The sequence below is a fragment of the Wansuia hejianensis genome, from assembly GCF_014337215.1.
GTDB classification, from domain to species: Bacteria; Bacillota; Clostridia; order Lachnospirales; family Lachnospiraceae; genus Scatomonas; species Scatomonas hejianensis.
This window is the reverse complement of the sequence record NZ_CP060635.1, coordinates 2037585-2093732: the sequence shown is the minus strand read 5'-3', so window position 1 is coordinate 2093732 and position 56148 is coordinate 2037585. Positions and strand designations below refer to the sequence as shown.

63 protein-coding genes, 3 tRNA genes, 3 rRNA genes and 1 other RNA gene (1 of these 70 cut by a window edge) are annotated in these 56148 nt (G+C 49.7%); 59 read left to right on the top strand and 11 right to left on the bottom strand.

The window, feature by feature from the left end; genetic code table 11:
- Positions 1–787: the 5' portion of an AraC family transcriptional regulator gene (locus tag H9Q79_RS09695; protein ID WP_118647460.1), read on the bottom strand. It extends 68 nt beyond the left edge of the window; the window shows 787 of its 855 coding nt (coding positions 1–787); the start codon lies at positions 785–787; its stop codon lies off the left edge, out of view.
- 115 nt (positions 788–902) lie between these two features.
- Positions 903–1865, bottom strand: coding sequence for a dipeptidase (locus H9Q79_RS09690; protein WP_118647428.1), 963 nt, complete (start codon positions 1863–1865; stop codon positions 903–905).
- Positions 1866–2102: 237 nt separating this feature from the next.
- Here H9Q79_RS09690 and H9Q79_RS09685 point away from each other — a divergent pair, with 237 nt between their 5' ends.
- The 6 genes from H9Q79_RS09685 (at position 2103) to H9Q79_RS09660 (ending at position 7639) form a co-directional block, all read left to right on the top strand.
- A complete protein-coding gene (locus tag H9Q79_RS09685) occupies positions 2103–2345 on the top strand; it encodes a kinase (protein ID WP_118647426.1) in 243 nt (80 codons plus the stop codon).
- Between the two features lie 47 nt (positions 2346–2392).
- Positions 2393–3049 carry a response regulator transcription factor gene (locus H9Q79_RS09680; RefSeq protein ID WP_118647424.1) on the top strand — a complete coding sequence of 219 codons (657 nt, stop codon included), beginning with the start codon at positions 2393–2395 and terminating at the stop codon, positions 3047–3049.
- A gap of 3 nt (positions 3050–3052) precedes the next feature.
- The gene (locus tag H9Q79_RS09675; RefSeq protein ID WP_118647422.1) at positions 3053–4510 is read left to right on the top strand and encodes a sensor histidine kinase; all 1458 of its coding nucleotides are present in this window, start codon (positions 3053–3055) and stop codon (positions 4508–4510) included.
- A complete protein-coding gene (locus H9Q79_RS09670) occupies positions 4494–5411 on the top strand; it encodes a hypothetical protein (RefSeq protein WP_118647420.1) in 918 nt (305 codons plus the stop codon). Before H9Q79_RS09675 ends, H9Q79_RS09670 begins: the two co-directional genes overlap by 17 nt.
- Positions 5412–5556: 145 nt before the next feature.
- The gene (locus H9Q79_RS09665) at positions 5557–6123 is read left to right on the top strand and encodes a C39 family peptidase (RefSeq protein WP_118647418.1); all 567 of its coding nucleotides are present in this window, start codon (positions 5557–5559) and stop codon (positions 6121–6123) included.
- A gap of 10 nt (positions 6124–6133) precedes the next feature.
- Positions 6134–7639, top strand: coding sequence for a Mur ligase family protein (locus tag H9Q79_RS09660; protein ID WP_118647458.1), 1506 nt, complete (start codon positions 6134–6136; stop codon positions 7637–7639).
- Here the strand turns inward: H9Q79_RS09660 and H9Q79_RS18490 are convergent.
- Positions 7592–7924: a DUF1294 domain-containing protein gene (locus H9Q79_RS18490; RefSeq protein ID WP_118647416.1), complete on the bottom strand. Its 333-nt coding sequence runs from the start codon at positions 7922–7924 to the stop codon at positions 7592–7594. The two genes, H9Q79_RS09660 and H9Q79_RS18490, sit on opposite strands and share 48 nt — an antisense overlap.
- Before the next feature lie 167 nt (positions 7925–8091).
- Between H9Q79_RS18490 and H9Q79_RS09650 the strand changes: the two genes are divergently transcribed.
- From H9Q79_RS09650 to H9Q79_RS09635, 4 genes are read left to right on the top strand one after another with little or no spacing between them, the layout of a single operon-like run.
- Positions 8092–8346, top strand: coding sequence for a DUF1292 domain-containing protein (locus H9Q79_RS09650; protein ID WP_118647414.1), 255 nt, complete (start codon positions 8092–8094; stop codon positions 8344–8346).
- A gap of 49 nt (positions 8347–8395) precedes the next feature.
- Positions 8396–9112 (top strand): HAD family hydrolase, encoded by a 717-nt coding sequence (locus H9Q79_RS09645; RefSeq protein ID WP_118647412.1) that lies wholly within the window; start codon positions 8396–8398, stop codon positions 9110–9112.
- A 31-nt stretch (positions 9113–9143) separates the two neighbouring features.
- The gene (locus H9Q79_RS09640) at positions 9144–9692 is read left to right on the top strand and encodes a prolyl-tRNA synthetase associated domain-containing protein (protein WP_118647456.1); all 549 of its coding nucleotides are present in this window, start codon (positions 9144–9146) and stop codon (positions 9690–9692) included.
- Positions 9693–9721: 29 nt separating this feature from the next.
- A complete protein-coding gene (locus tag H9Q79_RS09635; RefSeq protein WP_249328179.1) occupies positions 9722–10648 on the top strand; it encodes an AEC family transporter in 927 nt (308 codons plus the stop codon).
- Between the two features lie 81 nt (positions 10649–10729).
- On the opposite strand, the gene ffs is transcribed toward H9Q79_RS09635, so the two are convergent.
- Positions 10730–10992: signal recognition particle sRNA large type (gene ffs / locus H9Q79_RS09630), an RNA gene on the bottom strand.
- 363 nt (positions 10993–11355) lie between these two features.
- Here ffs and H9Q79_RS09625 point away from each other — a divergent pair.
- From H9Q79_RS09625 to H9Q79_RS09590, 8 genes are all read left to right on the top strand, one after another.
- Complete coding sequence (locus tag H9Q79_RS09625; RefSeq protein WP_118647406.1) at positions 11356–12435, top strand: 6-phosphofructokinase; 1080 nt, start codon at positions 11356–11358, stop codon at positions 12433–12435.
- A gap of 24 nt (positions 12436–12459) precedes the next feature.
- Positions 12460–14067 carry a DNA polymerase III subunit gamma/tau gene (dnaX, locus tag H9Q79_RS09620; protein WP_118647404.1) on the top strand — a complete coding sequence of 536 codons (1608 nt, stop codon included), beginning with the start codon at positions 12460–12462 and terminating at the stop codon, positions 14065–14067.
- A gap of 63 nt (positions 14068–14130) precedes the next feature.
- Positions 14131–14496, top strand: a complete 366-nt coding sequence (locus H9Q79_RS09615; protein ID WP_118647402.1) for a YbaB/EbfC family nucleoid-associated protein — start codon at positions 14131–14133, stop codon at positions 14494–14496.
- A complete protein-coding gene (recR, locus tag H9Q79_RS09610) occupies positions 14496–15092 on the top strand; it encodes a recombination mediator RecR (protein WP_118647400.1) in 597 nt (198 codons plus the stop codon). The genes H9Q79_RS09615 and recR overlap by 1 nt, the downstream gene beginning before the upstream one ends.
- A gap of 17 nt (positions 15093–15109) precedes the next feature.
- Entirely contained in the window at positions 15110–16216 is a 1107-nt protein-coding gene (locus tag H9Q79_RS09605; RefSeq protein WP_118647398.1) for a LacI family DNA-binding transcriptional regulator, read from the top strand.
- Positions 16217–16443: 227 nt separating this feature from the next.
- Positions 16444–17100, top strand: a complete 657-nt coding sequence (fsa, locus tag H9Q79_RS09600; protein WP_118647396.1) for a fructose-6-phosphate aldolase — start codon at positions 16444–16446, stop codon at positions 17098–17100.
- A gap of 20 nt (positions 17101–17120) precedes the next feature.
- The gene (locus tag H9Q79_RS09595) at positions 17121–17960 is read left to right on the top strand and encodes a transketolase (protein ID WP_118647394.1); all 840 of its coding nucleotides are present in this window, start codon (positions 17121–17123) and stop codon (positions 17958–17960) included.
- On the top strand, positions 17948–18886 hold the full coding sequence (locus H9Q79_RS09590; protein ID WP_118647392.1) for a transketolase family protein: 939 nt from the start codon (positions 17948–17950) through the stop codon (positions 18884–18886). Before H9Q79_RS09595 ends, H9Q79_RS09590 begins: the two co-directional genes overlap by 13 nt.
- Positions 18887–18981: 95 nt before the next feature.
- On the opposite strand, the gene yyaC is transcribed toward H9Q79_RS09590, so the two are convergent.
- Positions 18982–19569, bottom strand: a complete 588-nt coding sequence (gene yyaC, locus H9Q79_RS09585; protein WP_249328178.1) for a spore protease YyaC — start codon at positions 19567–19569, stop codon at positions 18982–18984.
- 232 nt (positions 19570–19801) lie between these two features.
- Here yyaC and H9Q79_RS09580 point away from each other — a divergent pair, with 232 nt between their 5' ends.
- From H9Q79_RS09580 to H9Q79_RS09540, 9 genes are all read left to right on the top strand, one after another.
- Entirely contained in the window at positions 19802–21052 is a 1251-nt protein-coding gene (locus tag H9Q79_RS09580; protein ID WP_118647388.1) for a LysM peptidoglycan-binding domain-containing protein, read from the top strand.
- 59 nt (positions 21053–21111) lie between these two features.
- Complete coding sequence (locus tag H9Q79_RS09575) at positions 21112–22866, top strand: DUF5711 family protein (protein WP_118647386.1); 1755 nt, start codon at positions 21112–21114, stop codon at positions 22864–22866.
- Positions 22867–22885: 19 nt separating this feature from the next.
- The gene (locus H9Q79_RS09570; protein ID WP_118647384.1) at positions 22886–23587 is read left to right on the top strand and encodes a CvpA family protein; all 702 of its coding nucleotides are present in this window, start codon (positions 22886–22888) and stop codon (positions 23585–23587) included.
- Between the two features lie 397 nt (positions 23588–23984).
- Positions 23985–25516: ribosomal RNA gene (locus H9Q79_RS09565) — 16S ribosomal RNA — on the top strand.
- 59 nt (positions 25517–25575) lie between these two features.
- Positions 25576–25693, top strand: a 5S ribosomal RNA gene (gene rrf, locus H9Q79_RS09560).
- A 395-nt stretch (positions 25694–26088) separates the two neighbouring features.
- A 23S ribosomal RNA gene (locus tag H9Q79_RS09555) occupies positions 26089–28985 on the top strand.
- The 16S, 23S and 5S rRNA genes sit together here with 3 tRNA genes alongside, the layout of an rRNA operon.
- Positions 28986–29108: 123 nt before the next feature.
- Positions 29109–29180: transfer RNA gene (locus H9Q79_RS09550), tRNA-Asn, on the top strand.
- A 9-nt stretch (positions 29181–29189) separates the two neighbouring features.
- Positions 29190–29261: transfer RNA gene (locus H9Q79_RS09545), tRNA-Glu, on the top strand.
- A 14-nt stretch (positions 29262–29275) separates the two neighbouring features.
- Positions 29276–29347, top strand: a tRNA-Cys gene (locus tag H9Q79_RS09540).
- Positions 29348–29378: 31 nt separating this feature from the next.
- On the opposite strand, the gene H9Q79_RS09535 is transcribed toward H9Q79_RS09540, so the two are convergent.
- From H9Q79_RS09535 to H9Q79_RS09515, 5 genes are all read right to left on the bottom strand, one after another.
- Complete coding sequence (locus tag H9Q79_RS09535) at positions 29379–30452, bottom strand: site-specific integrase (protein WP_249328177.1); 1074 nt, start codon at positions 30450–30452, stop codon at positions 29379–29381.
- A gap of 354 nt (positions 30453–30806) precedes the next feature.
- Positions 30807–31811, bottom strand: a complete 1005-nt coding sequence (locus tag H9Q79_RS09530; protein ID WP_118643277.1) for an Abi family protein — start codon at positions 31809–31811, stop codon at positions 30807–30809.
- Positions 31812–31913: 102 nt separating this feature from the next.
- Positions 31914–32222, bottom strand: a complete 309-nt coding sequence (locus tag H9Q79_RS09525; RefSeq protein ID WP_118643279.1) for a hypothetical protein — start codon at positions 32220–32222, stop codon at positions 31914–31916.
- A 52-nt stretch (positions 32223–32274) separates the two neighbouring features.
- Positions 32275–32709, bottom strand: coding sequence for a hypothetical protein (locus H9Q79_RS09520; protein WP_118643281.1), 435 nt, complete (start codon positions 32707–32709; stop codon positions 32275–32277).
- On the bottom strand, positions 32706–33083 hold the full coding sequence (locus H9Q79_RS09515; protein WP_118643283.1) for a helix-turn-helix domain-containing protein: 378 nt from the start codon (positions 33081–33083) through the stop codon (positions 32706–32708). The genes H9Q79_RS09520 and H9Q79_RS09515 overlap by 4 nt, the downstream gene beginning before the upstream one ends.
- Before the next feature lie 223 nt (positions 33084–33306).
- Here H9Q79_RS09515 and H9Q79_RS09510 point away from each other — a divergent pair, with 223 nt between their 5' ends.
- Positions 33307–33504: a helix-turn-helix domain-containing protein gene (locus H9Q79_RS09510; protein ID WP_118643285.1), complete on the top strand. Its 198-nt coding sequence runs from the start codon at positions 33307–33309 to the stop codon at positions 33502–33504.
- A 2-nt stretch (positions 33505–33506) separates the two neighbouring features.
- The gene (locus tag H9Q79_RS09505; RefSeq protein ID WP_249328176.1) at positions 33507–33710 is read left to right on the top strand and encodes a hypothetical protein; all 204 of its coding nucleotides are present in this window, start codon (positions 33507–33509) and stop codon (positions 33708–33710) included.
- Here H9Q79_RS09505 and H9Q79_RS09500 read toward each other — a convergent pair.
- The gene (locus H9Q79_RS09500) at positions 33685–34083 is read right to left on the bottom strand and encodes a DUF2513 domain-containing protein (RefSeq protein ID WP_249328175.1); all 399 of its coding nucleotides are present in this window, start codon (positions 34081–34083) and stop codon (positions 33685–33687) included. The two genes, H9Q79_RS09505 and H9Q79_RS09500, sit on opposite strands and share 26 nt — an antisense overlap.
- Before the next feature lie 609 nt (positions 34084–34692).
- On the opposite strand from H9Q79_RS09500, the gene H9Q79_RS09495 reads away from it, so the two are divergent.
- The 30 genes from H9Q79_RS09495 to H9Q79_RS09350 all read left to right on the top strand — a co-directional run bounded on the left by H9Q79_RS09495 (position 34693) and on the right by H9Q79_RS09350 (position 56125).
- A complete protein-coding gene (locus tag H9Q79_RS09495; protein ID WP_118643291.1) occupies positions 34693–34941 on the top strand; it encodes a hypothetical protein in 249 nt (82 codons plus the stop codon).
- A gap of 15 nt (positions 34942–34956) precedes the next feature.
- A complete protein-coding gene (locus H9Q79_RS09490; RefSeq protein WP_118643293.1) occupies positions 34957–35187 on the top strand; it encodes a hypothetical protein in 231 nt (76 codons plus the stop codon).
- 116 nt (positions 35188–35303) lie between these two features.
- The gene (locus H9Q79_RS09485) at positions 35304–35723 is read left to right on the top strand and encodes a hypothetical protein (protein ID WP_118643295.1); all 420 of its coding nucleotides are present in this window, start codon (positions 35304–35306) and stop codon (positions 35721–35723) included.
- Positions 35720–36919: a DUF2800 domain-containing protein gene (locus H9Q79_RS09480; protein ID WP_118643297.1), complete on the top strand. Its 1200-nt coding sequence runs from the start codon at positions 35720–35722 to the stop codon at positions 36917–36919. The genes H9Q79_RS09485 and H9Q79_RS09480 overlap by 4 nt, the downstream gene beginning before the upstream one ends.
- The gene (locus H9Q79_RS09475) at positions 36912–37589 is read left to right on the top strand and encodes a DUF2815 family protein (RefSeq protein ID WP_118643299.1); all 678 of its coding nucleotides are present in this window, start codon (positions 36912–36914) and stop codon (positions 37587–37589) included. Before H9Q79_RS09480 ends, H9Q79_RS09475 begins: the two co-directional genes overlap by 8 nt.
- A 45-nt stretch (positions 37590–37634) precedes the next feature.
- On the top strand, positions 37635–39605 hold the full coding sequence (locus tag H9Q79_RS09470) for a DNA polymerase (protein WP_118643301.1): 1971 nt from the start codon (positions 37635–37637) through the stop codon (positions 39603–39605).
- Between the two features lie 13 nt (positions 39606–39618).
- Positions 39619–42063, top strand: a complete 2445-nt coding sequence (locus H9Q79_RS09465; RefSeq protein ID WP_249328174.1) for a virulence-associated E family protein — start codon at positions 39619–39621, stop codon at positions 42061–42063.
- A gap of 221 nt (positions 42064–42284) precedes the next feature.
- Positions 42285–42581, top strand: a complete 297-nt coding sequence (locus tag H9Q79_RS09460) for a VRR-NUC domain-containing protein (protein WP_118643305.1) — start codon at positions 42285–42287, stop codon at positions 42579–42581.
- Positions 42571–43956, top strand: a complete 1386-nt coding sequence (locus tag H9Q79_RS09455; RefSeq protein WP_249328173.1) for an SNF2-related protein — start codon at positions 42571–42573, stop codon at positions 43954–43956. Before H9Q79_RS09460 ends, H9Q79_RS09455 begins: the two co-directional genes overlap by 11 nt.
- A gap of 1 nt (position 43957) precedes the next feature.
- On the top strand, positions 43958–44176 hold the full coding sequence (locus tag H9Q79_RS09450) for a hypothetical protein (RefSeq protein ID WP_118643307.1): 219 nt from the start codon (positions 43958–43960) through the stop codon (positions 44174–44176).
- A gap of 112 nt (positions 44177–44288) precedes the next feature.
- On the top strand, positions 44289–44738 hold the full coding sequence (locus H9Q79_RS09445; RefSeq protein ID WP_249328172.1) for a hypothetical protein: 450 nt from the start codon (positions 44289–44291) through the stop codon (positions 44736–44738).
- The gene (locus H9Q79_RS09440; protein WP_249328171.1) at positions 44731–44985 is read left to right on the top strand and encodes a hypothetical protein; all 255 of its coding nucleotides are present in this window, start codon (positions 44731–44733) and stop codon (positions 44983–44985) included. Before H9Q79_RS09445 ends, H9Q79_RS09440 begins: the two co-directional genes overlap by 8 nt.
- The gene (locus H9Q79_RS09435) at positions 44876–45292 is read left to right on the top strand and encodes a hypothetical protein (protein ID WP_249328170.1); all 417 of its coding nucleotides are present in this window, start codon (positions 44876–44878) and stop codon (positions 45290–45292) included. The genes H9Q79_RS09440 and H9Q79_RS09435 overlap by 110 nt, the downstream gene beginning before the upstream one ends.
- A gap of 523 nt (positions 45293–45815) precedes the next feature.
- Positions 45816–45986, top strand: coding sequence for a type II toxin-antitoxin system HicA family toxin (locus H9Q79_RS09430; protein ID WP_249328169.1), 171 nt, complete (start codon positions 45816–45818; stop codon positions 45984–45986).
- 47 nt (positions 45987–46033) lie between these two features.
- Complete coding sequence (locus H9Q79_RS09425; RefSeq protein WP_249328168.1) at positions 46034–46447, top strand: type II toxin-antitoxin system HicB family antitoxin; 414 nt, start codon at positions 46034–46036, stop codon at positions 46445–46447.
- 85 nt (positions 46448–46532) lie between these two features.
- Positions 46533–46955: an HNH endonuclease gene (locus H9Q79_RS09420; protein ID WP_249328167.1), complete on the top strand. Its 423-nt coding sequence runs from the start codon at positions 46533–46535 to the stop codon at positions 46953–46955.
- A 92-nt stretch (positions 46956–47047) separates the two neighbouring features.
- Complete coding sequence (locus tag H9Q79_RS09415; RefSeq protein ID WP_249328166.1) at positions 47048–47515, top strand: phage terminase small subunit P27 family; 468 nt, start codon at positions 47048–47050, stop codon at positions 47513–47515.
- Complete coding sequence (locus H9Q79_RS09410; RefSeq protein ID WP_249328165.1) at positions 47515–49266, top strand: terminase large subunit; 1752 nt, start codon at positions 47515–47517, stop codon at positions 49264–49266. Before H9Q79_RS09415 ends, H9Q79_RS09410 begins: the two co-directional genes overlap by 1 nt.
- Positions 49266–50537 (top strand): phage portal protein, encoded by a 1272-nt coding sequence (locus H9Q79_RS09405; RefSeq protein ID WP_249328164.1) that lies wholly within the window; start codon positions 49266–49268, stop codon positions 50535–50537. The genes H9Q79_RS09410 and H9Q79_RS09405 overlap by 1 nt, the downstream gene beginning before the upstream one ends.
- Entirely contained in the window at positions 50524–51186 is a 663-nt protein-coding gene (locus H9Q79_RS09400; RefSeq protein WP_249328163.1) for a head maturation protease, ClpP-related, read from the top strand. The genes H9Q79_RS09405 and H9Q79_RS09400 overlap by 14 nt, the downstream gene beginning before the upstream one ends.
- Positions 51187–51222: 36 nt before the next feature.
- A complete protein-coding gene (locus tag H9Q79_RS09395; RefSeq protein ID WP_249328162.1) occupies positions 51223–52383 on the top strand; it encodes a phage major capsid protein in 1161 nt (386 codons plus the stop codon).
- Positions 52380–52757, top strand: a complete 378-nt coding sequence (locus tag H9Q79_RS09390) for a hypothetical protein (protein WP_249328161.1) — start codon at positions 52380–52382, stop codon at positions 52755–52757. Before H9Q79_RS09395 ends, H9Q79_RS09390 begins: the two co-directional genes overlap by 4 nt.
- 18 nt (positions 52758–52775) lie before the next feature.
- Positions 52776–53102, top strand: a complete 327-nt coding sequence (locus tag H9Q79_RS09385; RefSeq protein ID WP_456341160.1) for a phage head-tail connector protein — start codon at positions 52776–52778, stop codon at positions 53100–53102.
- Positions 53050–53370, top strand: a complete 321-nt coding sequence (locus tag H9Q79_RS09380; RefSeq protein ID WP_249328159.1) for a hypothetical protein — start codon at positions 53050–53052, stop codon at positions 53368–53370. Before H9Q79_RS09385 ends, H9Q79_RS09380 begins: the two co-directional genes overlap by 53 nt.
- Entirely contained in the window at positions 53357–53749 is a 393-nt protein-coding gene (locus tag H9Q79_RS09375) for an HK97-gp10 family putative phage morphogenesis protein (RefSeq protein WP_249328158.1), read from the top strand. Before H9Q79_RS09380 ends, H9Q79_RS09375 begins: the two co-directional genes overlap by 14 nt.
- The gene (locus tag H9Q79_RS09370) at positions 53746–54084 is read left to right on the top strand and encodes a phage tail protein (RefSeq protein ID WP_249328157.1); all 339 of its coding nucleotides are present in this window, start codon (positions 53746–53748) and stop codon (positions 54082–54084) included. Before H9Q79_RS09375 ends, H9Q79_RS09370 begins: the two co-directional genes overlap by 4 nt.
- Positions 54085–54621: a hypothetical protein gene (locus H9Q79_RS09365; protein ID WP_249328156.1), complete on the top strand. Its 537-nt coding sequence runs from the start codon at positions 54085–54087 to the stop codon at positions 54619–54621.
- Positions 54621–55457, top strand: coding sequence for a major tail protein (locus H9Q79_RS09360; RefSeq protein WP_249328155.1), 837 nt, complete (start codon positions 54621–54623; stop codon positions 55455–55457). The genes H9Q79_RS09365 and H9Q79_RS09360 overlap by 1 nt, the downstream gene beginning before the upstream one ends.
- Before the next feature lie 39 nt (positions 55458–55496).
- Positions 55497–55940, top strand: a complete 444-nt coding sequence (locus tag H9Q79_RS09355; protein ID WP_249328154.1) for a Rossmann-fold NAD(P)-binding domain-containing protein — start codon at positions 55497–55499, stop codon at positions 55938–55940.
- Entirely contained in the window at positions 55877–56125 is a 249-nt protein-coding gene (locus tag H9Q79_RS09350) for a hypothetical protein (protein ID WP_249328153.1), read from the top strand. The genes H9Q79_RS09355 and H9Q79_RS09350 overlap by 64 nt, the downstream gene beginning before the upstream one ends.
- The last annotated feature ends 23 nt before the right edge of the window (positions 56126–56148 follow it).

Here is a 56148-nt window from a genome sequence, read left to right as displayed (position 1 = left end):
GATAAACTTCCAAATCAGGAGCGCTGCCATATTCGTATCCGGAGGTGGGCAGCCATTCAGTGACAATTCTCTTTTCCAATTCCTGAATAGACAGGTTGGAGCCCGCTCCCGGAAAGATGGCCCAGGTCGCAGCGGGAATTATAAATTCCTCAAATTCCCCCTTTGGATGGGTGCTGGCGACTGCAATCATATATTTCCCCTGGGCTTCAGTGTTGCAATCGCTGACGCCCAGAAGCCCCATGGGCTGGGCGTCCATGTATCCGGCCAGCTTCTGCACAGTACCGTTGACAGAGGCGTCCTGCCACATTTTTGGGACAATGCTAAAATTTTTCTCAAGTTCCTTGTACAGGGGCTGCGCTATACCGACAATGCGGAAGGACTCATGGTTTTCAATTCGATAATTCAATTCTTCTGCTCCTTTAATAGTAATTTTAAAAGTGATGGGGGGAAAAGATTTTATGGCTGCTCCTTCTTTTCTTGTGCGTGAAGGCGCAAGCCCGTGTACGGTCTGAAATGCCCGGTTAAACGCGGTGGGAGAGCTGTAACCATATTTCAGGGCGATATCTGTGACCGTTTCTTCTCCGTCCAGCAGATCCACTGCAGCCAGTGACATTCTTCTCCTGCGGATGTACTCGGACAGGGGAAGTCCTGCCATATAGACAAACATTCTCTGAAAGTGATAAGGGGAACAGCAGGCTATTTTTCCAAGCTGTTCATAATTAATTTTTTCTGTCAGATGTTCTTCTATGTATCTGACTGCCTGATTCAGGCGTTCAATCCATTCCATTGGCGGTATACCGTACCCTTTCTGTAGATCTGAACTCATTATATAGGTTCTGGCTGGGTTTGTCCTCTCTTTTTCCGAAGCAAAAAAGAGAGAAAGCCCGTCAGCCTTCAAGATTTTAGCGGAGAGTGTCCCGGAGCAGCCGGAGAGCGTTTTTCCAGAAGATTTTTTCTATGGCTGATTCCGGAAAGCCGCTCTTCTTCAGCGCCCGCTCCAGCAATGGGATCTGGCGGATATTGCTAATTTCCAGATCGCCTGAAATGCCGTCCAGATCACTGCCCAGCCCTACTGCTTCCAGTCCCGCTTCGTTGACCATGTGGCGGATATGGCGGACCATATCGTCAATTTCAGATGCGTTCTGATCCGGCCGGAGAAAGCGCGGACAGAAATTCAGCCCGGCCAGGCCGCCGTGTTCACCGAGAATCCGAAGCATGTCATCTGTGAGATTTCTGGGGTGAGGACAAAGAGAACGGCTGTTAGAGTGACTTGCGACAAACGGTCCCTTTAACAGTCCGGCCACGTCATAGAATCCCCCGTCAGACAGGTGGGATACATCTACAATCATCCCTTTTGCCCCCATAGCTTCGACTATTTCCTTTCCGAAAGGCTTAAGCCCCTTTGCCATTGTGCCGGCATCAGTGGAATTTGGAAATCCGAGGCAGTTTTCATAATTCCAGGTCAGCGTGATCAGACGGACTCCGCGCTCATGAAGCACATTCAAGCGTTCCCGCTCCTGATTCAGAATCCCCCCTTCTTCAATGGACAATAATGCGCAGAGCCGCCCCTTTTCCTCAGCCCGCACCAGTGAATCAGCCGAAGTCACCGTGACAATCCGTCCAGCCCGTGCCGCCTCTTCGCGGAAAAGATGATTCATAGCCAGTGCATCCTGCCAGGCCAGCTCTTCACGCTCCGCCTCCGGATAGCCTCCCAGATTTAAAAATGAAGCAAATACCTGCAGCAAACAGCCTGCCTCTTCCATGCCTGTAAAATCCACAGCTCTGGAATTCCGCTCCAATACACCAGGCAGGGGATGTTCCATGACCTTAGACAGGGTGTCACAGTGCAGATCAATGAATTTCATGATTCAAAACCTCCTATCTTCAACTATTATACGCACAGCCCCACAAGGATGCAAGAGCATTCAGAGTTACCGTAAAGCTTCCGGTTAACAGAAGCACTCTGTGTAATTGCGTCAGAAAAGGGCGGATGAAATAGCTTGCCAGCAGAGTGGTTAGCAGGTAAAATAGTAACTGGATACGTTTTTGAACGATCTGAAGCAGCATGCGGATGAGGTGCTGTGAGACGGGAGGCGGAGAAAATGAGACTGAAGAAGGTTCAGGATAAGCTGAAGGAAAAGGGGAGCAGTTTTACATATGTGGAAGAAGACGGCTGTGGCAGCATTGATTTTGAGCACAGAGGCCTTTCTTACCATATCTGGGAATTCGCCGACGAGGCAGAGCCCTGCGGGGTGGAAACGAACATACGGAATGCGGGCCGCACGGAAGAAATAGAAGGGGACTATGAGAACATTCTTCTGGAAGCCCTGGAGGATCTGAACTGAGATCCTGATCCATGCGATGGGGAATATAAAGAAAGCAGGGGGAAAAAATGCAGAAGATACTGATTGTGGAAGATGACGAGAGCATTGCCAGAATGCTGGAAGCAACGCTGGAAATGGCAAAATATGAATGCAGGATCTGCTGTGACGGCAGCCTGGCGCCGGAGGAAATCCGGTCCGGCAGATATGACCTGGTGCTGCTGGATGTGATGCTGCCGGGGCTGGATGGTTTTCAGATACTGGAGCAGGTCCAGGATATGGACACTCCGGTCATTTTTTTGACGGCGCGTGAGAACGTGATGGACAAAGTGAAGGGACTTCGGATGGGTGCTGAAGATTATGTGGTCAAGCCTTTTGAACCTATGGAGCTTCTGGCCAGGATGGAAGTAGTCCTGCGCAGGAGGAATAAAGGACGGTCCCTGTATACCTATGAAGATATCGAAGTGGATGTGGACAGCCATCTGGCGAAAAAAGGAGGGGCGGAGATTGCGCTGACGCCCAAGGAATTTGATGTGCTGGTATTTTTCCTGCAGCATCAGGATATCGCTGTAACAAGGGAACAACTGCTGTCTTCAGTCTGGGGCTATGAATTTGAAGGCGAGAGCAGGACTGTGGACATCCATGTGCAGCAGCTGCGGAGAAAAATGTGCCTTCAGGGAAGGCTGGTGACAATCCCGAAGCTGGGATACCGTCTGGAAAGCAGGTAAAGTATGAAGCTGTGGCAGAGAATTTTTTTCTCTTCCTTTATTTTGATCATACTGGCTATCGATATCACGATGGCGGTAACGCTGAACATGAACTTCAGGACAACGGTGGAAAGGGAGACAAACCGGGCTGCCCTTCAGAATGCGTATTATGCGGAAAACCTGCGGAGTCAGGTAGTATACAGAAGATTAAAAGACAACAGGCTGAGGCTTCCGGCAGATCAGGTAAAGGAATTGGTAGAGAACATGGTAAAAGGCCAGACGGCAGGAAAGGATACACTTGTGGTATGCCAGCCGGACGGACAGTCCATCGGAGAGGTGAAGATGGGGGCAGCCGGCCTTTTAACCGGGGAATTTAAGACGAGGGTTGTAGAGGAAAATCAGATGCTGTCACTGATCCGTGAAAGCGACAGCAAGAGTTACATATTAATCGGCGCTCCGGCAGAGCTGGAGGCGGAAACCTACTATATTTATACGATTTCCGATATCAGCGATATATATAAAAGCCTGGAACAGCAGCTGCGCTTTGCACAGCTGGCCAGTCTTATATTCGCCGTGTTGATCGGCGGCATCCAGATTCTGGTGGTTAACCGGCTGCTCAACCCGCTGAACAGGATTAACCGCGCCCTTCGCAGGATTGCCGGCGGGGATTATACGCTGCGGCTTCCGGACTACAGAAGCCCGGAGTTCAGTGAGCTGGCCAGGAACATTAACCGGATGAGCGCGTCTATTGAGAAAAATGTGGACGAAGTGCAGGGGCTGGCGGATGAACGCCAGAGATTTGTGGATAATTTTGCCCATGAGATGAAGACGCCCCTGACCTCCATCATGGGATTTGCGGACCTTATGCGGATTCAGAAGGATATGGGAGAAAAGAAACGGCGGGAATATTCCGGGATTATTGTGGAGCAAACGAAGCGGCTTCAGTCTCTTTCCTCAAAGATGCTGCAGCTGTCATCCCTGAAGCATGTGTCTCTGGACCTGCAGAAGACGGAAGTCAACCGGCTGTTTTATGACGTGTATAAAACGGTCCTTCCCCTCATGACTTCCCGGAGGATCCATCTGAAAATCGAACCCTGTAAGGGAGAGGTGCTGGTGGACAGAGACCTGTTTGAATTATTGCTTTCCAACCTGCTTGACAACGCAGGAAAAGCATCGGCGGAGGGAAAGACGGTCAGAATGTGGGCAGAGCCAGAGGAAGGGATCTGGAAATTCCATGTGCAGGATCAGGGAGTCGGCATGTCGGAGGATGATATCCGCCATGTGATGGAGCCTTTTTATATGGTGGACAAATCCAGATCCCGTAAAAGCGGCGGAGTCGGACTGGGGTTGTCGCTCTGTGCACGGATTGTGGAACTCCATCGGGGCACCCTGGAGATATCGAGCAGTCCCGGAGAGGGAACCTGTGTGACTGTGATACTGGAGGAGAGGAAAGGCGGGGATATCATTGAAGAGATGGAATAAAGCAGTGAGATGGATGATCCCCGCGGCGCTGGCAGTCTGCGTGATATTGCTGAGCTGGGGCCTGCAGTGGATGGTGCCGGATTACAAGGACAAAATTCGTGTGGTGGAATATGATTCCAATGCGATGATTTCCATTGCGGAGCAGGAGGATGAGATAGAGCTGTATCCCTGGAACCTGTTTCAGGAAGAAGATTGCGTCAGCATGTACGAGCTGGAGGAACAAGGTGAAATATTTCCTGAAGAGGGAGTGGCGTTTCTGTACAATGCAGTTGAGCTCCTCTACAAGATGGGCTATGTCACAGACATTAGTGAGTCATTAGATTCGTTCATGAATTATATGCTGTACGACACGATACAGTACCGTATTTATATCAAGGAGCTTCCCATCCATTCTGAGTTAGGGGAAGGTAAGCTGAATATGGCCTGGAGCTGGGCAGGGCTTGAATTCCTTGAACTGTCCTCGGGGGACGGCCATGAAATATCCGGCGAAGATTCGGAGCTGATTAAACAGGAGCTGGAAAAGCGTCTGGATGAGTTCCGGCAGATAAGATATGGAGCTTCTGAGAGCAACGCCGGAGAATACAGGACAAATCAGGAATGGTACGTCGGAGCAGTTCAAACAGAAGGGTATGATGATACATTATGGACCGCGGTCTCAGAATGGGACAATGACGATGGGGTATTTCAGAGCTTTTTTGAGCTAATGTCGTTGTTGGGCGAAATCAGCGGGACGGATACCACGTATTTTTTAGATATGGCTGTATATAACTATCCCTGTGAGATCATCCCGTATCAGGGTAAATTTTTGATGGTATTTTCCGGTGAAACGGAAGGTCTTGAAGTGATACTGATTTACGACCCTTCCTGGGGACGCATCAGTGGATGCAGCTTTCGCTATTGATTTTGCATTTTCTTTGCATTTTTATGAAGATTTTATGTACTCCTCTGTGAGAGAATATAGAAGCAGGGAAAAAGAGTTCCCGGATATCATTCGACGCAGAAATCAGGCAGCCACTTATAATGCTGCGTTAAGGGGAGTATAAGTAATGAAGAAAGCATGGATAGCAGTACTGATACTTGCGGCATTGGCTGTGGCCGAGAAGGGTATGAACTGGAACTCTAATTCCCCGATATTTTGTACAGGCAGGCAGCAGCAGCGTGAAAGCTATGAAGAAAGCACCATGCTGTTACAATACTGGGGGATCGTAATGACGGCGGACGAGCTGGCGGACCGGTGCGGTCCGGGACAGGAGATTGATAACCGCCGGTGTGGCAGCCGTGCGGCGGCGTCAGAATGTGTAATGGAAAGGTTTCTGGAACAGAATACGGTTCCCGGCAGGCCGCATCTGTCTGTCAGGAATATGACCGGCATGAAGCTTGCCGAGATTTACGGCAAATATATACGCAGGGGAATCCCGGTGATGATCTGGAGCGAGTTTGAAGAGACGGCAGTTTGCCGGATGATGATAGGCGGCGATTCGGATTGCTATTTTTTTAGCGATCCGGACGCAGTACAGGGTATGATAAGGTATTCAAAGGCGGAAATGAAAGCGGCCTATGAAAAGCTGGGAAGGCAGGCTGTGGCCTTGATACCGGAAAATAATGAAATTTGAGGTGATACGTATGAAACGCAGAATAGGGGAGTATCTGCAGCTTCTGGCTGAAGCAGGATACGTGACAAAAAGTGAGCTTTACCATTCAGGGATGAAGCGGGTGGAAGGCCTTACCTATGAGTCAGGCAAAGCCGGACCCGGTACTTTATTCGTGTGTAAAGGCGCTTCATTCCGCAGAGAATATCTGGAGGAGGCTGTGGAACGGGGAGCGGTCTGCTATGTGAGCGAACAGGATTATGGGCTGAAACAGGTGCCCTGCATTCTGGTCAGAAATATCAGAGAAGTCATGCCGCTGCTGGCAGAGAGCTTTTATCAGGTTCCGCCGGGGGCGCTCCGCTATATCGGTGTCACCGGTACGAAGGGAAAGACGACTACGACGTATTATATCAGAGGGATTCTGGATGAGTATATGAAAAGGAGCGGGGGCAGGAATATTGCCTATCTGACCTCTGTAGAGACGTACGACGGGGCGGAGCGGGAGGCTTCCAGTATCACAACGCCGGAGTCTTTTGAGCTGTACCGGCACTTTCGCAATGCTCATGATGCGGGAATTACATATTTGGCCATGGAGGTATCCAGCCAGGCTTTAAAATATAAAAGGGTTCAGGGAATCAAGTTTGATGTGGGGATTTTCCTGAACATATCTGAAGATCATATAAGCCCTGCGGAACACAGGAATTTTGAAGATTATTTTCAGTCCAAGCTGAAGCTGTTCCGTCAGGTGAGGACGGCAATCGTGAACCTGGATGCCCAGCACAGCGGCAGGATACTGAGAGCGGCCTCCTGCGCAGAAAGGGTGCTGACCTTTGGAAAAACGCCGGAGGCTGATATCTATGGACATGATATCACAGTGGAAAATGGAAAAGTTACTTTTACTGTGAGCTGTGACCGGTTCGAGCAACAGTTCACACTGGCGATGCATGGGATTTTCAACGTGGAAAATGCACTGGCTGCCATTGCGGCTGCCTATGCGGCGGGGATTGGCGCAGAAGAAATGAAGCAGGGCCTGGAACAGGTCACGGTGGACGGACGCATGGAGGAATACACCAGCAGAGACAGGAACGTGAAAGCGATTGTAGATTATGCTCACAATGGGCTGAGCTTTGAGAAAATCTTCGATTCCGTGAAGCTGGAATTTCCGGATTACAAGGTGGTGTCCGTATTCGGCTGCCCGGGAGGAAAGGCGCTGAACCGCCGGAGAGATATGGGAATCATAGCGGGACGGGCTTGCAGTAAAGTATATTTATCGGCAGACGATCCCGGCACTGAGAGAGTGCAGGATATATCCAGGGAAATCGGGCGTTACATGGAAGCCACAGGCTGTCCGTACGAATGTATACCGGACAGGGAAGAGGCGATACGTAAAGCCATCGCTGAGGCCGAAGAAAATACGGTCATCCTGGTGCTGGGTAAGGGGAGTGAGAACAGCCAGAAAATCGGGCACATACGCCGTTTTTACAAATCGGATTCAGAAATTGTGAAAGAATGCATGGAAAAATGGGCCAGCGGAACCTAAAGCCCCTGACCGGATATTCCAGACTATGACAAAAATAATAATAATGATCCACAGGATCACTAGAAGAGGCATGCCGATGACAAATCTGGCATGCCTCGTTTTGTGGCGGAAAAGATACATGCCCAGAAGACATCCTGCGGCTCCGCCCAGGATTGCGATGAGAAAAAGGCGGGCCTCAGGTATGCGGAAGCGGTGTTTCACGGCGCGTTTTTTGTCTGAGTGAAAAATCAGCAGTCCGGCAAGATTGACGGCCAGCAGGTAAATGAAAAATATTCCAGCGTACATAACAGCTCCTTGTTGACAAAGTATCATTTATTCTTCATAATGTTTTAAGCGGGACCAGTAAACGGATGTCTGGATCTATCTCATTATAGAGGAATGTATCCGGATTTGCAAATAACGGTTCGGCATAAGATGACGGTGACAGTGTAGGGGATCAGGAGGGAGAAGATATGGATGACGATTTAATGATCCTGACCGATGAAGACGGATCAGAGAGACAGTTTGAGCTTCTGGACGTGATTGAACACAGAGGAGAAGAATATGTGGTGCTTTATCCTGCCGACGGGGGCGATGAAGAGCAGGTGCATATACTGAGAGTTACGGCGGAGGATCTGGATGCCGGAGAGGCTCAGTATGAAGGGATAGATGATCCGGAACTGATTGAGGCCATTTATCAGTTATTCCGGAAGCGCAATGGTCTTTGAAGGAGGTCAGGCCTGCCGGAAAGGGCTGTAGCGGGAGAGGAGAACATACATGGAGAGACAGTGGCCGCTGGCTGTGATTTTCGATATGGATGGTCTGATGTTCGGCACAGAGCAGCAGATTCAGAGAGCGTGGGACGCAGTAGGCCCAGAGTTCGCAGGAGAGCCTATGGGATACAATATCTATCAGACGATGGGCATGAACCGGACACTGAGAGTCCGGTACTTCAAGGAGAAGTACGGGGAAGACTTTCCTTTTGACAGCTTCGAACAGGCTTACCGTCTTCAGGTGAGAGAATATATCAGACGTGAGGGCGTTCCCATAAAGCCCGGCCTGCTTCCCTTACTGGAGCTGTTAAGGCGGGAGGGCATCCCTGCGGTGGTGGCCACGGGGTCCAGCAGGGTACATGCGATGGAGAATCTGGAGAGGGCGGCTGTGCTGGATTATTTTCAGTTTGTCATTGCGGGAGATATGGTCAGATATGCGAAGCCAGATCCGGAGATCTACCGTGTAACCTGCGAAAAGTTGGGGATCAGGCCGGAGGAGGCGCTAGTTTTGGAAGATTCCTGGAACGGAGTAAAGTCCTCTTATGCGGCGGGGGTTCCGGTCATATTGGTGCCGGACCTGCAGAAAGATTCCAGTCCGGTCAGAGGGCAGTATTATCAGAAAATGGAGTCTTTGACAGAAGTGGCGGAGTGGCTGTGCCGGCTGAGGTATCCGGAAGTGTATGATGCGGCAGCTGTACCGGACGTTCAGAAGGAAACATGATGGAAGATAAAAGGATATGGGGGACAGAATGATGACAGTAGTAAAATATTCAGGAAGGCCGGAAGATACAGAAGGGCGTCTGCCGAGAGAAATGGCAGTCTACGAACTGCTGGACCGGCTTCAGGTGCCATATGAAAGAGTGGATCATCCGGCAGTCCCGACCATAGAAGCCTGCCAGGAAATCGACGAAGTCCTGGGAATCCAGATCTGCAAGAATCTGTTTCTCTGCAATGCGCAGAAAACCAGTTTCTACCTGCTGTTAATGCCCGGACACAAGAAATTCAAAACGAAAGACCTCTCAAAGCAGATTCATTCTGCCAGACTTTCTTTCGCGGGAGAAGAATACATGGAGGAGTATCTGAACATACTGCCTGGTGCTGTGAGTATTATGGGCCTGATGAATGACAGGGAGAACAGAGTACAGCTGCTGATTGACAGGCAGGTCATAGAAGAAGAATATCTGGGCTGCCACCCCTGTGTGAATACCTCCAGCCTGAAAATTTTGATGAAAGATATACTGGAGAAATATCTGCCGGAGGTACATCACGAATATACAGTTGTGGAGCTGCCGCAGGAGTGAGCGGCGGCAGGGAAAGTGAGGGGAAATAAATGGACAGCCTGATACTGCTGCAGCAGATGCTTGTTCTGTGCGCCATGATGGCAATTGGTTTTGCCGCATTTAAGGCAAAGATACTGAATCAGGGAGGATATCAGAACATCGCATCGATGATCGTGAAAATTCTGAACCCGTTTATCATCGTATCAGGGGTTTTGAGCAAAAAAAGCGATATATCGGGAGAAGCAGTATGGCAGAATCTGATTCTGGTTTTCGTGCTGTATGGTATGTTGACCGCAGTCAGCTATTTATATGTGAAGATCCGGAGGTTTCCCAAAAGGGAACAGCGAATGTATCAGTTGATGCTGATATTTTCCAATGTGGGCTTCATGGGCATTCCTCTGGTAAGGGCGATGTATGGAAATGAATATGTGATTTTTGTCGCTTTTTATATTCTGGGGTATAACGTACTGGCCTATACATATGGAATCTATCTGGCCTCCGGCATGTCAGACCGGGCGGTAAAGTTTGATATCCGCAAGCTTCTAAATCCGGGGACAATCGCCAGTGTGACGGCCATCCTGATTTTTGCATTCAAGATCCCCGTCAGCGCGCCGGTGGCCAGCCTCTGTGAATACATGGGAAACGCGGCAATTCCTCTTTCCATGATGATGATCGGCGTCTCATTGGCCCGGCTGGATCTGAAAAGGGCTTTTCAGGGCGCGGAGAACTATATTTTCCTCATGGTAAAGATGCTTGCGATTCCCATCCTGGCTGTCCTGATTGTACGCCAGCTTCCCTTCAATACCAGAATTTTGGGTATCTTTTGTATCACAGCATCCATGCCGGTTGGAGGTATGGTCGGTATGATGGCTGAAGAATATGGAGGAAACGGAGAAGGAGAGGAATGTAATAAAGCGATTGCCATGACGACTATCCTCTCTGCCGTGACGGTTCCTCTCGTTTCACTTTTTTTCTGACAGCAACAGAAAAGCTCCCGCAGGGATATTTCCCGTGGGAGCTATATATTTGCTAAATCAATGAGCTGAATGATTAAATGTCCGTGCACCTCCCTTCGAACCGACACCGCAAACGTTACTTCTACAGTTAACTCGGCCCAGGCGCCCTCACGGCACACGAAAGGTTCCACTTAGTGCTGCTACATTCCTGTCCTGACACGGTTCATGGATTTCCGTTGCGTAAGACCCAAACGTCAACGCCACTTATAAAAGGCAGCTATGCAATGAAAAAGTCCTCAGTTCGGCATCACCCCTGCTGTAGCGGATTGCAGGTACAGGGCACCGCTATCTCCCCAGCTGCACGGACTCTAAAAGTATAACTTGTTTAAAAAGAAAAGTCAATGGGTGAAAAGTAGTATTCCTCTGTCTTGTGAGTGGTGAGAACATGCCGGGCCCGGCATTGAAAGGGAAGGTGCGCCATTCATCAGAGAACCGTATTTTTTCTTGTGGTTTCTTTTAAAATGGGCTATAATAAATAAGACAAAGCACCAGAAATGGAATCTGCACCCACAGGGCACCCCGCAATACATGCCCTGCCGGGCGGGGAAACAGCTTACGCTGTTCCACAAAGTATACTCCAGAGTATACCGAAACTCATGCCCCTGACGGGGCCGGGGAACAGCTTCGCTGTTCCACAAAGTATATATTGAAGAGGATGGGTGTGTTGTATGAAGAGAATAGGATTACTGACCAGCGGCGGAGATTGTCAAGCGCTGAACGCGACGATGCGCGGCGTGGTGAAAGGCCTTGCGAATAATGTGGATGAGCTGGAAGTATACGGTTTTATGAACGGCTATAAAGGGCTGATCTACGGAGATTACCGCATGCTGTCCGCGAAAGATTTTTCAGGGATTTTGACACGTGGCGGCACTATTCTGGGGACTTCCCGGCAGCCGTTTAAGCTGATGCGCGTGCCGGATGACAAAGGGCTTGATAAGGTGGAGGCCATGAAGCAGACGTACTATAAGCTTCGCCTGGACTGTCTGGTGATCCTGGGCGGGAATGGGACCCAGAAAACGGCCAATCTGCTCCGGGAGGAGGGGCTGAATGTCCTTCATCTGCCAAAGACGATTGACAATGATATCTACGGGACTGATATGACGTTTGGCTTTTACAGCGCGGTGAATATAGCGACGGAGGCTATTGACTGTATTCATACCACGGCCTCTTCCCATAACAGAGTGTTTATTGTAGAAGTCATGGGACATAAAGTGGGCTGGCTGACTCTGTATGCGGGAATTGCCGGTGGAGCCGATATCATTCTGATCCCGGAAATACCTTATGATATCAATCAGGTAGTGGAGGCTATTAATACCCGCGTTGCGAGAGGGAGCGGTTTTACGATCCTGGCGGTGGCGGAGGGCGCCGTGTCCAAAGAGATAGCTGCTCTGCCCAAGAAGGAGCAGAAGAAAAAGATGGAGGAGATAGCCAAAAAGTATCCGTCTATTTCCTATAAGATTTCTGAGGATATTGAACAGCAGACTGGCATGGAAATCCGTGTGACAGTGCCAGGGCACACGCAGAGAGGCGGCAGCCCATGTCCTTATGACAGGGTTCTTTCCACACGGATCGGCTCTGAGGCCGCCCAGTTGATCATGGACGAGCAGTACGGGTACATGGTGGGCATTATCAACGGCAAAATCAAGAAGGTGCCCCTTGCAGAATGTGCGGGCAAATTAAAGTCGGTCAGCCCCAATTCTCAGGAGGTAATGGCTGCCAAACGGATGGGTATCAGTTTTGGCGATTAAGCAGTTAAGAATAGGAGCGATTTCATGAGCTATACTGCTCTTTACCGGAAATTCCGGCCTGCTACTTTTGAAGAGGTAAAAGGTCAGGATCACATCGTTACAACATTAAAGAATCAGATACAGGCCGGCCGGATCGGGCATGCGTACCTGTTTTGCGGGACCCGTGGAACCGGAAAGACCACGGTTGCCAAGATCCTCGCCAAGGCCGTGAACTGTGAGCATCCCCTGGACGGCAGCCCTTGCAATGAATGCTCCTCCTGTCAGGCCATACAAGCCGGAACCTCCACGAATGTGATTGAGATAGACGCGGCTTCCAATAATGGCGTAGACAATATCCGGGAGATCCGTGAGGAGGTTTCATACCGTCCGACTCAGGGCAGGTATAAGGTGTATATCATCGATGAGGTGCATATGCTGTCTACGGGAGCGTTTAACGCATTGCTGAAGACACTGGAGGAACCGCCGGAATATGTGATCTTTATTCTGGCCACCACGGAGGTGAATAAGATCCCCGTGACGATCCTCTCCAGATGCCAACGGTATGACTTCAAGAGGATCACCATCGATACCATCGCCGGAAGACTGATGGAACTGATGCAGAAGGAGGGCGTAGAGGCAGAGGAGCGGGCGGTCCGGTATGTGGCCAAGGCGGCAGACGGTTCCATGCGTGACGCATTGAGCCTATTAGATCAGTGCATCGCTTTTTATCTGGGGGAATCGCTGACCTACGATAAGGTTCTCAATGTGCTGGGAACAGTCGACACCGAAGTTTTCAGCCAGCTGCTGCGCCGGGTGATCGTACAGGACGCGGCGGGAAGCATACGGATCCTGGAGGAACTGGTGGTAAAGGGGAAGGAAATGGGGCAATTTGTCAATGACTTCACCTGGTATATGCGTAATCTGATGCTGGTAAGCAGTTCGGATCATCTTGAGGACGTCTTGGATGTTTCTACAGAGAATCTGAAGCAGCTCCGGGAAGAAAGCACGATGATTGACAGCGATACGCTGATGCGCTATATCCGTATCTTTTCGGAGCTCTCCGGTCAGATCCGTTATTCCGCTCAGAAGAGGATTCTGGTGGAAATCGCTTTAATACGCCTGTGCCGGCCGCAGATGGAGACCAGCCTGGATTCTGTTCTGGACCGGATTCGCGCGCTGGAAGTAAAAGCGGAGCAGGGAGTTTGGAATGCCGCCCCTGCGCAGCCCGGAGGTACACGTGCAGTTGAGGCGGAGGAAGCGGAGGAGCAGGCGCCGCCTGTGATTCAGAAGGCAGCTCCGGAGGATCTGCGGAGGATCCGGGGTGAATGGCGAAGAATCATCGGCCAGACGACTCAGCCGCTGAAGAATTACCTTCAGGGATCGGTTCCCAAATATGACAGCGAGACAGGGGATTCCCGGCTATTTGTAGAATTTTCTGACCGGACCGCCCATCTCTATGTGAACCGTCCGGAGAAGATAGAGGAAATTAAGGCAGCTATCCGAACAGTGATCGGATGCGAGGCCCAGGTAGAGGTCGTGTTGGCAGATCGGGAAGGCCGCAGAGGCCTGGCTGAGATACCGGTGGAAGAGATCATCAAAGAGGAGATTCACATGCCTGTGGTGGAGGAGGATGAGCCTGAACAAGAATTTTAGCGAGGTATCCGCCAGAACAAGTAAGAATTTCGTAAGTATATAGAATAACAGGAGGATAGACACATGGGAAGAAAGGGAGGATTTCCCGGCGGCATGGGAATGCCGGGAAATATGAATAATCTGATGAAGCAGGCGCAGCGCATGCAGCGTCAGATGGAAGAGAGCCAGAAGGAGCTGGAGGAAAAAGAATTCACCGCATCGGCCGGAGGCGGGGCGGTGGAAGTGACGGTGACCGGTAAGCGTGAGGTCACGAAGGTTCACCTGAAGGAAGAAGTGGTGGATCCGGAAGATATCGAGATGCTGGAGGATCTGATCGTAGCGGCTACCAATGAGGCGCTCCGCAAGGTCGAGGAAGAGACTGCGTCGTCCATGTCTAAGCTGACCGGAGGAATGGGCGGACTGGGAGGCTTGGGAGGCCTGAATCTCTGATGGAGTATTACAGCAGCCATATCAGCAAGCTGATCGAAGAACTGGGAAGGCTTCCGGGGATCGGGCCGAAGTCTGCCCAGCGGCTTGCGTTTCATATTGTGAACATGCCCGAAGACCAGGTAGAGCAGCTTTCAGGAGCCATACGCGGGGCAAAGGCGAATGTGCGTTACTGCAAGATCTGTTATACTCTGACAGATCAGGAGGTCTGCCCAATCTGCAACAACCCGTCCAGGAATCAGAAGCAGATCATGGTGGTAGAGAACTCCAGGGACCTCGCGGCCTATGAAAAGACGGAGAAATATGACGGCGTTTACCATGTGCTGCACGGGGCGATTTCCCCTATGCTGGGTATCGGCCCTGACGATATCAAGTTGAAGGAACTGATGCAGCGCCTTCAGGGAGAGGTGGAGGAAGTGATTATTGCCACCAATTCCAGCCTGGAGGGTGAGACAACAGCCATGTACATCAGTAAGCTGATTAAACCGACGGGAATCAAAGTGAGCAGGATCGCCAGCGGGGTACCGGTCGGAGGAGACCTGGAATATATAGACGAAGTGACACTGCTGCGGGCTTTGGAAGGCCGTGTGGAATTGTAAAGACAGAGGACAGGACAATGGGAAAAAGAAAGATTACATCATCAGATGTGGCCAGGGTCTCCGGCGTTTCGCAGGCCACTGTTTCCATGATTTTAAACCAGAAAAATAATGTTTCTTTTACCCGTGAGACCAGGGAAAAGGTGGAAGAGGCTGCCAGGGAACTGGGCTATCAGATACCCCGGCGCCGTACCTGTAAGGACGGAAAATCCCGGAAGCTGATCGTAGTATTTTGTCCGACACTCACGAATCCTTATTACGTCATGCTGCTTCAGGGAATCGAACAGGTTGCCAAGGAGAAAGGGTATGGCGTTTTTGTGTGCAATACCCAGCGCGATCTGAAGATTGAAGACAACTATCTGAAAATGATGCGGTCTGTGCAGCCCCTGGGCATCATTTATACTTGTAACCCTAGCCTTTGCTTTCAGGAGCAGGTCCGGGAGATGGCAGAAAAGATACCGCTGGTAGTAATCAATAACCGGGAAGATCTGATGGAGATCGATGCGGTGGAGCTCAATAACGCCAAGCCGGGACGTCTGATGGCCAGGCATCTGCTGGATCTGGGGCACCGCCATGTGGCATTTGTATCACCGCCGCTTTCTTCCAGGCAGGGACAGCGCCAGAAGAGGATTAAGGGCTTCATCAGAGAATATGAGGAGGCAGGGCTGAAAGCCAATGTGATCGTGAAGTCGGCCGGAGCCGATATGGATGTTCAGATACCCAGCATGGATTCAGAGTATAAGATGGGGTATCATTTGACGCGGGAGCTTTTGCGGGAGCATCCGGAGCTGACGGCAATTGCGGGAATGAATGATATGATCGCTTTTGGGATTATGGACGCCTGTCTGGAAGCGAGACTGAAGGTTCCGGCGGATGTGTCTGTCATAGGCTGCGATAATACTGTGTTTTCAGGTTTCCGCTCTATATCGCTGACGACGATCGACCACTTCGTATCTCTCAAAGGCCGGGATGCCTGTGAGATTATTCTCAAGAAAATCGATTCCCAGAAAAAGTATCAGAACGGAGGCGAACCGGTCAGTATTTACCATGTGGAATATGAGCCAAAGCTGATCGTCCGCACAAGCACTTCTTACGCGCGGACAAGTCATCCAAAGACAAAAAAATAAATAACCAGAAGAATTTTATTAATAATAATTTTGGATGAATTTTAGAAGAAGAATAAAATTTAAAGTTTGGAAACTGATTTTGAGTGTAGAAACACGTTAGATCAATTAATAAAATCGAATATATTAATTAAAAATAGAATTAATAAAAAGTGGATTGCTTGACCGAATCCAGAATTAAGGTATACTGATAGTAAGTGAAAAAATAATCATACGGGAGGTATTAACTAATGAAGTTTTTTGTAGACACAGCCAATGTAGAAGATATTAAAAAGGCAAACGATATGGGCGTTATCTGCGGAGTAACCACTAATCCATCCCTGATTGCCAAGGAAGGCCGCGATTTTAAAGAGGTAATCAAGGAGATAACAGATATTGTTGACGGGGCGATCAGCGGTGAAGTGAAAGCCACGACAGTCGACGCGGAAGGCATGATTAAGGAAGGCCGCGAAATTGCTGCAATACATAAAAATATGGTTGTTAAAATCCCCATGACTGTGGAAGGCCTAAAGGCAGTGAAAGTTCTTTCTTCTGAAGGAATCAAGACGAATGTGACCCTGATCTTTTCAGCGAACCAGGCTCTGCTGGCAGCACGGGCAGGAGCCACCTACGTATCTCCTTTCCTGGGCAGGCTGGATGACATCAATGTACGCGGAACAGATCTGATTGCTGAGATCGCGGAGATTTTTCAGGTGGCAGGGGATATCGATACCCAGATTATCGCGGCCAGCATCCGCAACCCGATCCATGTGACAGACTGTGCCCTGGCCGGCGCGCATATTGCGACTGTGCCCTATAAGGTAATTGAGCAGATGACGAAGCATCCGCTGACTGACGCCGGAATCGAGAAGTTCCAGGCAGATTATAAAGCAGTATTTGGTGAATAATCAGGAAAAGGAGAACTGACATGACCACATTAGAGCTTCAGAAGATCGCAAATGAAGTCCGTATTGGTATTGTATCAGCGGTTCATGCTGCCAAGGCAGGGCATCCGGGCGGTTCCTTATCCGCCGCTGATATTTTTACATATCTGTATTTTGAAGAGATGAATATTGATCCGAAAGACCCGAAGAAAGCAGACAGAGACCGCTTTGTGCTTTCCAAAGGACATACGGCCCCGGGACTTTACTCGGTGCTGGCGGAGAAAGGATATTTCCCCAAGGAAGACCTGCTGACGCTCCGGCATCTGGGCTCCTATCTTCAGGGACATCCCGACATGAAACATATTCCGGGTGTGGATATGTCCAGCGGTTCTCTGGGACAGGGGATTTCCGCTGCTGTGGGCATGGCGCTTTCAGCGAAATTGTATCAGGAAAACTACCGTGTTTACACTCTGCTGGGTGACGGAGAGATCCAGGAAGGCCAGGTATGGGAAGCCGCCATGTTCGCGGGCTCACGTAAGCTGGATAACCTGGTTGTTATTGTAGATAATAACGGCCTTCAGATCGATGGTGCAGTTGAAGAGGTATGTTCTCCCTATCCGATCGATAAGAAATTTGAGGCGTTTAATTTCCACGTGATCAATGTGGCGGACGGCAATGATTTTGTCCAGCTGCGCGCGGCCTTTGAAGAAGCCAGAGGTGTGACAGGCATGCCGGTTGCTATTATCGCCAAAACCATTAAAGGAAAAGGCGTATCCTTTATGGAGAATCAGGTGGGATGGCACGGCAAGGCTCCTAATGATGAGGAATATGCCGTTGCGATGGAAGATCTTAAGAAAGCAGGTGAAGCATTATGTCAGAAGTAAAGAAGATTGCCACACGGGACAGCTACGGCAATGCCCTTGTAGAGCTGGGCAAAGAGCATGATGATGTAGTGGTTCTGGATGCGGATCTGGCAGCAGCGACAAAGACAGGCACCTTTAAGAAAGCATTTCCGGAGCGTCATATTGACTGTGGGATCGCAGAATGTGATATGATGGGAATTGCGGCGGGAATTGCCACCACAGGCAGGGTTCCTTTTGCCAGCTCCTTTGCCATGTTCGCAGCAGGCCGCGCCTTTGAACAAGTACGCAACTCGATCGGATATCCCCACCTGAATGTGAAGATCGGAGCTACCCATGCAGGCATATCTGTCGGCGAGGATGGGGCGACCCATCAGTGCAACGAGGATATCGCCCTGATGAGAACCATACCGGGAATGGTAGTCATTAATCCGTCAGACGACGTGGAAGCAAAGGCGGCCGTTAAGGCAGCTTATGAGCACAACGGGCCGGTCTATCTCCGCTTCGGAAGGCTGGCGGCCCCGGTCATCAACGACAGACCGGATTACAAATTCGAGCTGGGAAAAGGAGTTATTCTGAGAGAGGGTAAGGATCTGACAATCATCGCCACAGGTCTGATGGTGTCCGAGGCACTTGAGGCTGCAGAGACTCTTGCCGCCGGGGGAATCGAAGCAAAAGTAATCAACATTCACACGATCAAGCCTTTGGATGAAGAGCTGGTTGTGACTGCTGCCAGGGAGACAGGGAAAGTAGTGACTGTGGAAGAGCATTCCGTGATCGGCGGACTGGGAAGCGCAGTTTGTGACGCGCTGTGTGCCAAGGCTCCAGTGCCGGTGCTGAAGATCGGTGTTCAGGATGTCTTTGGAGAGTCTGGCCCGGCTGTGAAGCTTCTGGAAAAATACGGGTTGACCGCCGCCGGAATCTGCAAGAGTGTGAAAGAATGGTATTGATGTAAACCGTATGAGAGATAATTAGTAATCTGATTTGCCGGCTTCGGAAGAGGCCGGCATTTTGGGTTCCGGCCTCCGGCTTTAGAATCCTCAGCTCAGTATGCGAAAAGACTTCCGGCTGCCTGACGTTTCATATCAGCGGCGAGAAGAATGCCCCGGGAAATTGTATCTGCCAGGCAGAGGATTCGTGTGAAATCAATGGACTGTAATTCGGCGTGGGATGCATTTTCAAAGCTGCTGACAATGCCGGTGATAAAGATATCCCCTACCTGCGGCAGCTCTTTCCCGGCGCCGGCGCCCGGGCGGATGGCCCCCCGCCCCACAGTGATGTGGTGCTGATGTCGGGAACAGCCTAAAGAGGCGTCAATCGCCACAGTCAGAGCGGCCGGGTGGCAGAGGGAGATATCCAGCAGATATTCATCCAGATTCATAGCATGTACCGGATGGTCCAGCGTACCGTACACAAAAAAATCCCGGTTCCTCTGCCGGGCCAGTTCCCTGCCGATCAGAGGCCCCAGACTGTCCCCAGTAATCCGGTCACTCCCAATACATAAAAAAACCAGCTCGTCCCAGTGAAAAGAAACCCTGCGCATGCAGTCCTGCAGCTTTCTGGCCAGAAGTGTGCTGGCGGTAGGATCTTCTGCGTTAATGTAAGAAACCTTCTGTTTTCTGACTCCGAACATGAGTATACCTTCCTTCACAGATTGTCCGTTCCCTTATAGGATATTCCGAAACAGGAAATTTAATACCTGAGAGGGAAATTTTTGCATGGCCGCGGCGGAGGGAGATTCCAAATTCCCTCCGCCGCAATTTGTTTTTAGCGGAAATTGTCGTGTAAAACCGTTGTTAACTGAGCAGAATCTGATAAATTTTGCGTTTCGGATATGATATTGTATGGGCTAAAGGGGTGATTTCATGATTGAGATTGTTTATAAGGAGGAGAAGAAGGAAGCAAACGGAAATCAAAGCTTTTTTCATCTGCCGAAGAACATTAGACAAATCGGGGAGTGTAAAGGCAGCCGGAAAATATACATGGAGGATTACGTCTACACCTTTTTGAGACGCATGGAAGAGAAAAACAGGGAGACCGGGAGAGCGGGAATCCTGCTGGGGAGGTATAACTGGATGGATGGCGTCTCGTACCTGTTCATCAAGAGCGCGCTGGAAATTGAAAACATGGAAGTGTCTCCGGAGCACATCAGTTTTACAGACCAGGTATGGACGGAAATCCACGATACGGTACAACAGTATTTCAAGGAACAGGAGATTTTGGGATGGTTCTTGAACCTACCGGAATACTCCATGGAGATCAATGAAGTTATCTTAAGAGCACATCTGAACCATTTCGGAGGGAACGATAAAGTTCTGTTCCTGATAGAACCCACAGAAAAAGAAGAAGCCTTTTTTTCTTATGACAGCAGCCGGTTAAAAAGAGAAAGCGGTTTTTATGTCTATTACGAAAAAAATGTTGAAATGCAGAACTACATGATCGACAAAAACAAGGATGAGTCCGTAGACGACCAAAAAGAGGTTCCGGACAAGGCTGTCAAAGACTTCAGAAAGCTGACAACGAAAAAGCTGGAGGAAAAGGAAAAAAGGTCAAGCCATTCCCTGTTGTACGGTGTTACGGCCTGCGTAGCGGCTGCGTCGTTGGCGCTGGCATTTACTTATACGGATGGCGGGGAAAAAATCAAGGAAATCTTCACGCGCTTTACCGTCCAATCAGAACAGGAGGAGCCGGAAGAGCCTAAGACTGTCTCAGCCAACGGCAGCTCTGTCCAGGCGGTGACCGGATCTCCCCCGACTGTGACGGCGACGCCGGAACTCACACAGACTCCGGAGGTTACAGACGCGGCAGGAACTGTGCAGAGCACCAGCAGAACCGGACAGGAAGAGCCTACGGCGGCTCCGACTGTGACAGAAGCACCTACGGTGACGCCTTCAGTGACGGTTACACCGTCCGCATCACCCTCTCCCTCAGGAGCAGATGCTAAAGAAACGGCTGTTCAAGGCAGGGAATATATTGTGCAGAAAGGGGATACGCTGACTAAAATCAGTGAGCAATATTATGGGAATCTTCAGCGCATCGCGGATATCTGCGCTGCCAATGGCATCACCCAGGATGACATAATTTTTCCCGGGCAAAAAATAGTACTCCCCCAATAAGAAAAAGTGTGGTATGCTAAGAACAAATGTTGTGAGCACATAAGGATAAAGGGTTATTTATGATAGAAATTGAAGGAAACGGTACGCCAAAAGATACAGGTGAAGAAAAAGAATATTTAACAGAAGATGAAATCTTTGCAGAAGAGCCTGAATTCTTGAAGACTAAATTGGAGCCGGCGGAAGAAGAGAATGGCAGTCAATTCTTGCAGCCATCGGAAGATAAAGGCGTCAGCCAAGCTTTGCAGCCATCGGAAGATGAGGGTGTCAGTCAATTCTTGCAGCCATCGGAAGATGAGGATGTCAGTCAATCCTTGCAGCCATCGGAAGATGAGGATGTCAGTCAATCCTGGGCGCCATTGGAAGAAGGCGGCAGGCAGAACCGGAAACTGACAGAAGAAGAACCTGTCAGGCCGTCCGGGAAACCTGCGGGTGCGGATGGACGTCATGTTCCGATGCCGGATGGGGGCTATGCGGAAGAAGCGTCATATCGGGCAAGGGGAGATTTAGGAACAGAGAAGGCAAGCCCGAAGAACCGATTGGAAGAGATTGAGATTCCGGAAGTCATGCTGGAGGCGGCAATGACTCAGGAACAACCGGCACGCAGGGATATGAAAAGCAAGAGGAAAAAACTCCCTGAGAAGAAGCAGAGGGATGAGGGGGTTGTACACAGCCTCAAGGAATATAAGGACAAGCTTTCTTCATATAGGACGAAAAAATGGATTCGATATGCGGTGATCGCGCTGCTGGTGCTCGTGATTGTGCTGGTAGTATCCACAACAGTCCGGAACTGGAAATATACTTCCTATTCAGTTCTGGTTACGGATACGAAGGAAGACACATTATCCTTTGAATACTGCAGTGTAGGTGAACGCATTTTAAAATACGGTGTAGACAGTGCAACTATGACAGACAGAAATAATAATACGATCTGGAATGTTTCATATACGATGCAGTCTCCAGCGGTTGCGGTATGTGGGAGCACAATTGCGATTTACGATAAAAATGGAACTAATATCTGCATTTGTGACGAAACAGGGCAGATAGGTACTGTCTCTGCCAACATGCCGATTGTCAAAGCGACTGTGGCCAGGCAGGGAGTTGTGGCGGCGATTATGGAAGACGGGGACAATACCTGGATTCAATACTATGATAAATCTGGTTCCAATATCTCGACCATTAAGACAACCATTGATTCGCCGGGCTATCCGATGGATCTGAGCCTGTCGGACGACGGCATGCTGCTGGCTGTTTCCTATCTTTATTTTGAGAATGGAACGCCCAAGACCCGGATCTATTTTTATAACTTCGGGAGTGTGGGTCAGAACCAGATGGACAACCGGGTCAGCGGATACGAATACAGTGATACAATCATCCCGCAGTTAGAATATCTGGACAGCAGCACGTGTGTGGCATTCCGGGAGGATGGATTCACGATTTTCGGAGGAGCGCAGATACCGGAGGAGCGTAAGGAGATCACGGTCGATCAGGAGATCGTGAGCACCTTTTATGATGAGTCGCATATCGGGCTTGTCCTGAATAATGAGGATTCGGAGAAAGCTTTCCAGCTGATAGTCTATAATAAGAATGGCAGAGAAATCTTACGCGAGGATACGGATTTTGCTTATCAGGAAATAGAACTGGTTGGAAATCAGATAGTCATGTATAATAAATCAGCTTTCTGCGTATATAATTTGTCAGGGATAGAAAAATTCAACGGCAGTCTCAACGACTTGCCACGGCAGTTTTTCTCAATTGGACAAAACAGGTTTGTGCTGATCACCGAAGACAGCTTTAATCTGATCAAACTTGGCTAATGACTGAACAGGAGGCATCATGACTAGCTGGTTGACTTACATTATAATAGCAGTAATCATACTATCCGTATTCTTTGGATGGCGAAATGGTTTTGTGAGAACGCTGATGGCTATGGTTTCCTGGATCTTAGTGATTCTTCTGGCAGGTTGGATGAATCCTTATGTCAGCGGCTTCCTGAGGAAGAATACCTCTATTGAAACGTATTTAACGGACAAGTGTACTGCATTTTTGGAAGATCATTTTGAAAGCGGGGATTCTCCGGGAGCGGAAGAGCAAAACAACTGGATTGAAAGCTTGACAGTTCCAGAATCTCTTAAGAATGCTCTGAAGGAAAACAATAACGAACAGGCATATCAAACCTTAGGGGTATCTGGCTTCAGCGATTATGTGGGCAAGTATCTGGCTCACGGCATAACTAACGGAATCGCGTTTCTGCTGGCTGTTTTTCTGGCAGCTCTGCTGGTCAGGCTGATCGGCCACGCGCTGAACCTTCTGGCCTGGCTGCCGGGGATCGGGTTCCTGAATCATCTGGGCGGCGCGATTTTTGGAGTTGCACGAGGCGTACTCTGGATGTGGTTGTTTTTTATCCTGATTACGGTGTTTGCGGACACAAGCTGGGGGAGTGCCTGCATGAGAGAGGTGGGAAGGGATACTTTGCTCAATTATCTGTACAGCCATAATTATCTGATGAATATTATTTTGAATATTGTTGGTATGTGATTAAGCAGGTAATTTTCCTATAATGGATGTGTATTGAAATGCCAAAATTTTTGTGGCAGAACCGTCAAAAAAAATTGATGCAAGGTCTTGACTTTATAAGTAAATAATGGTATATTAAAAGTCCACCGAATAAAGAACGGTGGACTTTTTACGGGGAATTAACAAGCACTGTAAAAAAGTTAAAAAAAGTGTTGACAAAGCAAAGCAGCTGTGGTATTCTTAATAAGCTGTCGCGTGAGACATCAGCACAGCAATGCAGAGAACCTTGATAACTGAACAGTAAAACACATCCTCGAAAATTCAAAAAGATATGATATATTCTTGAATGATCGAAAGATCCTTAAAAGCAGTAAAAATGGATGGATTAGCTAGTAGTTAATCCTGACAAAGGAACAACTTTTTAGAGAGTTTGATCCTGGCTCAGGATGAACGCTGGCGGCGTGCTTAACACATGCAAGTCGAGCGAAGCACCCGGACGGATTTCTTCGGATTGAAGGCCGGGCGACTGAGCGGCGGACGGGTGAGTAACGCGTGGGTAACCTGCCTCATACAGGGGGATAACAGTTAGAAATGACTGCTAATACCGCATAAGCGCACGAAGGCGCATGCCTTTGTGTGAAAAACTCCGGTGGTATGAGATGGACCCGCGTTAGATTAGCCAGTTGGCAGGGTAACGGCCTACCAAAGCGACGATCTATAGCCGGCCTGAGAGGGCGACCGGCCACATTGGGACTGAGACACGGCCCAAACTCCTACGGGAGGCAGCAGTGGGGAATATTGCACAATGGGGGAAACCCTGATGCAGCGACGCCGCGTGAGCGAAGAAGTATTTCGGTATGTAAAGCTCTATCAGCAGGGAAGAAAATGACGGTACCTGACTAAGAAGCCCCGGCTAACTACGTGCCAGCAGCCGCGGTAATACGTAGGGGGCAAGCGTTATCCGGATTTACTGGGTGTAAAGGGAGCGTAGACGGCTCTGCAAGTCTGGAGTGAAAACCCGGGGCTCAACCCTGGGACTGCTTTGGAAACTGTGGAGCTTGAGTACCGGAGGGGTAAGCGGAATTCCTAGTGTAGCGGTGAAATGCGTAGATATTAGGAGGAACACCAGTGGCGAAGGCGGCTTACTGGACGGTAACTGACGTTGAGGCTCGAAAGCGTGGGGAGCAAACAGGATTAGATACCCTGGTAGTCCACGCCGTAAACGATGAATACTAGGTGTCGGGAGGCAAAGCCTTTCGGTGCCGCCGCAAACGCATTAAGTATTCCACCTGGGGAGTACGTTCGCAAGAATGAAACTCAAAGGAATTGACGGGGACCCGCACAAGCGGTGGAGCATGTGGTTTAATTCGAAGCAACGCGAAGAACCTTACCAAGTCTTGACATCCCTCTGACCGGCCCGTAACGGGGCCTTCCCTACGGGGCAGAGGAGACAGGTGGTGCATGGTTGTCGTCAGCTCGTGTCGTGAGATGTTGGGTTAAGTCCCGCAACGAGCGCAACCCTTATCCTTAGTAGCCAGCAGGTAGAGCTGGGCACTCTAGGGAGACTGCCAGGGACAACCTGGAGGAAGGTGGGGATGACGTCAAATCATCATGCCCCTTATGATTTGGGCTACACACGTGCTACAATGGCGTAAACAAAGGGAAGCGAGAGGGCGACCTTTAGCGAATCTCAAAAATAACGTCCCAGTTCGGACTGTAGTCTGCAACCCGACTACACGAAGCTGGAATCGCTAGTAATCGCGAATCAGAATGTCGCGGTGAATACGTTCCCGGGTCTTGTACACACCGCCCGTCACACCATGGGAGTTAGTAATGCCCGAAGCCTGTGACCCAACCGAAAGGAGGGAGCAGTCGAAGGCAGGACTGATAACTGGGGTGAAGTCGTAACAAGGTAGCCGTATCGGAAGGTGCGGCTGGATCACCTCCTTTCTAAGGAAGAAGAAGTAGAGGAAGTGTTTTACTGTTGAGTTATGAAGGACTCAGAAGCTTCCGGTGGCGATACGCTTAGGGGACACACCCGTACCCATCCCGAACACGAAGGTTAAGACTTAAGCGGCCGATGGTACTGCACTGGAGACGGTGTGGGAGAGCAGGTGGCTGCCGGATCCCTTTTAAAAAAGAAGCGAAAGCTTTTCAGATAGAGAGCTGGTTTTACCAGTGATTTAAGAATAGGAAAGATCCTGTTCTTAAATGACTGATAAACACAGTCAGCAGACGGGAACCTCATGAACCAATGGTTCAACCGCTCCCGTACAGACGTACCTTGAAAACTGCATACACAATAATCTATATCCAAGCGTAATAACGTAAAGAGATAGGAAAGACATCCGAGGCGTTACGAAAGTAACGTTATCAAACCAGAAGTCCAGGAGGCTGCGAAGGAGAGATCTGAGGCAGGCGACTGGCAGCCGCACCCTTTGCCAAAGGGGTGGGGAAAATGCAATTCATGAACGAGAAAACCCGGAAGCCCACGCTAGGGTGGAAGGGAGGCCGAAAGAAAAGGTCAAGCATGAAGGGCGCAGGGTGGATGCCTAGGCACTGAGAGCCGATGAAGGACGTGACAAGCTGCGAAAAGCTTCGGGGAGGAGCAAATATCCATAGATCCGGAGATATCCGAATGGGGAAACCCCTATGAGAAGACCTCATAGATCCATACGCCAATCCATAACGTATGGAGGGGAACCCGGGGAACTGAAACATCTAAGTACCCGGAGGAAGAGAAAGAAACATCGATTTCCTAAGTAGCGGCGAGCGAAAGGGAAGGAGCCCAAACCGTGATGCATGCATCGCGGGGTTGTGGACTGCCGCAAGGGATTGTGAATGATAGGGGAATGGTTTTGGGAAAGCCAGCCAGAGAGGGTGAAAGCCCCGTAGACGAAATCAGGAACAGCCCGGCAGGATCCAGAGTACCACGGGACACGGGAAACCCTGTGGGAAGCAGGGGGGACCACCCCCCAAGGCTAAATACTCCTCAGTGACCGATAGCGCATAGTACTGTGAAGGAAAGGTGAAAAGGACCCCGGGAGGGGAGTGAAAGAGAACCTGAAACCCTGTGTCTACAAGCTGTGGAACCACGATCATGCGTGGAACCGCGTACTTTTTGTAGAACGGTCCGGCGAGTTGCCGTCTCTGGCAAGGTTAAGCAGCAGAAGCTGCGGAGCCGAAGGGAAACCAAGTCTTAAGAGGGCGAAGGAGTCAGAGCAGGCAGACCCGAAACCGGGTGATCTACCCATGTCCAGGCTGAAGCTGCCGTAAGAGGTAGTGGAGGGCCGAACGCACATCCGTTGAAAAGGGTGGCGATGAGGTGTGGGTAGGGGAGAAATTCCAATCGAACCCGGAGATAGCTGGTTCTCCTCGAAATAGCTTTAGGGCTAGCCTCGGTCAAGATTTGCGGAGGTAGAGCACTGAATTCTTAAGGGGGCGTCAAAGCTTACCAAGAGATATCAAACTCCGAATGCCGCGTAATTGATGACCGGGAGTCAGACTGCACGAGATAAGTTGGGCAGTCAAAAGGGAAAGAGCCCAGACCTGCAGCTAAGGTCCCAAAGTGCGTGTTAAGTGGAAAAGGATGTGGGATTTCAAAGACAACCAGGATGTTGGCTCAGAAGCAGCCACACATTCAAAGAGTGCGTAATAGCTCACTGGTCGAGAGGTCCTGCGCCGAAAATGTCCGGGGCTGAAACACGACACCGAAGCTCAGGATGTTCCGAAAGGGGCATGGTAGAGGAGCATTGAAGGCGTAAAGAAGCAGTACCGTAAGGAGCTGTGGAATGCCTTGAAGAGAGAATGCCGGAATGAGTAGCGAGAGAGAGGTGAGAATCCTCTCGGCCGAATATCTAAGGTTTCCAGGGTAAAGCTGATCTGCCCTGGGTAAGTCGGGACCTAAGGCGAGGGCGAAAGCCGTAGCCGATGGACAGCAGGTTGAGATTCCTGCACTGCAGTAAAACAGAACTGTGGGGACGTATGTGGAAAGCACGGGCGCGGAGTGGAAAGCCGCGTGCAAGCGAGGTAGGTGGCCGGAAGGCAAATCCGCCGGCCAAGCCGAAGACGTGATGCGGACCGAAATATAGTAGGGAAGCGTGTGAGCCATGTACCAAGAAAAGCCGCTATTGCTTTTACTGTACCCGTACCGTAAACCGACACAGGTGGATGAGGAGAGAATCCTAAGGCCGACGGAAGAAGCATTGTTAAGGAACTCGGCAAAATGGCCCCGTAACTTCGGGAGAAGGGGTGCCTGCGAGAGCAGGCCGCAGAGAATAGGCTCAAGCAACTGTTTAGCAAAAACACAGGTCTATGCGAAACCGAAAGGTGAAGTATATGGGCTGACGCCTGCCCGGTGCTGGAAGGTTAAGAGGAGAGGTTAGCCGAACGGCGAAGCTTTGAATTTAAGCCCCAGTAAACGGCGGCCGTAACTATAACGGTCCTAAGGTAGCGAAATTCCTTGTCGGGTAAGTTCCGACCCGCACGAAAGGCGTAATGATTTGAGCGCTGTCTCGACAATGCATCCGGTGAAATTGAAGTACCAGTGAAGATGCTGGTTACCCGCGCCAGGACGGAAAGACCCCATGGAGCTTTACTCCAGTTTGGTACTGGGATTCGGTATTGCATGTACAGGATAGGTGGGAGGCTATGAAGCGGTGACGCCAGTTGCCGTGGAGCCAATGTTGGGATACCACCCTTGCAGTATTGGGTTTCTAACCTGCGCCCGTGAACCGGGCGGGGGACAATGCCAGACGGGGAGTTTGACTGGGGCGGTCGCCTCCGAAAGGGTATCGGAGGCGCCCAAAGGTTCCCTCAGGATGGTTGGAAACCATCCAGAGAGTGTAAAGGCAGAAGGGAGCTTGACTGCGACACCGACGGGTGGAGCAGGTACGAAAGTAGGGCTTAGTGATCCGGTGGTATTAAGTGGGAATGCCATCGCTCAACGGATAAAAGCTACCCTGGGGATAACAGGCTTATCACTCCCAAGAGTTCACATCGACGGAGTGGTTTGGCACCTCGATGTCGGCTCATCGCATCCTGGGGCTGTAGTAGGTCCCAAGGGTTGGGCTGTTCGCCCATTAAAGCGGTACGCGAGCTGGGTTCAGAACGTCGTGAGACAGTTCGGTCCCTATCCGGCGTGGGCGCAGGATATTTGAGAGGAGCTGTCCTTAGTACGAGAGGACCGGGATGGACGGACCGCTGGTGGACCTGTTGCAGCGCCAGCTGCATGGCAGGGTAGCCAAGTCCGGAAGGGATAAACGCTGAAGGCATCTAAGCGTGAAGCCCCCCTCAAGATGAGATATCCCATTCTAAGAAGAAGTAAGACCCCTTGAAGACGACGAGGTAGATAGGGCAGAGGTGGAAGCGCAGCAATGTGTGGAGCTGACTGTTACTAATCGGTCGAGGGCTTGACCAGAAGAAGGCAGGCGTTCAGAGAAAAGCAGGGGAAAAGATGAAAGATTGTGTATGCGGTTTTGAAGGTATGTCCTTCAATTTCATAACCCATGGATCTGCTGAAGGGCGGAAGAAATGGAAGTGTTCCTCGATAGCTCAATGGTAGAGCATTCGGCTGTTAACCGAAGGGTTGTTGGTTCGAGCCCAACTCGGGGAGCTTTTTTAAGGCTCCGTGGTCAAGCGGTTAAGACATCGCCCTTTCACGGCGGTAACACGGGTTCGATTCCCGTCGGAGTCATCTATAAAATATATGGCGTCGTAGCCAAGTGGTAAGGCAATGGTCTGCAACACCAGTATCCACCGGTTCAAATCCGGTCGACGCCTCTTTAAAAGTACCGTAAATACGGTACTTTTTCTATTTCGTGTTGCATTTCGTGTTGCATAAATCATTGAAGTAACCATTAGCCAGATCATCCATTTCGGACGATTTATCTGACAGGGCGTGGCGGTATACGGTTTTTAATACACCATCACTGCTCCAACCACCACGCTGCATGATATAGGCGTCCGGTATTCCAATCGTGTGCTGTACGCTGGCTGAGTAATGCCGGAGATCGTGGAAACGAAAATGGGGAATGCCAGATAATTTCAGTATCCTATTGAATCTCGCGGTGATGGCGCCTGGAGTCAGATTGACTAACATGCCCCTTGTATCCTTCCATTTCTCAGCCACGAAAGACGGATAATTGATATAACGGTCACCGGCATAGCTTTTAGGGGATTTAATAATCCATTTTTTATCTTCCGTATAAACCATATTACGGCAGACGTGAACAATATTGCCGTTTATGTCATCGGAAGAAAGTGCGCAGATCTCTCCCCTGCGCATTGGCCCGAATGCCGCCAGCAACACTGGCAGTTCCATGTCAGTCCCTGATATGTACTGCATTAATTTTTTGATATCCTTATCGGATGGAATATACAGGTCAGCTCGCTTCCTTTTTGGAAGAGAAGTATTAAGCGCAAATTCTGGCCTGTATTGCTTCAACACGGCAGATATAAGACCGTGATTATTGCGTACAGTTTTAGGACTGTGTATCATGGCGTCATCATTGATTGCTGCCTGAATATGGTCCTGGGTAAGATCACATATACGAATATTCATAAGACTTTGCACGTCCTTCTTCCGGATCCGCTTATAATCCATAACGGTACGCGGGGAAAGCACAGAGGTGCGGTTTTCTATGTACTCATCCAGTGCCTCACCAAATGTCATCATGCAGCTTCCTGTAGGACGTCTCTTTTCAGCGGCATACTGCGTCGCGGCCAGTTCGGCGGCCTTCTTCCCGGCGCGCGACGGATCGTCACTGGTAAAGCTTTTATAGATGCGTTTCTTTCTTACTGATCCGTCCTCTTGCTTTACTTCTTCGTAATGGCTAAATACCTGACATCTCCATGATCCTGATGGCAGTTTTTTTGCAGTTGGCATGTTGATCATCCTCCTTTTTGAGTATAAAATTAACAGCCACCGGAACGTCTGTTCCGCTTGCGATGGCTGTCCGAAGATGATACAATATATGTGATCGTAATAGTGTATCTCTTCGGAGAGCGGCCGGTTCGGTGTTAGTAGCACTGAGCCGGTTTTGTTTACAAAGTAAAAGACACCCATACAAATACTTGCATGAGTGCCTTTCAACCATAATCAATATGGTTCTCTCTGTACAAGTATACTACTATATTTTGAAAAATATTACAACCCATTAAAATGATGTTTTTTACACAGTTTAGTTATATTTCTGTGAGCATTTTTTATTCGTATGGTACTTAGAAATATTTATAAAGATTATTTATCAAATTTATTATAGACTATTTCGTCTTTCGGAATTGCGAGCAAAGTATCTAAGTCTGATAGGTTTTTTATTCCCATTTGCCCCCTTATATTTTCAAAGGCATGTGGGTGAATTTTACTCTGTAAATCTGATAACATATTTTTTAAAGTTAAAATAAATTGCTTGTATTCGCTTCTAGGAAGAAAGTATTTAAAATACACGATTAAGTCGAAAATTTTTTGATTTAAGTCTCTAGTGTAGCCGCGGCTAAGCGATTGAAAATATTTTTCAAGGATTCTGCCCGAACGTTCATGCGTGTTCTTTTTGCGAGTAAGACAATAAATGCGTTCATTGTGTGCACAAGAATTTCTTATTTTTCTCATCCAATGAAGGCAGCCAATTAGAAGCTTGACATTTGGTTGCAGGTTTTTGTCTTCTAAGCCATACAAATTACATAGAGAATGAGACACATCTGTTTTACTTACATTTATAATGTCAATGAATGTAGAAAAATTAACAACTTTTATCATAATCCAAGTAGGAATTTGCGCATGATTGTCCATATAAAATTTAACGTAGTCAAGTCTACTTTGGCTTAATTCGTTGTAAGCCCTTGATATAACATCCATTTTTTCCTGTAGCGATCTATTTGGGGAGTAGGCATTTGTGTCATACCAAGAAATAGAGCCATTATCATTGCATTCATCGAATTTATATGCTGTAAGCGTTCTTGCTTCTTCCTCTACTTGTGTAATATAACGCAATAGAAATGAACGTAATTGATCATCAAATTTTTTTACATAATGTAATTGATCTATAGAGGTTCCAGCTATATAAAAATGGTTGCCCTGACTGTCCTGTCCACTAACAAATGGATTTTTATAGCCGTTGACAATATTAAAATATCCTGCACGCACCAGGATTTTTTTGTGGGAAGAGCCCTCGCAGATAATATGTTTATCATTTCTAAGTTTCCGCATCTGCTGGTTATATGTTAAAAAGAATTTATCGTTACTCATATAATTTATTCACCTCTATTTTGATTAGGAAAATATCATTAACTGCCCGGTTAAGCATATTATATTGTCAAGGTGGCCCGCCCCGCGGGGCTGGAGAGCCAACTAAATTTCTTTGTTTTCTGATGGTTCGTTTTTAGTATCTAACCGGTCAACGATATCCCCTATACCGCAGATTAGTATACCGAGAGCCGATGCGAAGGCTACGATTACAAAGCCTTTAGCAACAGGATATGTGTAATCCTCAGCTTCAGCGTCTTCCAAAGCGTAAGAGTGGGGATATTTTATAGAGTTTTCCAAATATTCAGATGATATTATGCGTTCTGAACGACAGTAACATATTGTTGCGATGATGGCAATTATGATTATCGCACCACCAATTGCCTTGTAAAGCTTACCACGTGTTTCAAACATTCCTTTTTCCTCCTTCATGGGTAGTTTTATTAAAACGCCATAGGCGAATTAATCATAAACCGCCATATAAATGTTCTTCTTCCGCTCGCGCGAAGAAATCTACTCCGTAGCGTTCAAGTTTCTTCATGTCCCTCTCAACCCGCGCCAGTTCTTTACGGATGCGCCTCTGCCTGCGTTTAATGGCCTGTATGCGCTTTTCAAATATATTCCGGCTCATCATAGCAGCAGGCGTGGACCTTTTCTCGGCCTTTGGAGCCGGCGGGTTGTTGTCTACGTGCGCAACGGCTTCTATCTGCTGAACATTCGATTTTTCGAAATCGTTTCCCAACACATGTTTATTGTAGGCGTGCAGGTATGACTCATAATTTGTATCGGTAGAGTAACGGGAATTGAGAAACAACGTATAATTCCCGTCAGGCAATTCCACAAGCTGTTCTTTCACTCCGATCTCCATGTTTAACAGCTGGATATTTACAATCTCGTTCATAGACCATCATCCTCTGGATGCTCTTTACGGTACAGCTCACGCATAAAGTTTACGTGGGCTTTAAATTTGTCCGGCTCCATATTCCGTTTCATGTCAAACAGTGATCGCATGTCTGGGTCTTCAAACATTTCCTGCGCCATTCGTGCGGTTTCTGGGTTAGTATAATAAACTTCTGATTCAGCTTCTTCCCCGGTCAACAAATACTCCACAGTAACTCCAAAATAGTCAGCAAGTTTTTGTAGACGCTCTGTGGTAGGGGTGCTGTTCTTCCATTTAGATATTGATCCGTTCGAAAACCCAAGTTCCTTTTCTAATTTCCCCTGAGAAATATTTTTGCTTTTTCGCAAAGTTTCAATGCGTTCATATAAAGTCATGATGCCTCTCCTTATTATACAGAAAACTTTCTGCAAAAACAGCTTGACAAATAGAAAGTATTCTGTATAATAAAGACATAGGCACAGAAAACTTTCTGTAAATCAAGTAATAATGAACATGTTCTATATATTGTGTGGTAGCTCTATATTAGAATATTTTCGGTAAAAAGTCAATACTTGCGTAGAATATTTTCTGTGCCGATTAATAGAAGGGAGGTTAAATATGCTTTACGATAACGTAAAAAGAGTATGCTCGGAAAAAGGCGTTTCGGTCGGATATGTGGAAAAGCAGTGTGAACTTTCAAACGGGAGCATATCAAAGTGGAATGAAAATGAACCTGGCATTCGCAAAGTGCAGAAAGTAGCTGATTTCCTTGGCGTTCCGATCGAGAAGCTGTTGGAAGAAGAGGAGGTGGGATGATTGTGGGAGCGGCGATTATTATCACAATACTTGTGATAGCGTTGATTTTTACTGCATCAAAATGGATAAAATGGAAGGTCGCAACATTGACGATGGTTTATTACATTGAAAAAAAACAGTACAAGCAACCGTTAGATGAAGAAATAAAAGAATGTACTGGTTTTGTAGTGCAGAATATGATTAAGGATTTTTCAAGAAAGCACTAACCATCGGAGTTAATACGCCGGATGCAATTTGCAAAATGACGCTTGTGGAAAAAGACCCGATGTTTTGACCTATTGACTTGATTTTTTTCCATACAGGTTGAGGACGTATAGATTCAATAAGCTGATAACCAGAATAGGTGATTCGCAAAACGAGCAATTCACAGATTTGATTACCTGCATCAAATCTTGACGCGTCAATAAATTCCGCATCGTCCAAAACAAGCACCATATTTGCAATTTCCTGAATTGGGTATGGAAGGTTTTTACTTAAATCTTGAACACTTATGAATTGAATTTCAAGATCTGGAGAAAGAGTTAAGTTTTCTTCTAGGTAAAGCAAAATATCTCTCATACAGTCCGGATTAAATTTCATAGAAGATGCTCCTTTCATAAATATTTCAGATGGAAGCCTGATAAAAAGAGTATACAGCAGCAGAAGAAAAAAGACAATAATCCGCATGAGACGGAACAGAAGAAGGAGGTTGAATAAGCACAGTGAGAAAATTTTTCAGAAAGAAAAAGCGAATAGATCTTGTGGTCTATATACCATATGAAGCCACAGAGCCAAAAAAATTCGAAAATCTACTCAAAAAACTGGACGACCTGACCAGGGAACGCCCACATACGAAAGTTACGATCATATGTGGGCATCCATGTTAAGATTCCATTTCAACTTCGATGCAGCCAACAATATCTTTGCCAATATTATAGTTGGCGGTTTCGGACAATAGTTGATAGGTGCAATTCATGGGAAACTGATGTGATGAGATGGCATCTCCTGAAACGGTGACCCAATCATCAACCAAGTCGAAATACTTAATACTATGGATAGAGCGGTATATTCGGAACATCTTCTTCGACTTGTCATAAACCGTAACAGTATACATAACAACACTCCTTTCGCTTTTTACTCGGCCTGGCGGGGCCTGTAAGTACAGTATAGGACGGGAAAAATGTAAAATCAATGAAAGGAGGCACACAAATGCCAAAAACAAATTTTTGCCGAGATCCGGCAAAAGAGCAGAATAATCTGATTCGTGAACGGATCGCTGGAAAGCTGGCTATATCTGGCTATGAAGGCCCAGAGCTGGCCCGCAGGTCAGGGATGGCGGTCAGCACCTATTATGACCGGATGAAGCATCCTGAAAAGTTCCGAATCGGAGAACTACGGGCGATCTATAGGACGCTAAATATTGCAGAAGACGATATGGCCAGAACAAAGATTATATGAGAGGAGGTGAGGATAATGCCTGAATGGACCGAATGGCCGGAAGCCGGAAACATCCACCTACGTCAGCGGCCACAGCCTACATACTGGCAGGGGCACAAGAGAACGCTGTTGAAGGTGCTGACAGCCATCACAGGAGTCGTCGGAATTGTATTACTGTTCCGGGTAGAACAAGACCCACGCTTGGGGCTGGCGGCAATCCCGTTACTGGTGGGTGCCATAATCGCCCAGAGCTGGGCAAAAGATTGACCCCGGCAGTTAGGCAGACCGCCGAGGTCGATACTGAAACTCGTTAAAATGGATTCTAATAGTTTCACGCTCATTATAAAGTAAAGATCAGAAAAAATCAATGGAGGATAAACAGAATGAGGATTGAATTTGAATCGTTGAAGGAAATGAAAGAGTTTTTAGCTGAGTTAAACGGGACAAAAGCCCACCCTGGCATAGACGCCGTACAGACGAAGGTTACCCCGGTAACGCCACTGATCCAGTCAGAATCATCAACCGTACAGCCGTCGGTGACACCCACGGTACAGCCGGCAGTTACCCAGCAAGTTGCGCCTCCTGTCCAGCAGGCTCCGGTACAACAGGCAGTGCCGACAACTACACCCACCTATACACTGGATGATCTGGCGCGTGCCGGCATGACGCTCATGGATGTTGGCCGTCAGGCAGATCTGCAGCAACTGTTAACGAGATTTGGTGTTCAGGCACTTCCGGCACTGCCGCCTGCGCAGTATGGTGCCTTTGCCACAGCACTCCGGGATCTGGGGGCACAGATATGAGCGGGAAAAAACATTCTTTATTAAGCGCGTCCGGTGCCCACCGGTGGCTGGCCTGCCCGCCCAGCGCGAAGCTGGAGTTGCAGTTTCCGGATACTACGTCCGAGGCGGCCAGTGAAGGAACGCTGGTGCATGATCTCGCGGAGCTGAAGCTGAAGCATCACTTTTTCACGAACGACCTGCCCAGGTCAAAGTTCACACGGGAGGTCAACAAACTGAAGAAAAAACCGCTGTGGCAGGATGAGATGATGCGTCACACGGATACATACCTGGACTATGTGAACACGGCCGCAATGGCCTTTGAGCACGATCCGAGCAAAGGGATTGAGAAGCGTGTCTATTTTGGGGCATACACCCTTGCGGATCAGGAGGATGAGAATGAGGGCTACGGAACAGCAGACTGCATCCTGATCGGCGGGGAGACGCTGCAGGTAATTGACTTTAAGTACGGCAAAGGTGTGCCGGTATCGGCGGAGGGAAATCCGCAGCTTGCCCTGTATGCCCTGGGCGCCTATGAGATGTATAAGATGCTGTATCCGATCGAGCGCGTTAAGTTATCTATCGTGCAGCCACGGTTATCGGATGGGGCATCTGAGTGGGATACGACCATTAGCGAGCTTCTGGCCTGGGGCGAGTACGTAAAGCGGCAGGCGGCGCTCGCACTGGAAGGTGAGGGCGAATATCATCCTGGAGAACAGCAGTGCCGGTTCTGCCGTGCCCGTGCCCAGTGCCGGGCGAGGGCGGAAGAGAATGTCCGTCTGGCGTTTCAAGTGGGCAAGAAGCCGCCTTTGATTACCACAGACGAGGCTGGACAGTACCTGCTGCAGGGAGAAGACGTGGCCAAATGGCTGAAGGATCTGCAGGAGTGGGCTCTATCGGAGTGTCTGGCCGGCCGCGAAGTGCCCGGGTGGAAGGCTGTGGAAGGCCGTGGGTCCAGGGAGTGGACTGACATGGAAACTGCCTTTGAGGTCCTGCAGCAAGCAGGAATCAACCGGGCCGTGCTCTACGAGGAGAAGCCGCTGACCCTTGCCCAGGTGGAGAAGGTGGTAGGGAAAAAAGATTTTGAAGATGCCGTGGGCGCTTACGTGGTAAAGAACCCAGGCAAGCCCACACTGGTTAAAGAATCGGACAAGCGGGAAGCAATCAAAAATAAAATAACCGCCGTAGAGGCGTTCAAGGAGGAAAAGGATCATGAATGAATTGACGAATGTAACAACAGGAGAAGTAAGAATGAGCTATGTACATCTGTTTAAGCCCTATGCAGCGATGCCGGGGCAGGAAGAGAAGTACAGCGTCACGGTGTTGGTGCCAAAGACGGACACCGACACTATGAACCGGATCAATGCGGCCATTGAGGCGGCAAAACAGAAGGGCGTTACTGAGAAATGGAACGGCCAGTGCCCGCCAATGATACCGACACCTATATATGACGGGGATGGCGTGCGTTCCTCGGATGGACTGCCATTTGGCCCTGAATGTAAGGGGCATTGGGTGTTCACGGCCGGCACGAAGGTGGATTATCCGCCGGAGGTGGTAGATGCGCAGTGCAATCCGATCATTAACCAGTCAGAAGTGTACAGCGGCATGTACGGACGTGTGAGCGTCAGCTTTTTCCCTTACGCGTTCGGCGGGAAAAAGGGGATCGGCTGTGGCCTTGGACCCGTGCAAAAAACCAGGGATGGAGAGCCTTTAAGCAGCGGCCATGTATCCGCCGCGCAGGCGTTTGGGATGCCTCAGGCGCAGCAGCCGGCCCCTATGCAGAACGGTTACGCGCAGCCCCAGTACGCCCAGCCAGGATCTATGAATACCAATATCACGCAGGGCGCGGCAGCTGGGGGAATCAACCCGATTACCGGATTACCATATTAACAAGAGGGGAGGCAACATCTCCTTTCCTTTTAACAGGAGGATTTCATGCACCATCTGAGTGTTGACATAGAGACGAAATCAAGCGTAGACATCGGGAAAGCCGGGGCTTACAAATATGCACAGGCGCCGGACTTCCAGATCCTTCTGTTCGCTTTCCAGCTGGATGATTCACTAGTAGAAGTCATTGACCTTGCGCAAGAGGAGGAACTACCGGCGGATGTCTTAGACAGCCTGTCTGATCCGGCGGTGGTCAAGCACGCCTATAACGCTGCGTTTGAATGGTACTGCCTAAACCGGGCGGGATACATAACACCACTGGAACAGTGGCGCTGTACCATGGCGCACGGCCTGTACTGCGGATATACCGCCGGGCTGGACGCTACAGGCAAGGCGGTCGGCCTGCCACAGGATAAGCAGAAGCTGTCTGCCGGTAAGGCCCTGATCCGGTATTTCTGTGTGCCCTGTAAGCCGACGAAGAGCAATGGCGGCCGCACCTGGAACCTGCCTAAACATGCACCTGAAAAATGGGAACTATTTAAGGAGTATTGTAAGCAGGACGTGGTGACGGAGCATGAGATCTTACGCCGGCTGGATCAGTTCCCTATGCCGGAGGCCGAAGAGGAACTCTGGCGCATGGACGTCCGAATGAACGCTTATGGCGTCCGGGTAGATACAGAACTGATCCATGGCGCCTTGGCCATTGATGCAACCAGTACGGCAGAGCTGACAGAGGAAGCAATCCGGCTGACAGGTCTGCAGAACCCGAACAGCCAGCAGCAGCTATTGCAGTGGCTGAATGAACAGGGGACAGAGGTGGACAACCTGCGGAAGGACACAGTGTCCTCTTTGCTGGACGGGCAGCCCCAGGATACGGTGAAACGTGTCCTGGAGATCCGGCAGCAGCTGGGCAAGACATCCATTAAGAAATACGTGGCCATGGATGTCCAGAGAGGGGAAGGCGACCGTATCCGGGGATTGACGCAATATTACGGCGCGAACCGGACAGGGCGGTGGGCCGGTCGACTGACACAGATGCAGAACTTGCCGAGAAACTATCTGAAAACTTTAGACGGCGCCCGAAAGATCGTAAAATCCGGGAATTATAAGGGGCTGAAGATGATCTACGGGAATGTTCCGGATACGCTGTCCCAGCTGATCCGGACGGCGTTCATCCCGTCAGAAGGCCGTAAATTCGTGGTGGCAGACTTTTCAGCCATTGAGGCCCGGGTGATCGCCTGGCTGGCGGGGGAGCAGTGGGTGAATGAAGTGTTTGCTACCCATGGAAAGATCTACGAAGCCACGGCGTCCCAGATGTTCCACGTCCCGATTGAAAAGATCGCAAAAGGGAATCCGGAGTATGCTCTGCGGCAGAAGGGAAAGGTGGCCACACTGGCTCTCGGATATCAGGGAGGAGAAGCCGCACTGATCCGGATGGGCGCCCTTGACATGGGACTTTCAGAGGACGAGCTGCCGGATATTAAAAACCGGTGGCGGCAGGCGAATCCACGGATTGTGGATCTGTGGTATGCAATGGATCAGGCAGCAGTCGCGGCAGTACAGACAGCGCAGCCACAGGGAATTAATAACCTGATTTTTGCCCTGGAAGGGGATATCATCTACGGGCAGTGCTTCCTGACTGTCCGGCTGCCGTCTGGGAGAAAACTCTTCTACGCGAAGCCCTTTCTCGCAGAAAACAAGTTTGGACGGCCTGCCGTGCATTATTATACGATGGGCCAGCAGACCCGGAAATGGGGAATCGACTCCACGTATGGCGGCAGGTTGGTAGAGAACATTGTCCAGGCTATTGCCAGGGACTGTCTGGCGGAGACATTGCGCCGGATTGATGCGAAAGGATTGCAGGTAGTATTTCATGTCCACGATGAGGTGATCATTGACGCGCCGATGGAGACAACAGTGGACGAGATCTGCGGCCTGATGGCAGAGCCGATCCCCTGGGCGCCGGGGCTCATCCTACAGGGCGCCGGATTTGAAAGCAGTTATTACATGAAAGATTAGAAGGGGGAGCGGCATGCAGTACAATAGAAAACTTCAGATCAGCACGGCCGGCAGCCGGAAAGCCACGCATTGGCCGAAAAGCTCTATCCTTTGGTCTGAATTTATAGATCGGCTGAAAACTCCTGTTCGTAGCAGTGAAACCTATGAGCAGTATCTCGCCATGGGCAAGGCACAACAGGCGGAACTGAAGGATGTGGGCGGATTTGTAGGCGGGACATTCAAAAATGACCGCCGGAAACCCGAATACGCCGAGGGCCGGGATCTGCTGACCCTTGACCTGGACAGTATACCCGCAGGACAGACAGATGATATCCTGCGGCGTGTATCCGGGCTGGGGTGCGCTGCAGTAGTATACAGCACGCGGAAGCATGCCGGGTATGCGCCCCGGCTCCGGGTGATCGTGCCTTTGGATCGGACGGCCACGGCGGACGAATATGAGCCGGCAGCGCGGAAACTGGCGGCGCTGATCGGCATCGAGTTTTGCGATCCCACTACTTTTGAGGTGAACCGGTTGATGTACTGGCCCAGTTGCTGCAGTGACGGTGAGTACGTCTACCAGGTGTTTGACCGCCCGCTCTGTAACCTGGACGGTCTGCTGGGCATGTACGGCGACTGGACAGATGTTATCCAGTGGCCGCAGGTGCCGGGCAATGAAGCGATTGAACGCCGGCGGCTGGCCAAACAGGAGGACCCCACGGCCAAACGGGGGGTGATCGGCGCGTTCTGCCGGACGTACACGATCACCCAGGCCATGGATACATTCATCCCGGGGCTGTATGAGGCGACCGATGCGCCAGGGCGTTACACTTATACCGGCGGATCCACGACCGGCGGGGCGATCGTGTACGACGGCGATCTGTTCCTTTACAGCCACCACGCGACAGATCCCTGTTCCGGGCAGCTGGTTAACGCGTTTGACCTGATCCGGCTGCATAAATACGGGGACCAGGACGCCGAAGCAAAGGAGGGAACACCGAATAACAAACTGCCGTCATTCATGGCCATGAGCCGGCTGGCCATGAATGACAAGGCGGTATCGGATCTTATATCTACAGAGCGCTTTGAACAGGCGCAGGAGGCGTTTGCGGCGCCTGTGGAGGCTAGTGAATATGACCTAAGCTGGCTTTCACGCCTTACAAAGGACGGAAACGGGAAGTATGAAAAGACGATCAATAACGCGGTGATTGTCCTGGAGAATGATCCCCTGCTGAAAGAAAGGATCGTAACGGACGAATTTTCCAGTTGCGGTATGGTGTTGGGGAAGGTGCCATGGAACGCCGAAGATGTAAAACGGCGCTGGAAGGACGCGGACGACGCCGGGATTTACCGGTACATGGAAACCTTCTACGGGATTACTGGACGGGAGAAGCTGGACAACGCCCTTCTTCTGGTCAGCAGCCAAAACCGGATCAATGACGTGCGGGATTACCTGCAGGGCCTGCAATGGGACGGCGTGAAACGGGTGGATACGTTGTTGCCGGATTACCTGGGCGCGGAGGATACCCCCTATACGCGGGCGGTTATGCGGAAATCCCTGTGCGCAGCTGTGGCCCGGGCTATCTTAGGCGGTGTGAAATTTGACTACATGCCGATCTTTTCCGGTCCGCAGGGCATCGGGAAGAGCACCTTCCTTGCAATTCTTGGCCGGGACTGGTTCTCGGACTCCCTGACAACATTTGAGGGAAAGGAGGCCGCGGAGCTGATCCAGGGCACCTGGATTAACGAGGTGGGCGAGTTGTCGGCATTCACGAAGCAGGAGACGCAGGTCATTAAGCAGTTTTTAAGCAAAACACACGACATATATCGGGCGGCTTATGGGCGCCGGACGGACAAATACCCCAGGCGGTGTGTGTTCTTTGGTACCAGCAACGACAGTGAATATCTAAAAGACGCCACGGGAAACCGGCGATTTTGGCCGGTAGACGTGGGGCAGCAGCCTGCGAGGAAATCCGTGTGGGAGGATCTCCCAAAGGAAGTGGATCAAGTTTGGGCGGAAGCATATGCCTACTGGCAGCTGGGAGAACCGTTGTTCCTGTCGAAAGAAATTGAACAGATGGCGGAGGCGGCACAGAACAGTCACAAGGAATCCTCCGGAAAGGAGGGGCTGATCCGGGATTACCTGGACCGGCAGATCCCTGACAACTGGGACGATCTGAAGCTAAACGATCGGAGAATGTTCCTGAATGGGAACATGAAGCTGCCGGAAGGCCGGCGGCTCATCGGACGGGACCGGGTGTGCGCTATGGAGATATGGGCCGAGTGCTTCGGCGGTGATCCGAGATATATGCAACGCCGGGACAGTATGGAAATCAATAACATACTTTTGGGACTCAAAGACTGGGAGAAGGAAAAAACCTCGGGGAGGCATGGAATTTATGGAACACAAAGAGGGTTTAGAAGGGCAGAATGGGCGCAACAAACCCCGTCTACAACCGAGAAAAAGATTGTTGCAATGTAGACAGCGCAAAAACAAAGTCTACAGAATGTTACATGCTTTGTTGACGGCGCAAAGCCGCATAGAATCAATAAAAATTAGTATTTATCTACAATGTCTACAAACTATCTATATAAATAAAAAAAATAGGTAATAAAATAGCGCCTAATATTACCTAACGCGCCTAATGAATATACGTCATATACGCGTGCGTGAGAAAGTTGTAGACGTGGGAGGAAAATAGATTGCTGGAAAAAGAGATTGAGAGAGTTTTAGTGGAGCAGGTAAAAAGGCTGGGCGGCCGGGCGTATAAGTGGGTAAGCCCAGGGAATGACGGGGTGCCAGACCGGATAGTGATCCTGCCGGGAGAGCGACCCTGCTTTGTGGAATTGAAAACCGAAACAGGGAAACTCAGCCGGCTGCAGGAACTACAAATCGGCCGATTGAGAAAACTGGGTCAGGACGTCCGGGTGTTGCATGGAATCCAGGAAGTGGACGCCTTTCTGGAAGAATGCGAAAGGAAAATGGGCTATGGAATTTAAACCGCACGATTACCAGCGACACTGCATTGATAAAATCATAGAGATTCCGAAGCTGGGACTATTTCTGGATATGGGTTTAGGCAAGACGGTCACTACCCTGACCGCCGTCCGGGAGCTTAAGTATAACCGGTTCGCTGTTCGGAAGGTCTTGGTGATCGCGCCAAAAAAAGTAGCGGAAGGGACCTGGACGAAGGAGAAGGATAAATGGGATCACACGAAAATCCTTCGGGTGTCCCCGGTACTGGGCAGCCAGGCAAAACGGATCCGGGCGCTGAATACGCCGGCGGACATCTATATCATCAACCGGGAGAATGTCTGCTGGCTGGTAGATTACTACCGGAACGCCTGGCCATTCGATATGGTGGTGGTGGATGAGTCCAGCAGTTTTAAGAGCCACAAGGCCAAACGGTTTAAAGCCCTGGCGGCGGTAATGCCCAAAATAGACCGGCTGGTGGAGCTGACTGGGACGCCGTCTCCGAACGGGCTGGACGATTTGTGGGCACAGGTGTTTCTTCTGGACGGCGGGGAACGCCTGGGGAGACGGTATACGCAGTTCCGGGAACGGTATTTTGATCCGGGGCGCCGCGGATCGGACGGCATGGTGTATAACTACAAGGCGAAGCCTGGGAGCGAAGAAAGCATCCTGGACCGAATCGCGGATATCTGCATCAGCATGAAAGCCGAGGATTATCTGCAGCTGCCGGATCTCACTTACCACCAGATCCCTGTGGTATTAGATCCCAAAGCGGAGAAAGCCTATCACGACCTGGAGCGCCAGATGGTTCTGGAGCTGCCGGAGGATGAAGAAGAGATTAGTGTGACCAGTGCGGCGGCGTTGAGCAACAAGCTTTTGCAGTTGGCTAATGGGGCATTGTACGACGATGACCACGGCGTCCACGAGGTACATACCTGCAAGATCGAGGCGTTCTTGGAACTGATCGAGTCCCTGCAGGGGAAGCCGGCGTTGGTGTTCTATAGTTTTCAGCATGATGAAGCCCGGATTCTGGATGTGTTGAAAAAATCAGGGCTGAGAGTCCGGGAGTTGAAAACAGTCCGGGATGAGGACGACTGGAACGCCGGAAAGGTGGATGTCCTTCTTGCCCATCCGGCCAGTGCGGCCTATGGGCTGAACCTGCAGCAGGGAGGCAATCACGTGATCTGGTTTGGCCTTACCTGGAATTATGAGTTGTACACGCAGGCGAACAAGCGCCTGCATAGACAGGGGCAGACTGAAAAAGTGATCATCCACCATCTCGTCTGCGCAGGAACCCGGGATGAGGACGTGATGCAGGCTTTGGAGAAAAAAAGCGATGTACAAAACTGGGTCATGCAGTCCTTAAAAGCCCGGATCAAAGCAATCAAGGAGGGAAAATAGCATGGATATAGCAAAAATGATAAGGGCTGTGGGCGAGCCTACAGGACAAGCAGATGTACATAAACGGATGATCTGTAAGGTCAGATGCCAGGGCTGCGGCGGGGTCATTACTTCTGCCGACGAATTAGGCAGTGTCGAGTATGTGAGGACAAAACGCGGATCACAATTGTTCTTTCACCGTGGCTGTGTCAATGATGTATGGAGACACGGGATTGTATGACGATGTTAATTCCGCCCAATAACAATAAAAATTATTTAGAAAGGGGAAACCCTCAACCTTTAGATTCCGCAGATTCAGGCTGCCGGGGGCGGCGGCAGCGGAAAGGAGGGAAATGATGGCGATTTTAAATTATACAACCACAATAGATGCTTTCAAAACAGTGTCAGAAATAGAGTATATTTTAATGATGCATGAAGCAAAGTCAATCTTAAAACAGTACGAAAATAAATCCATAATCGGTATTTCTTTCTTGATTGATAATGGGGTACAGCAAATACCGATAAGTTTACCTGCGAGGATTGATGCCTGTCTCAATGTATTACGAAAAGAGAAACGTGAAAATCCACGTAAACAGATTAAAGATACGCGAGAACAGGCGGAGCGAGTAGCCTGGAGAATACTTAAAGACTGGGTAGAAGCCCAGATGGCGCTTATTGACATAGAAATGGCCAGATTTGAAGAAGTATTTCTGCCGTATATTCAGACCAATAATGGGCAGACGGTCTATGCACGGCTGGAAGAAAAACAGTTTTTACTGGGTGGGGAGGTGGGCTATGATTGATGAATCCCGAATAACCGATATGGCGCGGGAGTATCAGATGAATCCGTCGCTGGCCCGGAAGCTGCTGGAGCAGGCCAGAGACGTACCGGCGCTTCGGATCGGGAGGAGATACAGGGATATGACAGGAGGTGATGCCGGTGGACGTGAAAAAAGAGAACGAAGCGAAGAAGGAGTATCTGATGCGGTACCGGGATGCGGTCAGATCGGAGAAGCAGATCGAAGAAGAGATTACTCGGCTCCGACTTGATACCATGATGCCGGCGGTCGTTAATGATGGGATGCCCCACGGGTCCGGCATCGGGGATCTGTCCGGATATGCGGCTGCAATGGACAGGCTAATGAATGATCTGAAAGAGCAGTTAGAGAAGCGTATTACGATTAGGCGGGAGATCACGCAGAAGATTGAGAAAATGCCCAATGAGACCGAGAAGATGGTCCTGCGGTATCGGTACATACACCTACTGAAATGGGAGGAGATTGCTGTGAAGATGTGCTACAGCTGGAAGGGTATTCATAAAGTGCATGGCAGAGCTCTTCAGCATTTCAAAATGTAAAAGAGTACATGGAAGTACACACTCGGTCTGTGTTATAGTGTAAGCTGAAAGAAATGAATAAAAGACCATGTTGATTTCTTTCCCTCCTTAATGTGTTTGTTGGCCCGCTGGAGTTGATCACCAGCGGGCACAGGGGCTGGGTTCCCGAATGGGAGTAGGATTTATGCAATCCAAGCATTCCTTTGTCTCTGAATCTGAGGATATCGGAGGAACGTACCCAGGTGGCCTTCGGGCCCTGGGTCATTTTCGGGGCATCCCACCAATGGCAGGTGGACAGGGTAGCGCCCTGGGTCCCGGTTCGATTCCGGGTGCTGCCGATTGGCTGGTGATCCCTCATAAGACGGACCTGCTTACAGGGCAACGCCGCAGGGCACTGGCCAGCAAAATAAAATAATAACCCCGCAAAGACACTCACTCCCCTGAGTGTCTTTTGATATAAAAATGTGTATTAAATACATATAAAGTTGTTGACAAATGTGTATCTAATGTGTATAATATAATCAGAAAGGAGATACACTAGTTTATGAAACAACGGGACCTGATAAAAAAGCTTGAGCAGGCTGGCTTCATCTTTGAGAGACACGGAGGAAATCATGATATATACAGACGTGGGGGAGAAACCGAGAAGGTGCCACGGCATAAAGAGATTGATGAACGGTTGGCAAAGGCAATTCTGAGGAAGTGGGGAGCGTGAAGCTCCCCAGCTGAATCTATTTATCGGGGTATTAGGAGGAAAATCTTATGAAAGCTGTCTATCCAGTAATTTTCACACAAACGGATACAGTGGTTTTGGTAGAGGTCCCAGATTTGGAAATTTTAACCGAAGGAAAAGATCTACAAGATGCAATCGAAATGGCGCGTGATGCAATTGGCTTAACTGGCATTTCAATGCAGGATCATGGGGAAAGCATTCCAGAACCATCTGATTATCACAAAATTAAATTCAATGAAGGCACGTTTGCAAAGGACGGGGAAGGGCAAATTTCCCTAGTGGATATTGATTTTGATGTCTATCGGCGAAAAGTTGACGTCAAAACAGTACGAAGAAATGTGACTTTACCTAATTGGTTGAATAGAGAAGCGGAGGAGGCGCACATTAATGTGTCAAAAGTGCTTCAGGAAGCTTTGATGGCTAAGTTAGGGGTAAGCAGGTAATTAGCTAAAATTTTGATATAGTGTATCTGAGAGAAGGCACCCTCCGGGGTGCTTTCTTCATGCGCAAAAAGGAGGTAGGAGCGGGATGTCAATCTATAAACGATGTAGCAGATGCGGCAGGCGAATACAAGCCGGAAGCCGCTGCCCCTGCCAGAAGGCACGACACCAGGAGTATGACCGATACAGCCGCGACAGGAAGAGCAAAGGATTTTATGACAGCAGAGAGTGGGAGATCGCAAGAGATGCAGCGCTGGAAGCGGATGGAGGGATAGATGTCTATGTGTACATGACAACCGGGGAGATCCGGAGAGCGGACACCGCCCACCATATCGTCCCGCTGAAGGACGGCTGGGAACGGCGAGTCGATGGAGACAACCTGATGAGCCTGCATCATGATACGCACAGCGAAATCGAGCAGATGTACCGAAAGGATAAGGCGGGAATGATACGGAAAATGCAGGAAATGTTAAAACAATTCAGACAATTGAAAAGGGTAGGGGGTATCTGAAAAGTTTTGGAGAGCCGCCACCGACCGCACGTCCTCCCTTCCTTACGCAAAATTCTAAATAAAAAATTTTTAACCGGAAAGGAGGAGAGAAGATGGGACGGACAAGGAAACCGGTCTCGGAGCAAAAGGGCCATTTACGGGTCATTGACATGCAGAAACGCCTGGCTGAAGAGGAAATGGCGGCCGGCGGGAAAACGTCCCTTCGGACTCCGCCGGATACGATGTTTTTTGACGAAAACGCGAAAAAAGAGTGGAAAAGGTCTGTGAAACTGTTGAAAGAACAGAAGCTGTTCGGGGATCTGGATCGTAACAACCTGCTTTGTTACTGCAATGCCTTCGCGCAGTACCTGAAGGCTACGCAGGATCTGAAAGAGAGCGGAACATTTACGACTGATGATGGGAAAAAACATCCGCTGGTACTTGTGCAGAAGGATTTTCTGGCCGAGGCGAAGACCTATGCCGCGCTTTGCGGGCTGACTATGGATTCCCGGATGAAAGCGGCGGCAAAGAAAACGGATGCTGTAGAAACACAGATCAAAAAGAAATTCGGAGGGATCTGATGAACTGCCTGGAAGAAATCACAGAATATGCAGAGAGTTGCGTCTCCGGAGAAATCATGAGCTGCAAAAAACACCGCTGGTCCTGCCAGCGGTTTTTAAATGACCGAAAACGGGCGGAAAGCGATCCGGAATACCCATACACCTGGAACGAACAGGCGGCGCAGAACATTGTGGATTGGTTTTCCATGTTGTACCACAGCAAGGGGGACCTAGCCGGAGAGCCGATCCTGCTGACGCCCTGGCAGAAGTTCCGGCTATGCCAACTGTATGGATGGGTGCGGAAAGATACCGGATTGCGCCGGTTCCGGAAAAGCTACACCCAAATCGCCCGGAAAAACGCAAAATCTCAGGAAGAGGCAGGGGTCGCGCTGTATGAGGCGTCTGTGACAGCCGTAAAAAACGGGGAGGTCTGCGAGGTATATACGGCCGGGGTCAAACGGGACCAGTCGAAAATCGTGTTTAACGAGGCGGCCCTGATGCTGCAGAGATCTCCACTCCGGACGAAATTTCGGATTACGAAGGACGCTATTACCCATCCGGTATCCGGAAGCTACATCAAAGCGCTGTCAAAAGAGGACGGGAAGAGTGGAGACGGTACCAACCCCGCCCTGCTGGTCATTGATGAGTTCCACCAACACCCGACAACGGAATTTTATGATCTGGGGTTGGGCGGCAACACGAAGGAGCCTCTTTTGATGATCATTACGACGGCGGGCGTGGATCTGAACTGTCCCTGCTATGTTGCGGAATATCAATATTGTTCCCGCGTTCTGGACCCGGACACGGACATAGAAGATGACGAATACCTGATTGACATCTGCGAGCTGGACCCAGAAGATTACGAAAACCTGGACAACCTGGGAGATGAAAAACTGTGGGAGAAAGCAAACCCGATCCGGATGAGCTATGAAGGCGGGAGAGATAAGCTGCGGCAGGCGTACAAGACTGCCAGCGAAGTGCCGGAGCACATGAGCGCCTTTCTGACAAAATGCATGGACGTCTGGATCATGGCCAAAGAGGATGGCTACATGAACATGGGAAAGTGGAAAACCTGCCAGGTAGACGCGATCCCGATAGATACAAAGGGGATGCCGGTTTATGTCGGATTTGATATGTCTGCAAAAATTGACCTGACATCTGTAGCGTTCGTGATACCGTTTGAATCTGCAGAGCAGGATCCGGAAGGGAAACCAGTTATAAAGTATATTGTCTTTTCCCATTCATTCGTTCCAAGCCGGGAAAAGCTGGTGGAACGGAAAAAGAAGGATAAAGCGCCATATGATGCTTGGGAGCGGGAAGGATTTTTAACTGTGACGAATACACCGATTGTGGATCAGGGGACGGTTATGCGGTATGTGCTGGAAACCTGTAAGAAAAATAAATGGGAGATTGAAACGCTTTGCTTTGATCCGGCAAATGCCAGTAAACTGATGATGGACCTGTCGGATGAAGGGTATGAAGTAGAAGAGGTATATCAAAGCCATAAATCCCTGAACGAATCCACGCAGGGCTTCCGAGAGCAGGTCTATTCGGGAAATATCCTGTATACCTACAATCCGGTCTTGAATTTTGCTATGAGCAATGCTGTAATCCGACGGAGCAATGGGCTGATCAAGATAGACAAAGATGCCACCACAAAACGGATTGACCCCGTGGATGCTGTCTTGTGTGCTTACAAACTGGCAATGTATCACGAATTCTATTCTGCCGCCGCAGAAGCAATTGACAAATTTTTGGAGAGTGACTGGTAATGGGAATCTGGAAAAGAATAAAAAATGCAGCAAAAGAACTGTCCAGGCCGACGGTGAGCCTGGAAGAAAAGGAACTGCTGGAATGGCTGGGAATTACGCCGAGCAATAAAAAGGCAGTGGCAGAGGTAACCTATTTCACATGCCTAAAAATGCTGTCGGAGACAATCGGGAAATTGCCGCTAAAATATTATCAGCAGACAGAGCGGGGGAGAATCCGGGCACCGACTACAGAGGCAGGTGTCCTGATGACGATCCGGCCAAACCCGTTTATGACGCCGACTACCATGTGGACGGCTGTGGAACAAAACTGCCAGCATTACGGCAACGGCTACATCTGGATGCGAACGAAATTTATTCCGTCTACGTATGGAGGCGAATACCATTTCCTGGACATGTGGCCCATGCAGAGTAATTACGTGACACCGATCATGGACGATTTGGGATTGTTCGGAAATGCCGGAAACATATACTACAAATACAGTGATCCGCGCACAGGGAAACAGTATATGTTTCGGAACAGCGAGGTCATGCACTTTAAAACTTGGTACAGCTTCGACGGATTCACCGGTATGCCGGTGCGGGACATCCTACGGGCAACGGTGGATGGAGCAAGCGAAAGCCAGGATTATATGAACCGCCTGTATAAGCAGGGACTGACAGCCAGTATGGCCATGCAGTATGTAGGAGACCTAGAGGACAAGAAACGAGAAGCGCTGCAGAAAAAGTTTGCGGACCTTCTTTCCAGCCCCAAAAACGCAGGGAAGGTTATCCCAGTCCCGACATCTCTGACGTTAACGCCGCTGAATATGTCTTTGGTAGACGCGCAGTTTTTTGAATTGCGGAAATACAGCGCATTGCAGATCGCCGGCGCTTTCGGAATTAAGCCGAACCAGATCAACAATTATGAAAAGTCCAGCTATGCGAACAGTGAGACACAGCAGCTGGCTTTTTTAGTGGATACGATGTCCTATCGCCTGAAGATGTACGAGGAAGAGATAAATGGGAAAGTGTTGCTGCCGCAGGAGATCACGGATGAATATTTTTACAAATTTAACGAAAAGGCCATCCTTCGGACAGACAGCAAAACCCAGATGGAAAATCTCGCGAAAGCGGTCAATAACGGGATCTATAAGCCGAATGAAGCAAGAGATTACCTGGATCTTCCGGCTGAGAAAGGCGGGGATATCTTGATGGTAAACGGAAACTATATCCCGATTACAGACGTAGGAAAACAGTATGAGAAGGGAGGTGGAGAAAGTGGCAGTAATTAATATTCGCGGAGATATCGTCGGAAACGATGATAAATGGATCTATGATTGGTTTGGAATGGAGGCGACCTGCCCAAAGGATGTGAAAGACATCCTGCAGACTGCCGCGCAAGATGAGGTTATTGATGTACTAATAAATTCCGGCGGGGGATCTGTATTTGCTGGACAGGAGATGTACAGCGCATTGAAAGGCAATGGACAGGTAACGATCAAGATTCAAAGTATGGCCGGAAGCGCCGCAGGCGTGGTGGCTATGGCGGGCAGATGCCTGATTAGCCCGGTAGCCATGATTATGATTCACAACGTATCTATGAGTGGAGCGTCCGGTGACTACCACGACATGCAGAAAAATGCTGAGATCCTGAAGCAGATGAATGCGGCTATGGCAAGTGCTTACACTGAAAAGTCAGGAAAATCGATGGAAGAGATCTTAAAACTGATGGATCGTGAGACCTGGCTCACAGCAAACCAATGCTTGGAATATGGATTTGTAGATGGAATTATGACGGATCAGCAGCCAGGGATCCTGACCAACGCATACAGCGGCATGTGGCTAACGGATGAAATCCGTCAGAAGGCCATGAAAGAGAGAGAAGAGAAAGAAAAAGAAAGAAATGAGTTACTGGAGGACTTGGATCTCTACGGGATCTGAGACCTTTTATTTTATCCCAAGAAAAGGAGAAAAACCATGAACAAAAAATTATTGGAACTGCTGGACCAGATCGAAGCGAAAAAGCTGGAAGTAAGGAATCTGGTGGGCGAGAACAGGCTGGAAGAAGCAAAAGCGGCCAAACAGGAACTGAAAGAGATGCAGGATAGGTTTGACCTGCTGAAAGACATTGAGGACGGGGCGGCTTCCACAATGCGGCAGCAGATCGAAAAAGGAACTGAAAAACATGTGGAGGAAAAGGATGCCGTCAAAGAGTTTGCCGACGCGGCCAGAAACGGGTTCCGGAATTCCATGAATGAAGGGACAGCCGCAGACGGCGGTTATACGGTTCCAGAGGACGTCCAGACCCAGATCAACACTTACCGGGAGGCGAAAACATCCCTGATCGACCTGGTGGATGTGGAAAATGTCACCACAGATAAAGGATCACGGACCTACAAGAAACGCTCCCAGCAGACGGGATTTACAAAGGTGGGAGAAGGCGCGAAGATCCCGGGCGGAAATACACCACAGTTTGAGCGTATTAATTATGAGATTGACAAATACGCCGGATATTTTCCAGTAACTAATGAACTGCTGGAAGACAGCGATGCTAATATTACCGGAACACTGACCGCATGGATCGGGGACGATTCCCGCGTAACCAGGAACAAATTGATCCTGGGAGTGATCAACACAAAGGGAAAGACGGCGCTGGCCGGACTGGACGACATCAAAAAGGCCCTGAACGTTACGCTGGGACAGGCTTTTAAGGCAACCTCCCGGCTGGTGACCAATGACGACGGCCTGCAGTATCTGGACACCCTGAAAGACAACGACGGGAAATATATCCTGCAGCCGAATCCGGCACAGCCTATGGAGATGATCGTATGCGCCGGCGCAACCCGCATCCCGGTGTTTGTGGTGCCGAATGCGGACATGCCGTCTGATACCGCCACGGCGAAAACCCGGAAGATCCCGATGGTTATTGGAGACCTGAAGGAAGCGGTAAAATTTTTCGACCGGAAGCAGCTCACGATTATGACCTCGAACATCGCATCTGCTGGATCGCTGAATGCATTCGAAGAAGACCTGACGCTGTTCCGGGCGATTGAGCGCGAGGACTGTGTAGCGAAAGACCTGTCGGCAATTGTGAACGGTGAAATCACCATTACTGATGAGAGCGTAGTGGGGGAATGATCAGTCCTGACATTATGACCATACCGGCGGCAGGTCAGGACTTATACGGAAAGACCGCTGGGGAGCTGGCATCCGACCTGTTTGTAGCTGAAGATGGAACCGTAACCGGTACATTCCATTATGTGACCGGTTACACCGGATTCAACAATACAAAAGCGTCCGAACAGGAGGGGCATTTCTTCCCCTTCGCGCTGACGCAGACCGGAGAGAAGATGACATTTAAGAAAAACGGGAAGGCTACCAAGACAGACATTGCCTGGGAAACGAATAACGTGTTCCGCGTAACGGCCGGGGACACTTTCGCCGTGTTGGTTGACGGTACGGAAGTTGTGACGTTTAACTTTGCCAGAGCAACCTTTGAACCAAAGGCATGAGAAAGGAGGTAGGCGTGCATGCTGCAGGAAGTGAAAATGAGGTGCGGGATCCCGCCGGAAATCACGGTATATGACGAAGAAATTGAAATGTACATAAAAGACGCCATGGAAGACATGCGCGCCTCCGGCGTACCAGAATGGCTGCTGGATACGGGAAAGTTACACCCGCAGACCCAGACAGCTGTAACTTTATATGTCAAGGCATACCTGGGGAACGACCGGACAGATACGGACAAATACCTGGATTTATACCGGAAACGGGTGTTCCGGCTGACACTGGAGGATGAAAAGGATGTGGAATCGGAGTATATCCCTTCCGACCAGGAAGGTAATAGAGCAGAATGAAAGTGGATTCCGGAAAGAGCACTGGGAATTTATCCGCGGCATACCGGCCAGCCTGAAGGACGCTACCAGGCAGGATGAAATTGTAGGAAACCAAAGCGGATACCAGGCGAGTGTTATCGCGGAGATTATGGCCTGCAACTATAACGGCGGATCGTTTTTTGTGGATGAAGCAACAGGCGACGTCTACGACATCCGACGGACCTTCCGGACGGATAAATCCCTGATGATCCAATTAACCGGGGAAAGGAGAGAGCGTGGCACAATTTAGCGTGGAGGGACTGGACAACCTGATGAAAGATCTGAGTGACCTGGAATTTGACCGCATCGCTCCGATGATGCTGGAGGAAGCCGTGCCGATACTAGAAAAGAATGTGAAGAGACGTGAGGCATTGCATCGGGTCAGCGGAGATATGCAAAGCTCCATCAAACCGACAACTGCAAGGCGGGGGCGGGATGGATACAGCATCAGCGTGCGTCCTACTGGAAACGACAGGAAGGGCGTGAGCAATATGGAAAAAATGGTTTATCTGGAAAACGGCACATCGAAACAGGCTGCCACTCCGGTTATTTCGCCGGCCGTCAGGGAATCGGAAGAGGATGTATGCCGGAAAATGCAGGAAGTTTTTGACCGGGAGGTAGACCTGTGAATACATTTGAAAAAATTATTACTGCTATCGAACCGTTTGGATTCCCGCACGCGCCGGATGTCTACCGTGAAAAAGCACCGAGGTGGTTTACGTACAATTACGCAGACGATTATGGAGCTGACTTTTCAGATGACAATCCGGGAGCAGTGATCGTCAGCGTCCAGGTGCATCTGTTTTTACCCATCGACGATGATTTTATTGGCTTGAAGAATAAAGTGCGGCGGGCACTCTTCGGACAGGGATTTACATTTCCAGAAATCACAGTGATGACGGAAGATGATGAGAAGCTGCGGCACATCATTTTTGAGTGCGACATCATAGAGGAGGGCGCATAAATGGCATATATCGGGCTGGCCTATCCGATTATGGCCCGGAAACGGGACGGGCCGGAGTATTATGACGGGATTTTGGTGGGAAAAGCGGTGGAGGCAGAGATCACACCGAATTATATTGATACATCCGGGTATACAGACATCAACGATCTGGGGCAGAAAAAAGAATTTGCCTATGCAGATATTGCATTGACAACCAGTGACCTGCCCGACACAGCAAGAGCAATAGCCCTTGGCGAGAGTGATGGGGTGTCCAGGGACAGAGACGAATCCGGACTGATCGGACTCGGGCTAATGCGGACACGGATCGTAGACGACCGCGTAACCTATGAGGCTATCTGGATACACCAGGCGAAACTGTGGGAAGCCGCCGGGACGTCCGGCACAAGAGGGGAGACGGTAGACTTTCAGACCCCGGCGCTGGAGGGCATCGCGGAGCCGGATGAAAACGGGGAATGGCGGACAACGAAGCGATTTGGAACTAGAAACGAAGCACTTTCCTGGCTGAAGGAGAAGGCCGGGATGGAAGGAGAAATATAATGGCATATATTGGATTACGGAAACCGATTTTTGCAAGCGCAAGAGACGACGGAACATACGATGAACCGATGGCGCTGGGAAAGGCAATATCCCTGGAAATCACCACAAATTTTGCCGAAGCAAGCCTGAGTGCGGATGACGGGCAGGCGGAATATGTCAAGGAATTTACGAATGCGGATGTAACGCTGGGGACGTCAACAATCCCGATTGCGGCCATGAAGCCGATTTTCGGACACGCTGCAGAAGTATCAGGCGGAGCAGTAGTTTACAACAAAGACGATCAGAACAGTAACGTCGCTATGGCGGTCGTTGCGCCGGAAATTATTGACGACGTGCGGACTTTTGTGGCGATATTCCTGCCGAAGGTAAAATTCGGAGACCCGTCGGATAGCTGGGAAACGAAAGGAGACTCTATCACGTTTAAAACGCCGTCGATCTCGGGAAAGGCGTCTGCGAATGATGCGGGTGTATGGAAAGAGACGGCAACCTTTAAAACGGAGCAGGAGGCGATGACCTGGATTTACGGGAAATTTGGGTACTCTATCGGGACCCTGCAGGTCCAGAGCGCAGCAAGCGAAACAGAAGTTGGAAAGACCAAACTGACAGTAACGCCCGAAAAAGGGCAGAGTAACAGCTATTTTTATAAAATCACAGAGGATGAGACCATGCCGGCCTACAACGAAGTGTGCAATGCGTCCACGGGATGGACGTCCTGGGACGGAACCAGCGAGATCACGGCGGAAACCGGGAAAAAGATCGTTGTCGCAGAGGTGACCACAGAAGGCGGGACCGCAAAAAAAGCAGGATCAGCTACGGTTGCGGCGAAAGCAGAATAACCAGCAGGGCGGGGACAACCCGCCCGGATAGGAGAAACCATGTTTGACGATAAATTAAGCTACATTACCCTGTCAGGAGAAAAATTCCCCCTGCGATGCGGCATGGAAGTGCTGGAAGTCGTCCAGGACAAATATGGAAGCGTCGAAGAATTCGAAAACCGCCTCATGCCGTTTGAACAGAAAAAAGATGAGAACGGGGAGTATGTGTTGAACGAGGAAGGCGTTCCCATCGGGCGCTATGTGATGCCGAAGATTGCAGACTTGGGGGATGCCCTGCACCTGATGGTAACCGCCGGTCTGGAAATGGAGGCGGATATGACCGGGAAAGAAATCAGGTCTGTGACACGCAAGGAGCTGCTGCAGAAAGCAGACATGCCGCCGGCTGTATTGGGAGAAAAACTCCACGCGGAAATGATGAGGTGCTTCCGGAGAAAAAACGGGACAGCCACGCAGGAGAAGGAGACGGCGGACAGAAACGGGTAATTCTGGATTTTGCGTGGATTTTATTTGTCGCCCTGGAACTGGGATACCGGGAAAAAGAGGTTGCCTGCATGTATTACGGGAAGTGGTGTGATCTTTTTGAGCAATACAAGAAAATGCACAACATCCGCATGAGACGGGCAACCTTCGAGGAACCGAAAAAAGTAGTATCTTTGCTGGATTTATAGGAAAAATCATGGTATAATTGCCT

Excerpts from the sequence above, each read along its gene's own strand:
- H9Q79_RS09690 (WP_118647428.1), bottom strand. The coding sequence starts at position 1,865 with ATGAAATTCATTGATCTGCACTGTGACACCCTGTCTAAGGTCATGGAA.
- H9Q79_RS09685 (WP_118647426.1), top strand. The coding sequence starts at position 2,103 with ATGAGACTGAAGAAGGTTCAGGATAAGCTGAAGGAAAAGGGGAGCAGT.
- H9Q79_RS09680 (WP_118647424.1), top strand. The coding sequence starts at position 2,393 with ATGCAGAAGATACTGATTGTGGAAGATGACGAGAGCATTGCCAGAATG.
- H9Q79_RS09675 (WP_118647422.1), top strand. The coding sequence starts at position 3,053 with ATGAAGCTGTGGCAGAGAATTTTTTTCTCTTCCTTTATTTTGATCATA.
- H9Q79_RS09665 (WP_118647418.1), top strand. The coding sequence starts at position 5,557 with ATGAAGAAAGCATGGATAGCAGTACTGATACTTGCGGCATTGGCTGTG.
- H9Q79_RS09660 (WP_118647458.1), top strand. The coding sequence starts at position 6,134 with ATGAAACGCAGAATAGGGGAGTATCTGCAGCTTCTGGCTGAAGCAGGA.
- H9Q79_RS18490 (WP_118647416.1), bottom strand. The coding sequence starts at position 7,924 with ATGTACGCTGGAATATTTTTCATTTACCTGCTGGCCGTCAATCTTGCC.
- H9Q79_RS09650 (WP_118647414.1), top strand. The coding sequence starts at position 8,092 with ATGGATGACGATTTAATGATCCTGACCGATGAAGACGGATCAGAGAGA.
- H9Q79_RS09645 (WP_118647412.1), top strand. The coding sequence starts at position 8,396 with ATGGAGAGACAGTGGCCGCTGGCTGTGATTTTCGATATGGATGGTCTG.
- H9Q79_RS09640 (WP_118647456.1), top strand. The coding sequence starts at position 9,144 with ATGACAGTAGTAAAATATTCAGGAAGGCCGGAAGATACAGAAGGGCGT.
- H9Q79_RS09635 (WP_249328179.1), top strand. The coding sequence starts at position 9,722 with ATGGACAGCCTGATACTGCTGCAGCAGATGCTTGTTCTGTGCGCCATG.
- H9Q79_RS09625 (WP_118647406.1), top strand. The coding sequence starts at position 11,356 with ATGAAGAGAATAGGATTACTGACCAGCGGCGGAGATTGTCAAGCGCTG.
- dnaX (WP_118647404.1), top strand. The coding sequence starts at position 12,460 with ATGAGCTATACTGCTCTTTACCGGAAATTCCGGCCTGCTACTTTTGAA.
- H9Q79_RS09615 (WP_118647402.1), top strand. The coding sequence starts at position 14,131 with ATGGGAAGAAAGGGAGGATTTCCCGGCGGCATGGGAATGCCGGGAAAT.
- recR (WP_118647400.1), top strand. The coding sequence starts at position 14,496 with ATGGAGTATTACAGCAGCCATATCAGCAAGCTGATCGAAGAACTGGGA.
- H9Q79_RS09605 (WP_118647398.1), top strand. The coding sequence starts at position 15,110 with ATGGGAAAAAGAAAGATTACATCATCAGATGTGGCCAGGGTCTCCGGC.
- fsa (WP_118647396.1), top strand. The coding sequence starts at position 16,444 with ATGAAGTTTTTTGTAGACACAGCCAATGTAGAAGATATTAAAAAGGCA.
- H9Q79_RS09595 (WP_118647394.1), top strand. The coding sequence starts at position 17,121 with ATGACCACATTAGAGCTTCAGAAGATCGCAAATGAAGTCCGTATTGGT.
- H9Q79_RS09590 (WP_118647392.1), top strand. The coding sequence starts at position 17,948 with ATGTCAGAAGTAAAGAAGATTGCCACACGGGACAGCTACGGCAATGCC.
- yyaC (WP_249328178.1), bottom strand. The coding sequence starts at position 19,569 with ATGTTCGGAGTCAGAAAACAGAAGGTTTCTTACATTAACGCAGAAGAT.
- H9Q79_RS09580 (WP_118647388.1), top strand. The coding sequence starts at position 19,802 with ATGATTGAGATTGTTTATAAGGAGGAGAAGAAGGAAGCAAACGGAAAT.
- H9Q79_RS09575 (WP_118647386.1), top strand. The coding sequence starts at position 21,112 with ATGATAGAAATTGAAGGAAACGGTACGCCAAAAGATACAGGTGAAGAA.
- H9Q79_RS09570 (WP_118647384.1), top strand. The coding sequence starts at position 22,886 with ATGACTAGCTGGTTGACTTACATTATAATAGCAGTAATCATACTATCC.
- H9Q79_RS09535 (WP_249328177.1), bottom strand. The coding sequence starts at position 30,452 with ATGCCAACTGCAAAAAAACTGCCATCAGGATCATGGAGATGTCAGGTA.
- H9Q79_RS09530 (WP_118643277.1), bottom strand. The coding sequence starts at position 31,811 with ATGAGTAACGATAAATTCTTTTTAACATATAACCAGCAGATGCGGAAA.
- H9Q79_RS09525 (WP_118643279.1), bottom strand. The coding sequence starts at position 32,222 with ATGTTTGAAACACGTGGTAAGCTTTACAAGGCAATTGGTGGTGCGATA.
- H9Q79_RS09520 (WP_118643281.1), bottom strand. The coding sequence starts at position 32,709 with ATGAACGAGATTGTAAATATCCAGCTGTTAAACATGGAGATCGGAGTG.
- H9Q79_RS09515 (WP_118643283.1), bottom strand. The coding sequence starts at position 33,083 with ATGACTTTATATGAACGCATTGAAACTTTGCGAAAAAGCAAAAATATT.
- H9Q79_RS09510 (WP_118643285.1), top strand. The coding sequence starts at position 33,307 with ATGCTTTACGATAACGTAAAAAGAGTATGCTCGGAAAAAGGCGTTTCG.
- H9Q79_RS09500 (WP_249328175.1), bottom strand. The coding sequence starts at position 34,083 with ATGAAATTTAATCCGGACTGTATGAGAGATATTTTGCTTTACCTAGAA.
- H9Q79_RS09495 (WP_118643291.1), top strand. The coding sequence starts at position 34,693 with ATGCCAAAAACAAATTTTTGCCGAGATCCGGCAAAAGAGCAGAATAAT.
- H9Q79_RS09490 (WP_118643293.1), top strand. The coding sequence starts at position 34,957 with ATGCCTGAATGGACCGAATGGCCGGAAGCCGGAAACATCCACCTACGT.
- H9Q79_RS09485 (WP_118643295.1), top strand. The coding sequence starts at position 35,304 with ATGAGGATTGAATTTGAATCGTTGAAGGAAATGAAAGAGTTTTTAGCT.
- H9Q79_RS09480 (WP_118643297.1), top strand. The coding sequence starts at position 35,720 with ATGAGCGGGAAAAAACATTCTTTATTAAGCGCGTCCGGTGCCCACCGG.
- H9Q79_RS09475 (WP_118643299.1), top strand. The coding sequence starts at position 36,912 with ATGAATGAATTGACGAATGTAACAACAGGAGAAGTAAGAATGAGCTAT.
- H9Q79_RS09470 (WP_118643301.1), top strand. The coding sequence starts at position 37,635 with ATGCACCATCTGAGTGTTGACATAGAGACGAAATCAAGCGTAGACATC.
- H9Q79_RS09465 (WP_249328174.1), top strand. The coding sequence starts at position 39,619 with ATGCAGTACAATAGAAAACTTCAGATCAGCACGGCCGGCAGCCGGAAA.
- H9Q79_RS09455 (WP_249328173.1), top strand. The coding sequence starts at position 42,571 with ATGGAATTTAAACCGCACGATTACCAGCGACACTGCATTGATAAAATC.
- H9Q79_RS09450 (WP_118643307.1), top strand. The coding sequence starts at position 43,958 with ATGGATATAGCAAAAATGATAAGGGCTGTGGGCGAGCCTACAGGACAA.
- H9Q79_RS09445 (WP_249328172.1), top strand. The coding sequence starts at position 44,289 with ATGATGGCGATTTTAAATTATACAACCACAATAGATGCTTTCAAAACA.
- H9Q79_RS09440 (WP_249328171.1), top strand. The coding sequence starts at position 44,731 with ATGATTGATGAATCCCGAATAACCGATATGGCGCGGGAGTATCAGATG.
- H9Q79_RS09430 (WP_249328169.1), top strand. The coding sequence starts at position 45,816 with ATGAAACAACGGGACCTGATAAAAAAGCTTGAGCAGGCTGGCTTCATC.
- H9Q79_RS09425 (WP_249328168.1), top strand. The coding sequence starts at position 46,034 with ATGAAAGCTGTCTATCCAGTAATTTTCACACAAACGGATACAGTGGTT.
- H9Q79_RS09420 (WP_249328167.1), top strand. The coding sequence starts at position 46,533 with ATGTCAATCTATAAACGATGTAGCAGATGCGGCAGGCGAATACAAGCC.
- H9Q79_RS09415 (WP_249328166.1), top strand. The coding sequence starts at position 47,048 with ATGGGACGGACAAGGAAACCGGTCTCGGAGCAAAAGGGCCATTTACGG.
- H9Q79_RS09410 (WP_249328165.1), top strand. The coding sequence starts at position 47,515 with ATGAACTGCCTGGAAGAAATCACAGAATATGCAGAGAGTTGCGTCTCC.
- H9Q79_RS09405 (WP_249328164.1), top strand. The coding sequence starts at position 49,266 with ATGGGAATCTGGAAAAGAATAAAAAATGCAGCAAAAGAACTGTCCAGG.
- H9Q79_RS09395 (WP_249328162.1), top strand. The coding sequence starts at position 51,223 with ATGAACAAAAAATTATTGGAACTGCTGGACCAGATCGAAGCGAAAAAG.
- H9Q79_RS09390 (WP_249328161.1), top strand. The coding sequence starts at position 52,380 with ATGATCAGTCCTGACATTATGACCATACCGGCGGCAGGTCAGGACTTA.
- H9Q79_RS09385 (WP_456341160.1), top strand. The coding sequence starts at position 52,776 with ATGCTGCAGGAAGTGAAAATGAGGTGCGGGATCCCGCCGGAAATCACG.
- H9Q79_RS09380 (WP_249328159.1), top strand. The coding sequence starts at position 53,050 with ATGTGGAATCGGAGTATATCCCTTCCGACCAGGAAGGTAATAGAGCAG.
- H9Q79_RS09365 (WP_249328156.1), top strand. The coding sequence starts at position 54,085 with ATGGCATATATCGGGCTGGCCTATCCGATTATGGCCCGGAAACGGGAC.
- H9Q79_RS09360 (WP_249328155.1), top strand. The coding sequence starts at position 54,621 with ATGGCATATATTGGATTACGGAAACCGATTTTTGCAAGCGCAAGAGAC.
- H9Q79_RS09355 (WP_249328154.1), top strand. The coding sequence starts at position 55,497 with ATGTTTGACGATAAATTAAGCTACATTACCCTGTCAGGAGAAAAATTC.